The following is a 57,671-nucleotide window of genomic DNA, read 5'->3' as shown; positions in this document are numbered from 1 at the left end:
CCGCCAGGGTGGTCTGCAGGCGTTCGCCCGTTCCGTGCAGGGCGGCCCAGCCCCCGAGACGAGCGGCCGTGACAACCTGCGGAGCCTCGCGCTGATGGAGGCCGCCGGCCGCTCCGCGGCGTCCGGCCTGCCCGAGGACGTCGTCGTCCCATCCTGACCGCACCGACCGACGGCCTGGAGGCGCGGGGCGGGCCCGCACCGTGCCTCCAGTCCGGCTCTGGTCGCGCCCACCGCCTCGGTGTCGTTTCGCCCCCCGGACCTCTCGCGCCCACCGACAGTCCACGCGCCGGAGCGCCCGTGGGGTGTCGCTGCGCGCGTGGACTCGCGAGCTGGTCGCGCGTCAGGCGGCGCCGGCGACCCGCCGCGCCTGCGCGACGGCCCGCCGCACGCCGAGCGACCAGCCCGGGCCGTGGCCGGGCAGCACGTGCTTCGCCTCGGTGTCCGCGAGCCGGTCCAGCGACGCGACCGCCGTGTCGACGTCGGAGGTCGCCGCGGGTGCGACGATCCGCGGTCCGATGCCTCCCGTGTACGGGTCGAAGGTGACGAGCGCGTCCCCGACGATGACGGCGTCGCGGTCGGCGAAGTGCAGCGCCACGTGGCCGTCGGTGTGCCCCGGGGTCTCGATGATCCACGGGTTGCCCGGCACGTCGGCGCGGCTCTCCAGCGGTTCGGTGTCCGCGATGCCGTCGACCGTGACCGCTCCGGCCAGCAGCATCCGGCCCAGGGGGCGCAGACCACCCGGGTGGAGCGCGACGAACCCGAAGCGGTTCGTCTGCGGTCGGTACGAGTACGGGTGCGCGGCGAGGTGCCGATCGCCCGGGTGGACGAACACGGGTGTGCCCCAGTCGCGGTGCATCCGTGCGGCGGTGCCGACGTGGTCGAAGTGCCCGTGCGTGAGCAGGAGCCCCTCGACCTGGTCGGGCGTGTAGCCCAGGTCGTGCACGGCGAGCTGCAGGTGCGGCCACGCGGCGGGCAACCCCGCGTCGACGACGAGCAACCGATCGCCGGTCTCGACGAGGTACGTGTTGGTGTGTGCGATCTCGAGGCGGTGGATCCCCTCGGCGGCGTCCCGGAAGAGCATGTGCGGCACGGTAGACGCGGCCCGCTGGGCACGATCCCGGGTGGGACGTGTACGAAATGGGGAATGGCCAAGGACAGTCTGCCCGAGCTCGAACTCGCCAACGCGCGCACTCGCGAGGGCATCACGGACACCGTGACGGAACTGAAGCGGCGCGCGGACCTGCCCGCCCGGACGCGGCTCGCGGTCGCCAAGACGAAGCAGCGGTGGCACCGTGACCCCACACCCCTGGTGGCGATGGGCATCACCGGACTGACCGGTGTCGCGGCGATCGTCCTCGGCATCGCACTGCGGAACCGCCCGGCGGGGCACCTCGCCGACCCGCCGGCGAACTCGGCCTTCACCGCGTTGCTGCCGTTCGGCGCGCGCGGCGACGCTCCGTCGGCGAAGGAACAGGCACAGGGCGGTCGGAAGGGCAAGAAGGCGCGGGCCAAGGCCGCCGAGGAGGCCCTCGAGCAGGACCCGGCGCACCGCGCCCGCGTGAAGCAGCAGGTCGGCATCGCGGCGGTGCAGCGACGGGCGAACAAGAACCGCAAGCAGGCGGTCAAGCGGTCGAAGCAGGCCGTGAAGGCGAGAGGGTAGTCACATGGCGCACGAAGAGCAGAAGCCGGACCCGGACGACGCCCGGAAGCCGGACAGCCCCACCGACCTCAAGAAGCCGACGCTCGTCTACACGCTCAAGAAGACGCTGCGCGAGTTCACGAGCGACCAGTGCACCGACCTGGCCGCGAGCCTGACGTACTACTCGGTGCTCGCGCTGTTCCCCGGGCTGCTGGCGGTCGTGTCGCTGCTCGGCCTGGTCGGACAGGCCGACAACACGATCAAGACCCTGCTGCAGATCATCGGCAACATCGGGTCCGACCAGGTCGTGGACCTGATCAAGGAGCCGCTCGAGGGACTCGTCCGCTCGCCCGCCGCCCCCATCACGTTCATCGTCGGTGTCGTCGGCGCCCTCTGGTCGGCATCCGGCTACGTCGGCGCGTTCGGCCGTGCCATGAACCGGATCTACAACGTCCGCGAGGGCCGCCCGATCTGGAAGCTCCGCCCGACCATGCTCGGCGTGACCGTCACCACCGTGATCCTGCTCGTGATCGGTCTGCTGGTCCTGGTGAGCGCTCCGCTCGCCCGCAGCTTCGGCGACGTCATCGGCCTCGGCGACGTGGCCGTCACCGTCCTGTCGATCGTGCAGTGGCCGATCCTGCTCGTCATCGCGATCATCGTCGTCGCGGTGCTCTACTACTGGTCGCCGAACGTCAAGCAGCCGAAGTTCACCTGGGTCAGCGGTGGATCGATCCTCGCCCTGCTCATCTGGATCATCGCGAGCGTCGGCTTCGGGTTCTACGTCGGGAACTTCTCGAACTACAACGCCACGTACGGCTCCCTGGGTGGGGTCATCGTGTTCCTGCTGTGGATCTGGATCACGAACAACGCCCTGCTCTTCGGTGCCGAGTTCGACGCCGAGATCGAGCGGGGCCGCGAGCTGCAGGCCGGCATCCGTGCGGAGGAGGACATCCAGCTCCCCGAGCGCGACACCCGCCAGATCGAGAAGCAGGACGAGAAGCGGGCGCAGGACGTGCTCGAGGGCATCCGCATCCGCCAGAACGTCGACAACGACTGAGCCTCGCTCGTCCGCCCGGCGCTGACGGGCGCTCTCCGGGTCGGGACGCTACGGTGCGACCGTGCCGTCCTTCCTCGAGGGGCTCCCGTTCTGGTGGCTCGTCCTCGCGCTCTTCGTGATCGTGTTCTGCCGCGCGCAGGCGACGTACTGGCTCGCGCGGCTCGCGGTGACGGGTGCGTCCCGATCGCGGTGGGGCGGTTGGCTGCGCTCGCCGGCGGTCCGTCGCGGTTCGGCACTGCTCGAGCGCTGGGGGTTGCCCGTCGTGACGGTGAGCTTCGTCGTGGTCGGCCTGCAGACGGTGATGAACGCCGCAGCGGGGCTGGCACGGGTCGCCTGGTGGCGGTACACGATCGCGATGGTGCCCGGGTGCGTGGCGTGGGCGTTCCTGTACGCGACGGTCGGGCTCGCCGTGTTCTGGGCGGTCGTCGCCGCGTTGGCCGGATCGCCGTGGGGCATCGCGGCGCTCGTGGGTCTGGTGGTCGTCGCCGGCGTCGCGCTGACGGTCCTGCGTCGTCGCCATCGCACAGGAGGCCCGGCCCGGCTTCCGTAGGCTGGCCCACGTGACGACTTCCCTGACTCCAGATCGTCCGGTCGCCCTGGTGACCGGAGCCACCCGCGGCATCGGCCGCGCGATCGCCGCCGACCTCGGTCGCACCCACCACGTGCTCGTGGGCGGCCGGTCCGCCAGCGCCGTGGACGCCCTCGTCCAGGGGCTGCCGAGCGCGGCGCCGTTCGTCGGTGACCTGGGCGCGGGCGAGGTCCCGGCGCTGCCGGATCGGCTCGACGTGCTCGTGCACTCGGCCGGTGTCGAGCAGGGCAGCACCGTCGCCGACACCCCGCGCGCGGTGTGGGAGCAGGTCTTCGCGACGAACCTGTTCGCGGTCGCCGAGCTCACCCGGCTGGCGCTGCCGGCACTGCGGGCGGCCCGGGGCATCGTCGTGCCGATCAACAGCGGCTCGGGGTTCCACTCGGGCCCCGGCGGTGGCGTGTACGCGGCGTCGAAGTTCGCGCTGCGGGCCTTCGCCGACGCCCTGCGTGAAGAGGAGCGGGCGAACGGCGTGCGGGTGTCGAGCGTGCACCCGGGCCGGACTGACTCGGACATGCAGCGGCAGCTCGTGGCGAAGCTCGGTGAGTCCTACGACACCGACTACTACCTGGCGCCCGAGGACGTGGCCGCCGCGGTCCGCACCGTCGTCGACCTGCCCGAGCGCGGCACCGTCGAGTCGCTCGCGATCCGGCCGACCCGACGGCGCTGACGCGCTGACTGCGACGACTCCCGACTACCGCAGCTCGATCCGTTCGTCGAGCTCGAGCCGTTCCAGGAACGTCTCGTCGTGGCTCACCACGACGAGTGCTCCCCGGTAGGCCCGCAGCGCGTCGACGAGCTGGTCGACGCTCGTCAGGTCGAGGTCGTTCGTCGGCTCGTCGAGCACGAGCAGCTGCGGGGGCGGGTCGGCGAGCACCAGGGCCGCCAGCGCCACCCGGAACCGCTCCCCGCCGGACAGGTCCCCGGCCGGGCGGTCGACGGTGTCCCCGCGCACCAGGAACTTCGCCAGCCGGTTGCGGACCTCGGCGACGGGCACGTGCGGGGCGTCCCGGCGGACGTTGTCGAGCACCGTGGCGGTGTCGTCCAGGCTGTCCTTCCGCTGCGGCAAGTACGCGATCCGGTCGACGTGGGCGACGGCCACGGTGTCGGGCAACGGGTGCTCCCGGGCGGCTGGATCGCCGACGAGCTGCTCGAGCAGGGTGGACTTGCCGACGCCGTTGTCCCCGGTGACGGCGATCCGTTCCGGCCCCTGCACGACGACGTCCCGTCCGCGGACGGTCAGGGTGGCGATCCGACGCGATGCCGGCACCTCCGGGTCGGGCAGGGTGACGTGGATCGACTCGTCGTCACGCAGGCGGAGCTCGGCCGCGCGGACCGTCGCCAGCGCCTGCTGTTCGGCCGACCCGTGCGCGACCCGGAGGCGTCCCGCGGTCTCCTGGGCCTTCTTCCGCTGTTCGTTGGCCAGGATCTTCGGCATCGACCGGCCGGCTTCGGCACCGGCCTTCGCGCGTCGGGCGATCTTCGTCTCGGCCTCGATGCGCTGCCGCTTCTCGGTGCGGTGTCGCTGCTCGGCGACCCGGACCTCGCGCTCGACGGCTGCCTGCTGCACGGCGAGGTGCCCCTCGAACGCGCTGAAGGTCCCGCCGAACACCGTCATTGCCCCGGCGCGGAGCTCCACGGTCTCGTCGACGTGCTCGAGGAGTTCCCGGTCGTGGCTGACGAGCACGAGGGTGCCGCGCCAGTCGTCGACCAGGTCGAGGAGCAGCCCGCGGGCCCGGCGGTCCAGGTTGTTCGTCGGCTCGTCCAGGAACACGATCGGCCGGGCGCGCAACCGCACCCCGGCGACGGCGGCGAGCACCGACTGCCCGCCGGACAGCGTCGACACCGGCCGGTCGAGGTCGGCGCCGTCGAGCCCGACCCGGTCGAGCACCGCGGCGGCCCGTTCCTCGAGGTCCCAGTCGTCGCCGACCGCTTCCAGGTGCGCGGCGGTGGCGTGGCCGGCCAGGACGGCCCGGAGCGCGGTGAGGGTCGGCCGGACGCCGAGCAGGTCGGCGACGGTGTCGTCGTTCCCGGTCGCGATGCGTTGCGGCAGGTGGTCGACGGGACCCGACGTCGCGATGCTGCCCGACGTGGGGTGGAGCCGGCCGGTCGCGAGCCGGACCAGCGTGGACTTGCCGGCCCCGTTCCTCCCGACCAGGCCGGTCCGGCCACGCCCGAAGGCGGCGGTGAGGTGGTCGAGCGCGACGGTGCCGTCGGGCCAGGCGAAGGTGACGTCGTGCAGGACGACGGACGGACTGGTGGGCATGGGGGTGTCTCCCGGTGTCGATGCTGGGCGCACGACACCGAGGCCACCGCGGTGCGGTGGAGCGCCCGACGGGGCGCGCGATCACGGTGTCAGCGCGTGGGCTGAGCGGTACCGGTGATCGACAGCAATCCGTCTGCTTCCGTCGGGGGACCCCCGTGTCCGCCATCCGTTCCGCCGGTCGGTCTCCCGCCCCGGCGGCCCCGCGATGACGACGAGGTGACCTCCACGGTAATCCCGCGACACGGGCACCCGCAAGGGATGACAGGCTGGGGGCATGCCGGAGAACCTGTTGCCGACCCCGTCGTCGAACCCCGAGACCCTGCTGCCCGCCGAGCCGGAGGTGACCGCCGCGCTCGAGGCAGAGACCCCCGTCGCCAGCGTGGTGGTGTCCTACCCGTCGTCGAGCCTGGCGTGGGCGCTGCTCGCCGACGAGGCGTGGGCGCGCGGCGCGACGCTCGAGTCCTACGCGTACGCCCGCGTCGGGTACCACCGCGGGCTCGACGCCCTGCGCAAGGCCGGCTGGCGCGGTGTCGGTCCGGTGCCGTGGTCGCACGGGCCCAACCGTGGCGTGCTGCGGGCGCTGTTCGCACTGCGCCGCGCGGCCGAGGCGATCAAGGAGCCCGGCGAGGCCGAGCGCCTGACCGACTTCCTGAACGCGAGCGACCCTGAGGCGCTGCGGGCGCTGTCCGCTGGCGCGTAGGTCCTGCACGTAAAACACCGGTGTTCGCACTGCACGCCGCGGGATGCGGGTGTGCAACGTGCGGACACCGGTGTTTTCGAGGGAGCCGATCCCGACCTAGCCCAGCAGCACGCTCCAACTGAACGCCTGCGGCCAGAGCTGGTGCTCCGGCAGCACGTCCAGTCCGCACGCCCGGCTGCCGAGCCCGTGCTGCGCCGCGTCGAGGTACAGGTACAGGTGGTCCGACACGGGCAGCTCGTAGGGGTGCTCGGCGCGGTCGATCTGCTGCGCGGTCCACGGCGACAGGGTGAACCCCGCCCGGTGTGACCCGATCGTCGTCACGGTGAACGGTCCGACGGCCAGCGATCGCAGCGACGGCCGGTGCCCGGTCTCCTGCGGCCGCGAGTACTCCACCCCGAGTGACCGCACCGGCGCGGTGAACCGGCCGACCCGGGCCGCAGCACTCGAATCGGCGTACGACTCCAGCGGTCCGGTCCCGAACCAGCTGGCGTCCGCATCGGCCAGCGACGCGGGCAGGTCGAACCGCACCCCGATCCGCGGCCACGTGACGTCCCAGGCGCCGAACGGCACGGCGTCGGTCTGCAGCACGAGCCCGTCGGACGTCAGGGTCCAGCGGTGCGTGACCTCGAGGCCCCACCCGCTGTTCGCCGCCGCGACGCGGACGCGCTGCTCCAGCCCGGAGGTGGTCCGCGACACCGACACCAGCCGGTGCGTCAGCCGGTCCAGCCCTCGGTCGCGCCAGCGCGACGCCGACGGGGGAGCGGTCGGGTCGCCGACCCCGTGCGTGAGCACCGGGTCCGCGGTCTCGTAGCCGCCCTGAGATGCCAGGCGGTCGTTGTCGGTCGGTGCACGCCAGATCTCCAGGCGGGGCCCGGCGACCTCGTGGCCCTTCCAGGACACCAGGTCACCGCGAGCGTTGAACGCGCCGTCGCCCAGACGGTCGCCGTCCCACCCCTGCCGGGAGGCCCGTGGTGCGTCCGCCGCGCGCGCCGCGACGAGCCGCTGGGTGCGTGCGACGACGTGGCCGGTGTCCGCCCACGCGGTCGGTCCGGCCAGTTCCACGGTCAGGTCGAACCAGAGTTCGTCGCCGGGTGCGAGTTCGGACGTGGCCGCGTCGAGCACCTCCGAGGGCACCGGCACCGTCGCCGACTCACGTGCGGAGACGATGCCCGTGGACAGGCGTCCCGAGGCCTCGACGACGCCGTTCCGCGACAGGGTCCAGCAGAACCGCAGCCCTGCGGTCGAGGCCGAGTGGTACCGGTTCTCGACCAGCACCGTGGTGTCCGAGACCGCCAGGCGGATCGGGGCCACGACGGCGGCGAACTCGGCGAGCCCCGGCGTCGGGGTGTCGTCGGGCAGCACCAGGCCGTCCATCACGAAGTTGCCGTCGTGCACGACCTCGCCGAAGTCCCCGCCGTAGGCGTAGTAGTCCTCGCCCGTGGGCGTCTTCGCGAGCAGGCCGTGGTCCCGCCACTCCCACACGAACCCGCCGTGCAGTCGTGGGTACCGGTCGACCAGGGCCTCGTACTCGGCGATCTGCCCGGGCCCGTTGCCCATCGCGTGCACGTACTCGCAGTGGATGAAGGGCTTCGACTTCTGTCGTGCCGCCTCGGCCGGACCGCAGCCGAGCAGGGGCGTCGGGGTGCCGCCGCCGATCGACTCGGTCTCCTGCAGCGTCGGGTACATCCGCGAGTAGACGTCGGTGTACTCGCCCGTGTAGTCGCCCTCGTAGTGCACGGGGCGCTCGGGGTCGCGGTCGTGCACCCACTGCGACATCGCGGCGAGGTTCCGACCGGTGCCGGACTCGTTGCCGAGCGACCACATCACGATCGAGGCGTGGTTCTTGTCGCGCTCGACGGTGCGGGCGATGCGGTCGAGGTACGCGGCAGCCCACGCCGGGTCGTCGGAGGGGTTGCCGATCCAGTCGGTGAAGAGGAACCCGTGGGTCTCCAGGTCGCACTCCAGGATCACCCAGAAGCCCAGCTCGTCGGCCAGGTCGAGCACGCGCGGGTGCGGCGGGTAGTGCGAGGTCCGGATGGCGTTGACGTTGTTCCGCTTCATGAGCGCCATGTCGGCGCGGGCGTGGTCCTCGTCGAAGACCCGTCCGCGCACGGGGTGGGTCTCGTGCCGGTTCACGCCGTGGAACACCACGCGCTCGCCGTTCACCAGGAACCGGTCGCCGACGATCGACACGGTGCGGAACCCGAGCCGGAGCGAGACGGTCTCCCCGCCAGAGCCGGCGGACGCGCCGGCCGTCGCGGAACCGGTCGACAGCGTCGCGTCGTACAGCTTCGGCAGCTCCGCGCTCCACGGTTCGACGCCCTCGACCTCGATCGGCGCGACGTCGTCCGCCGTGGCCCAGGTCACGTCGACGCCCAGGTCGGGGACCACGAACCGCACCGGGAACACCGCGTCGAGCGTCGGGAACGTGATCGTGCCGGTCCCCGTCTCCGGCCGTCCCGACGCCGCGGTGCCCGCTGAGGCAGCCGTGCCGAGCGTCGCTCGCCAACCGGCCTGGACGAACACGTCGTCGATCGGCGCCGTGGGCCGGGCGAGCAGGGTGACGTCACGGAAGATGCCGGGCAACCACCACTGGTCCTGGTCCTCCAGGTAGGACGCCGCCGACCACTGGTGCACCCGGACCGCGAGCTCGTTCGCTCCCGGGCGCACCAGTTCGGTGACGTCGAACTCGGTCGCCAGGCGGGACCCCGTCGACCACCCCACGAGCGTGCCGTTCAGCCACACCCGGAAGTGCGACTCGACCCCGTCGAACCGCAGCAGCACCCGTCCGGCACCGTCGAACGACGACGGCAGCTCGAACGTGCGGCGGTGGTCACCGGTCGGGTTCTCCTCCGGCGGGTGCGGCGGGTCGATCGGGAACGGGTACTGCAGGTTCGTGTAGCTCGGAGCGCCGTGCCCGTGCAGCACCCAGTGCGACGGCACCGGCAGCTCGCCCCAGGCCGAGTCGTCGTCCTCCCCACCGTCGGTCGCGAAGTCCTCGGAGACCGAGGCGACGGGCGACCACCGGAACCGCCAGTCCCCGTTCAGCGACAGGGACGGGGCGTCGGTGTGCAGCCAGGCACGGGGTGCCAGCCGCGAGTCGGAGCCGGGTGCGGTGGACGAGAGTGCGGAGTGGGTCAACCCTTGACCGATCCTTCCGTGAGGCCTCCGCGCCAGAAGCGCTGGAGGACGATGATGGCGATGACGAGCGGGATGACCGAGACGAGCACCCCGCCGGTGGTGAGCTGGTAGAACTCCGGCAGGCGGTCGACCTGCGAGCGCCAGTTGTTCAGACCCAGTGTTATCGGGTACAGCTTCTGGTCTGCCAGCATGATGAGCGGCAGGAAGAAGTTGTTCCAGATCCCGACCACCTGGAACAGGAACACGGTGACGAGCGCCGGGGTCATCTGCCGGAGCACCACGGTGTGGAAGATCCGCAGTTCACCGGCGCCGTCGATGCGTGCCTGTTCGAGCAGGGTGGTGTCCACCGACGCGGCGGCGTACACCCGGCACAGGAACAGCCCGAACGGCGACACCAGGCTCGGGATGAGCACGCTCCAGTACGTGTCCGTCAGGCCCATCGACGAGAACAGCAGGAACAGCGGCAGTGCCGTCGCGGTCCCCGGCACGAGCACGCCGCCAAGGATCGTGCCGAACACGAACTGGCGCCCCCGGAAGTCGTACTTCGCCAACGCGTACCCGCCGGCCGCGGCGAAGTAGGTCGCCAGGACCGCACCGACGCCGGAGTACAGGACGCTGTTCGCGATCCAGCGGACGAAGATGCCCCCGTCGTACGTGAACACCTGCTGCAGGTTGCTCCAGAGCGCGAACTCGCCGCCGAACCAGAACCCGGGGGTGGAGAACAGTGCCCCCGTGGTCTTCGTCGCGGCGATGATCACCCAGTAGAGCGGGACGAGGAAGTACAGCGCGGCGATGACGAGGATCCCCGTCACGACGATCTGCGACCTGGGGGACCGGTCGAGCTTGCGGCGCTGGTGCGCCGAGATCGACGTGGTGTCCACGGGGACGGCGGACTTCGCCGTGGCCGGCGCTTCGATGGCTTCGCTGGTCATCGGTCAGTCCCTTCGGTGGTCGCGACGCGACCGGCCTGGGCCCCCGGTGGCCGGTTCCGGAGCGTCGCGGAGCTTGCGGAGCGACGTTCCGGCCGTGCCATTGGGGAGAGGCCCGGGTCGGCTTGGGTGGTGACCGTGCTGCCCGCCGCAGCGCGCGTCCGGAGGGCGGTGCGGGCCTCCCGGCCGTCGCGCCGTGCACGCTTGCGCCGGTCGCGTTCGTCCTTGGGTGGCCGGTTCGTCAGCGCGAGGAACGCGAACGACAGGATGAACGCGGCCAGGGCGATGATGACCGCCTGCGCACTCGCGACGCCGTACTCGTTGAACGCGAACGCGTTCGTGTAGGCGGCGTAGTTCGGCGTGTACTCGGTGTCGATCGCGGGGGCGACCGTCGACAGGATCTGCGGCTCCGCGAAGAGCTGCAGCGTGCCGATGATCGAGAACACCGTCGTGAGCACCAGGGCCGGCGCGATGAGCGGGATCTGGATCCGCCACGCCACCTGGAACGCGTTCGCGCCGTCCACCTTCGCGGCCTCGTAGACCTCGCCGGGGATGGACTTCAGCTGGGCCACGATGATGAGCATGTTGTAGCCGGTGTAGGTCCACGTGACGATGTTCGCGATCGACCACAGCACGCTGTTCGCGCCGAGGAAGTCCGGCTGCAGCCCGATCGACTGCAGCCCGGCGACGATCGGTGACAGCCCGGGCACGTACAGGAACGACCACAGGATCGTCGCGATGACACCGGGGACGCCGTACGGCATGAAGTAGATCGCGCGGAAGAAGCCCGGCCAGCGGGCGCTTGCCGACTCGAGCAGCAGCGCGAGGATCGTGCAGGCGACGATCATCACCGGCACCTGCACGATGCCGAAGAGGAGCATGCGCCCGATCGAGGCGACGAAGCCGCTGTCCTGCAGGGCGATCACGTAGTTGTCGAACCCGGCGAAGCGGCCGACCACGCCGTCCTCGCCGAACAGGCCCTCGCGGTCGACGGTGGTGAACGACTGGAACAGGGCGCTGATGATCGGGATGACGAACGTCAGCAGGAACAGGGCCAGGAACGGGGCGAGCAGGATCCACGGGGCACGCTTCTGCGCGCTCGTGGCCTTCGTGCTGGTGCGGAACGCGGGGGTGCCGCCGGCCGGTCGACCGGTGGACCGTGGGGTGGTGGTCTGCTGGGTCATCGTGCCGTCCTGACGCTGAGGCCCTTGTCCTTGAAGGACTGGACGATCTCCCGCTGTGCGAGCTCCACGGCGTCACTGAGCTTCAGGCCCGAGGTGAGCTTGCGGCGGAACTGGTTCTGCAGCGACGTGAAGGCCGACTGGGTCACCGGGGACCACGACCACTCGACGTTCTGCTCCTGGGACGCCGGCACGAAGACGTCCTCGTTGTAGTTCTGGCCGGAGAACCACTTCGACGGCTTCTCGCGCTGCGCCCCGATGTAGTCGACGGCGGGCGACCAGCCGATGCCGCAGTACTTGATCATCGCGTCGATGCCCGCCTTCGAGGTGGTCATCCACGTGATGAACTCGAGCGCCTCCTTCGGGTGCTTCGCGTTCGCCAGGACCGCGGCGGTCGAACCGCCGATGGCGCTCGAGCCGAAGCCGTCGGCGCCCCACTTCTGCATCGGGGCGACCTTCCACTTGCCCTCGCCGCCCTGCACCGACTCGATCAGCGCGTCACCCCAGCTGGCGCTCGTGACCGCGGCGATCTTGCCGCTCGCAGCCGCGGCGTACCACCCGGGGGAGTACGCGCCGGCACTCGTGTCGACGAGCTTGTCGTCGATGACCCCGTCGAAGAAGTCCGCGACCATCAGCGTCTTGTCGTCGGTCATGTCGACGACCCACTCGTCGCCGTCGACCTTGAACCAGCGCGCGCCGGCCTGCTGCGCGTACGCGGCGAACGGCGACGCGTCGGCGACCGGGAACACCTCGAGGTAGTTCTGCTTGCCGGTGCTCCGGACCTTGTCGGCCAGGTCGCGCCACTCGTCCCACGTCGTCGGGGGTTCGCCGCCGGCCTGCTCCAGGATCGCGGTCTGGTAGTAGAAGCCCATCGGGCCGGTGTCCTGCGGGATGCCGTAGATGCCGTCGACGAACGACACCTGCGCCCACGCGGCCTCGTCGTACTTGGACTCGAAGTCCTTCGCGCCGTACCGGGCCAGGTCGACCAGGCCGTTCGCGAGCATGAACTCGGGGATCTGACGGAGCTCGACCTGCCCGATGTCCGGGCCGCCGCCGGCTGCGAGCGCGGAGTACATCTTCTGGTACCCGCCGCTGTTGCCGCCGGGGATCCAGTTCGCGGTCACCTGGATCTTCGGGTGTGTCTCGTTCCAGACGTCGCAGACCTTCTGCAGGTCCTTGAGCCAGGCCCAGTAGGTGAGCTGGACGGTCTCACCCGAGGCCGCGGCGGGCACGAGGGCCGCCTTGTTGACGTTGGTCGAGCCCGGGACCGCGCAGCCGGCGAGGAGTCCCGCCGCCGCGGTGCCGAGGCCGAAGCCCAACAGGTGTCGTCTCGTGATGGGTCGTGGTCGTGGCGCCATTGCCGCACTCCGTTCGTCGTTGATCGGGGTTGTCCACACCCAACCACAGAACCGAATGCCGTTGTGGTTTCGTGACCGTACCGACACTGCGCGTTCCCGGCGCACCTTGGAACGGCCCCAGGCCCAGGCGCGGACGGTGGGGTCACAGAGCAGACACCGACGCCCCGGACGGCGAAGGCCGCCGGTGGCACGACCGGGAGGAGAAGCGATGACCGAACGCGGGAACACCACCCATCGCCCCGAACTCGACGAGCAGCTCGCGCACGAGGCGCAGAGCATCGTCCAGGGGCACGGCAGCAACGCCCACGTCGAGGAGTTCCGGCAGTCCGAGCCGGTCCCCGACGACACCGATGACCCGGAGACCCTCGCCGCGTCGGGCTACGACGGCGAGCTCGAGGGCGAACTGCAGGACGACACCACCGACGTCCTGCCCGAGGACGACGCCGACCGTGCCGACCCCCTGCCGACCGGCGAGGGCGACGGGGCCGACGCGACCGTCTACCGCACCGAGACCGGGGAGGGCAGCGCCGATGGCTCTGACGCAGAATGACGCACCACACCTGCAGTCCGGGATCGCGGAGCGACTGAAGCGCGGGGGCACCTGGACGTGGGCCTACGTCGACGCCTCGGGCGACCGTGAGGACCCCCAGCACCTCGCCGCCCTGCAGCGCCGGAAGGCCGAGGACGTGCTGCGGTCGGCCGGGGCGGACGCCGACGTCATCGACACGGTGATGGCCGAGCTCGAGGAGACACCCGGGGTGCCGGCGCCCGTCAGCCGGTACGTGCTCGTCCACGACGGTGAACTCGTGCTCAGCGAGGTCCTGCCCGGGGCGATGCACGCGCCGACCTCGATCGGCCACGACCCCGTGCCCGACCTGCTGCCGCTCCTGGCGCACCGGCCGCTCGACCTGCCGTTCCTGGTCGTGGAGGTCGGTCGCGAGGGCGGTGGCTACCGCGCCTACCGTCTGGGTCACGCCGACGTGCCGGACCGTCGCGACGAGCAGCGCGTGCAGGGCCGCACCGACACGCTCCACAAGTTCCAGGGCGGCGGCTGGTCGCACCTGCGGTGGCAGCACCACACCGAGGAGATCTGGCGCGACAACCAGAACGAGGTCGCCACGGCCGTCGACGAGGCGTTCCGGCGGCTGCAGCCGAAGCTCATCGTGGTCGCGGGGGACATCCGCGCACGGGGGCTCCTGCTCGACCAGTTGTCCACCGAGGCGCGCGCAGTCGTCTCCGAGGTCCCGGTCGACACCCGGGCGTCGGACGCGTCGGAGACCGCGCTCGTCGAGCACGTCGACATCGCGCTCGCCCGGGTCATCGCGACCCGCCGGCACGACTTCGAGGACCTGCTCCGGACCCACGTCGGCCGGGGGGACAACCAGACGGTCGCCGGCATCGGTTCCGTCGTGGAGGCGCTGCAGCAGGCGCAGGCATCGGTCGTGGCGATCGACGCCGCTGCGATCGGCGACCGCACGCTGCTCGCGCTCGGCGCGGTGCCGTGGGTCGCCACGGCACCCGAGCAGGCGGCGGACGCACCGGTCATCGGGCCGGTCCCCGCCGTCTGCGCGCTCGTCCGGGCGGTCGCCCTCACCGACGCGGAACTGCTGCTCGTGAACGCCGCGTCGCTGCCGAACGGCGCACCCGCCGCGGCGTTGCTGCGCTGGCCGGTGGGACCGGCGGTGCCGGCCGCCTGAGCGGTGACCGAACGACGGACAGGAGGCGCGGTGCCAGCCGGTTCCGGGCCTCCTGTCCGTCTCCACGCGATCCTGCGGGCCGCGACGACGGCCGCGTATAGCGTCCCGGCCATGACCGACGACCGTCGACGCGAGCTGGGCACCAGTGACGCACCCGTGGAGGACGAACTCGCCGAGTCCTTCGACGCGACCATCGAGGAGGGCGCTGAGCGGCTGCAGCGGACGACCCGGGCGATCCTCGTCACGGGGTTCTTCGGCGGCCTCGAGGTCGGTCTCGGGGTCATGGCCTACCTCGCGGTGCTCACCGAGACCGACAGCCACCTGCTCGCCGGGCTGGCCTTCGGCATCGGCTTCATCGCGCTGCACCTCGCGCACAGCGAACTCTTCACCGAGAACTTCCTGATGCCCGTCGCGGCCGTGGTCGCGCGCGAGGGGACCGTGCTGCAGCTCGTGCGACTGTGGGGCGGCACCCTCGTGGCGAACCTGGCCGGGGGATGGTTGTTCATGTGGCTCGTCGTCCAGGCGTTCCCGCAGTGGCACGCCACGCTGTCCGAGTCGGCGCACCACTACGTCGATGCGCCGTTCGGACTGCAGAGCATCGTGCTGGCGGTCCTCGGCGGCAGCACCATCACCCTGATGACGCGGATGCAGCAGGGCACCGACTCGGACCCCGCGAAGCTCGTCGCCGCGGTCGCCGGAGGGTTCCTGCTTGCCGGGCTGCAGCTCTTCCACTCGATCCTCGACTCACTGCTCGTCTTCGGGGCGATCCAGGCCGGCGTGGACATCACCTACGGGCAGTGGCTCGGGTGGTTCGGCTACACCCTGCTGTTCAACGTCCTCGGTGGGCTGGTGCTCGTGACGGCGCTGCGGTTGCTCCGGACGAAGGAACTCATGCAGGACCGCCGCCGGGACTCCCAGGACGACCCCGAGCGCGCCGACCACGAACAGGGCTGACACCGGGGGGACGGGATCGCTCCCGTTCAGTCGTGCGAGCGGTCGCTCCGGGGCACCAGGGGCACCGCCAGCAGCGGGAGCACGGCGACGATGCCGAACGACGCCGCGAAGCCGAGCGCGCCGACCAGCGCGCCGATGCCCGGACCGACGGCGCTCGCCGCGATGAACTGCCCGGTGTTCTGCGCCCCGAGCGCCCGGCCCGACCAGAACGGACCTGCCGCCTCGGCGACCGACGTGTAGGCGAGCCCGTTGTCGGCGACCGTCACGCTCGTCGCGAGCACCAGGAACACCGCAGCCCCGGCTAGGTGCGTCGCGTCGACGACCGCGAGCACCACCATCACCACCGCGGCGCTGACGGCGACGATCCGGAGCGGCCCGACGCGCGATCCGGCCCGGTCGCTCCACCCTCCGACCAGGATCCGGCCGATCGCGCCGACGAACTGCGCGGCGCCGACCAGCAGCCCGGCCGCCGGTGTCGACCAGCCGAGGCCCACGAGCCAGACGAGCCCGTACGTCGACAGGGTGAACTGCGGCACCACGAGCAGGACCGACACCGCGTGCACCCGCCACACGAAGCCGCTCGACCGGTAGGGGTTCGCGGTCGCCGTCGTCGCCGTCGTCGCCACCGTGGCCCGGGCAGGGCGTGGCGGATCGGTGATCCCGATCGCGCAGCAGGCGGCGAGCACCGCGCACAGCAGGATCGGCAGGACCAGGGCCGCGCGGATCCCCGAGCCCTCGGCGAGCTGCGGCACCGTGACCGCCGCGAGCGTCACCCCGAGCGGCTGCGACATCTGTCGGATGCCCATCGCGAGTCCCCGACGCTCCTTCGGGAACCACCCCACCACGACCCGACCGCTCGCGGCGTTCGTCGAGGCACTCGTCATGCCGCCGGCCAGGAACGCCAACCCGAGCAGCACCGGGTCACCTGCAGTCAGCCAGGCGGCGACCACGGCGAGCGTGGTGAGCACGAGGCCGCCGGCGATGACGACGCGCTCGCCGAACCGGTCGGTGACCGCGCCCCAGGCGATGAGTGTCAGGACCATGCCGAAGGTCGGAGCGGCGGCGAGGACCCCGGCGACCGGCAGGGACGTGCCACGGCCGAGCAGGTGGGGGATGAGGAGCGCCGGCGCGGACACGACGAGCGTCCCGGCCGCCTGGGCCGCGACCCCGAGGGTGAGCATCGTCCAGGCGCGGGCGGAGACAGGCGGCGTCGTGGTGGTTCGCTGCGGAGCGTCGGTCCTGGGCATGGGTCGTCTCGGCCGTTCGTCGTCGTTCCATCGCGGAACGGTTTGGTATACCAGAACGGTATACCATTCCCGCCGTCACGCCGCTAGGCTTGTCCGCCGTGACCGACACGACCGACGCCGCGCCCGTGTCGCAGACGGCCCAGCTCTACGACAACCTGCGCGCAGCCATCCTGACCCTCGACATCGCACCGGGGGAGCGCATCTCGGAGCGGGGTCTCGAGGCACGGTTCCACGCCTCGCGCACGCCGGTCCGAGCCGCACTGTCGCGGCTCGAGCGCGAGGGGCTCATCCTGCACGAGGGTCGTTCGTGGACGGTCACGCCGATCGACCTCGACGAGATCGCCTCGCTCGCCGAGCTCCGCGGCATCCTCGAGCCCGCTGCCGTGCGGCTGGCCGTCCAGCGCGCAACCCCCGAGCAGCTCGCCGAGGTCCGCGGGCACCTCGACGCACTCCGTCCCACACCCGACCAGCAGGCCGGCATCCGGATGGGGTCGACGTTCCACCTCGACCTCGCCGCACTCGGCGGCAACCGGTTCGTCACCGACGCCATCGCCGACGCCCTGACGCGACTCGAGCGCACGCGGTGGATCGAGGTCCGCACCCCCGAGGCGCGCGACGCCGCGTGGGACGAGCACAGCGCCATCATCGACGCCGTACGCGACGGCGACGCGGACCGCGCAGCGGAACTCGTGGCCGCCCACGTGGCCGGCACGAACGACCGGCTGCTGAGCTGGATCGCGCAGGAACGTCGACGCCTGCGCGGAGCCGGCATGACGATCGTGGGCGCGACCGAGCGCTGAGGTGAGCGGTCTGTCGAGCGCTGCCCGGGCCTCCTGGCCATGTCCGGGAGAGCCCGGGCGCGAGCCGCTAGCGCAGGTCGGTCGTCTCCTGCGGTGCGTCGAGATCGTCGAACGTCCGGATCGAATCCGTGCGTTCGAGCAGCGCGTCGCGCACCTCGGCCTCGTCGTGGCTCGCGCGGAGTGCGAGCTTGCTCCCGGAACGTGTCGACTGTGACATGTCGTGTCCTTCCCCTGCGTGTGGGCAACCTGATCGGTGCGGGCACACGGCCCGCTGGTGCGCTTCCTCACGGGACGTACTGAGGTCGGATCAGTGTCGCGCGAGCGGTGCCGTCCCGCAAGCGTTTCCAGCGTCGTGTGGAGAACTCCCGACGCGGGCCGTGCCTAGGATGGTCCGGCCGCACAGCGCGAGGCGCGGCACCAGCGGACGTCGGACGGGAGGCACGGGTTGGCCGACCAGCGCACCGCACCTCCCACGGTCTACGACGTCGCGTCCGCAGCCGGCGTCTCCATCGCCACCGTCTCGCGCGTGCTCCGCACGCCCGACGCCGTCCGTGAGGGCACCCGGGACCGCGTGCAGGCGGCGATCCGGAGCCTCGGGTACGTCCCGTCCGGCAACGCCCGAGCCCTCGCCGGCAAGCGCACCGGCGTCGTCGGACTGCTGCTGCCAGGGTTCGACGTGGTGCCCGACGAGCGGCCGGACCTGGTCACCGACGGCGGCGTCCGCGTGGTCGACGACCGGCGGCACGTGACGCAGCCGTTCTCGTCCAACCTGTACTTCGACGAGGTCCTGCGCGGTGCCGAGACCGAGGCCTGGCAGCGGGGGCTGGCGCTCATGGTCGCCGCCGGGCGGGGGTCGTCGCGCGACGTCATCGTGAACGACGTCGCCGGCCGGGTCGACGGGCTCGCCGTGCTGGCGCAGACCGTGCCCGACGACCTGCTCGAGCACGTCGCCCGACGCATCCCGGTGGTGGTGCTCGCCGACGACCGGCGCTCGCACGGGTTCGACTCGGTGAGCGTGGACAACGCCGCGGGCATGCGGACCCTGGCGTCGCACGTGATCGGGCGCCTGGGCATCCGGTCCCTCGCGTACGTCGCGGGGCCGATCGACTCGCCGGACGACATGGAGCGCTCGGCGGGGTTCCGGGCGGCGTTGGCCGACCACGGGGTGCCCGCCTCGTCGGTGCGCATCGTGCACGGCGACTTCGGGCGGGCGCGGGCTCGTGAGCTCGCTGGGTCGCTCCTGTCCGAGGGCGTGCCGCGCGCCGTCGTCTGCTCGAACGACCAGTCCGCGCTCGGGGTGCTCGACGCCGCCGCTGCCCGGGGGCTCCGCGTGCCCGAGGACCTCGTCGTGACCGGGTTCGACGGGATCGACGCCGGCCGGTTCTCGTCGCCACGCCTGACGACCGTGCACCAGCCGATGGGGGCGCTCGGGCGTGCTGCCGTGCTGGCGATCGTGGACCGGCTCGAGCGCCGCGAAGGGCCACCGCGCGCCGTGCGCCTGCCCGTCGAGGTGCTGCTGCGCGAGAGCTGCCCGCCCGCGCTGTAGGCGTGCCCCCGGTTCGCACCGTGCGGCCTTGCACCAGCTGGCGCGCCTCGCACCGTGCCGCCCCGCGAAACAACACCCGCGGTTGCACGCGGCGATGTAAGCGCATACATTGAGCACGTACCGAATCGACATGGAGGTCGACCGAGCAATGACGCTTCCCCCACAGCGCACGCGCGGCACGCGCGACCCAGGCCCCCGTCGACGGGGCCGCCTCGTCGCGGCCATCGCCGGCCTCGCCGCAGTGGCCCTCGTGGCCACCGGCTGCAGCATCCAGGTCCGCTCCGAGCCCGATCCCACGATCGGCAAGGACACGATGCTCATCAACGCGGACCGCGGCAACCCGCTGTTCGACCGCAACTTCAACCCGTACATCGCGAACGCCCGCACGGCCTCCAAGTGGATGTACGAGCCCCTCATCGAGGTGAACCCCCTCGACGGCAAGCGCAACCCGTGGCTCGCCAGCGCGTGGAGCCAGCCCGACGCGAAGACCATCGACATGACGATCCGCTCGGGTGTCGAGTGGTCCGACGGTTCGCCGTTCAGCGCGGAGGACGTCGTCTTCACCTTCGACCTGCTCAAGAAGTTCCCCGCCATGGACGTCAAGGGCGCCTGGCAGCACATCAAGAGCATCGAGCAGGACGGGGACCACGTCGTCTTCCACCTCAAGAGCGACGACGTCCCGAGCCTGACGATCATCGGGCAGACGTACATCCTCGGCGAGGACCACTGGGGCGGCGTGGAGGACCCGACGACGTGGCGCGACCCGGACCCGGTCGGCACCGGTCCGTTCACCCTCGGCAACTACACCGACCAGCAGTACTCGATGAACAAGAACCCGACGTACTGGCAGGCCGACAAGATCGCCATCAAGCACCTCATCCTGCCGGCGACGAACACGCAGCTCGACACCGTCACCCGCGGCTACGACTGGGCGTACTCGTTCATCTCCGACGTCAAGGGCACCTGGGGCGCCGCGTCGAAGACGAACCAGTGGTGGTTCCCGGCCGGCGGTGTGATCGGCCTCATCCCGAACCTCACGAAGGCGCCGTACAACGACGTCAACGTCCGCCGTGGGATCTCGCTCGCGCTGGACCGTGACGCCATCGCCGAGACCGCGTCCGAGGGCAACCTGGCGGCAGCGGGCCAGACCGGCCTGATCCTGCCGAACCAGGAGCGTTACCTCAACCCGGACATCCCCGACCAGGGCATGATCACGCAGGACACGAAGGCGGCCATCGCCAGCCTCGAGAAGTCCGGCTACACCGTGCAGGGCGGCAAGGTCGTCAAGGACGGCAAGCAGCTCGCGATCACGATCATGACCGCGAACGGCTACTCCGACTGGCTCCGCGCCGCCCAGGAGGTCCGCCGCGAACTCACCGCCATCGGCATCAAGGTGACGATCCAGGCGCCGCAGCCCGCGGGCTACCAGCAGAACATCAACAACGGCACGTTCGACATGGCGATGGGCGGCATGGGCAACGGTGACGTCTACCAGGCGTTCAACTCCCTGCTCAGCAGCGAGTTCTACCAGCCCGTGGGCAAGTCGACCGTCAACAACTACGAGCGGTACAAGAACGCCGACACCCAGAAGCTCCTCGACGAGTACAAGGCGACGACGGACACCGCGAAGCAGCAGGAGATCCTCGACCAGCTGCAGCAGACCGTCTACGACGAGCTCCCCGTCATCGGCATGTACTACGGCGGACTCTGGGGCCTGTTCAACACCGGCAAGTTCGTCGGATGGCCGAGCGCGAAGGACCCCTACATGGCACCGCAGAACTACGACTCGGCACCGCTGCTCATCTTCACCAAGCTCCGGCTCCGCGACAGCGCCGCCGGCAAGCAGATCCTGCAGGAGCAGAACGGCAAGCAGCAGGAGGACCAGAAGTGAAGTACATCCTCCAGAAACTCGTCCTCTTCGTCCTGACCCTCTGGGCCGCGGTCACGCTGAACTTCGTGCTCCCGCGCCTGATGCCCGGCAGCCCGGCCGACGCCGCACTCGCGAAGCTCAGCCAGAACGGTCCGGTCACCGACGCCACCAAGAAGGCGATCGAGGCCCAGCTCGGGGTGCCGACCGGCAATCTCTGGGACCAGTACGTCAGCTACCTGCACCAGGTCATCACCCTCGACTTCGGCACGAGCTACACGTTCTACCCGCAGCCCGTCGGCGACCTCGTGTCGAAGGCCCTGCCCTACACGCTGATCCTCGTCGGGGTCGTCACGATCCTGGCGTTCGTCCTCGGCACCCTGATCGGTGTGGCGGCGGCGTGGAAGCGCGGCACCTGGCTCGACTCCCTGCCGACGCTGAGCGGCTCCTTCATGTCGACGTTCCCATACTTCTGGACCGCCCTGCTGCTGCTGTTCTTCCTCGGCTACGTGCTGCACTGGTTCCCGACCACAGGTGCCTACTCGGCCACGACGACGCCGGGCCTGAACGGTGCGTTCTTCGGCGACGCCCTGCAGCACGCGGTGCTGCCGGCCGTCACGATCCTGGTGACGAGCCTCGGCGGCTGGATCATCGGCATGCGCAACGCGATGATCAACACCCTCGGTGACGACTACGTGACCTTCGCCGAGGCCAACGGCCTCCGCGGGCGCACCGTCGCCATCCGCTACGCGGCCCGCAACGCGATCCTGCCGAACCTGACCGGCTTCGGTCTGGCGCTCGGTGGCGTGGTCGGCGGCTCGGTGCTGGTCGAGCAGGTGTTCGGCTACCCGGGCATCGGCTACCTGCTGTTCAACGCCGTCATCGGCCAGGACTACCCGCTCATGCAGGCCCTCTTCCTGATGATCACCGTGTCGGTGCTCATCGCCAACTTCATCGTGGACGTCATGTACGGCGTCCTGGACCCGAGGACGCGCCGATGACCAACAACATCACGAAGGCGGCGTGCTGCGCCCACATCAAGCACCCGGGGGCACGTCGATGACCAACAACATCACGAAGGCGGCGTGCTGCGCCCACATCAAGCACCCGGGGGCACGTCGATGACCAACAACGCAACCATCGCCGTGCGAACGCAAGACACGGAAGAACAAGCAGCTCCGTCCAAGTGGCGCGCCGCGGCCCGCCAGTTCGGCGTCGTCTGGTCCAACAAGAAGGCCCGGATCGGCATCATCATCCTCGGCGTCTTCGTGTTCGTGGCGATCTTCGCCCCGCTCCTGGCCCCGTACGGCGCGAGCCAGAACGGCTTCGCTCGCTCCGCGGACGCGACGGCCGACCACTGGATGGGCACCACCGCCGCAGGCGAGGACGTCCTGTCCCAGATCATCTACGGCGCCCGGATCTCCGTCATGGTCGGCGCGGTCGCGGGCATCCTGTCCACGCTCGTCGCCGTCGCGATCGGCCTCAGCTGGGGCTACGTCCGCGGCTGGATCGCCGAGGTCATCGGGTTCATCGTGAACCTGTTCCTCGTCATCCCGGGTCTGCCCCTGATGATCGTCATCGCCGCCTACCTGCAGAACGGCGGCATCGCGGTGATCATCGCGGTCATCGTCGTGACCGGTTGGGCATGGGGTGCTCGCGTGCTCCGCTCGCAGACGCAGTCGCTGCGCGGCCGGGACTTCGTCACCGCCGCCCAGTTCTCCGGTGACGGCGCGACCCGCATCGTGTTCCGCGAGATCCTGCCGAACATGACGTCCCTGATCGTCGGCAGCTTCTTCGGGGCGGCCACCAGTGCCATCCTCGCCGAGGCGGGCCTCGAGTTCCTCGGACTCGGCGACTCGTCGATCGTCAGCTGGGGCACGATCCTGTACTGGGCGCAGAACTCGAACGCGCTCCTCACCGGGCAGTGGATCCTGCTCTTCGCGCCGGGTCTCTGCATCGCGCTGCTCGCGATGAGCCTCACCCTGATCAACTTCGGCGTCGACGCCGTGTCCAACCCGCGGCTGCGCGACGGCGCACGGCCCCGTAAGGAGAAGCGCGCATGAGCGGCTTGCCAGAAACGCACCCGGCAGACGGCCTGGAGGCGCCCACCTGCGCCGCCACGGGCCTCCAGTCCGACGCTCGTCACGACCAAGGCGACGCGTCCGTCCTGCTCGATGTCCGCGATCTGTCGGTCGTCTACGAGTCAGCCGGCCAGAGCGCCGTCCAGGCCGTCGACCACGTGTCGTTCCAGCTGCAGAAGGGCGAGTTCGTCGGCCTGGTCGGCGAGTCCGGTTCCGGCAAGTCGACGCTCGGGTACGCGCTGACCCGGCTGCAGAAGCCGCCGGCTCGAACGAACGGCGGCAGCATCGTCTTCGCGGGCAAGGACATCCGCGACCTCGACGACGAAGCCCTGCGCCAGCAGCGCCAGGGCGGCTTCGCCATGGTGCTGCAGTCCGGCATGAACGCGCTCAACCCGGTGCGCACCATCCGGAACCACTTCATCGACGTCTTCAAGGCGCACGGCCACGTGTCGCGCGACCGTTGGGACGCCCGGATGAAGGAGCTCATCGAGAAGGTGAAGCTGCCGACCTCGATGCTCGCCCGGTTCCCGGGGGAGCTCTCCGGCGGCATGCGGCAGCGCGTCTCCATCGCCCTGGCGCTCTCGCTCGAGCCGCAGCTCATGGTGTTCGACGAGCCGACGACGGCGCTCGACGTGCTCGTGCAGCACGCCGTGATGGACACGATCATCGAGCTGCAGCGCACCGAGGGCTTCACGGCGATCCTGATCAGCCACGACCTCGGCATCGTCCTCGAGGCCACCGAGCGCGTCCTCGTCATGCACGAGGGCCGGATCGTCGAGGACGGCGGCTCCCGCGAGATCCTCCGCGACCCGCAGGATGAGTACACGCAGATGCTCCTGTCGCACTACGCCGACCCCCGCGCCGAGGTGGTGTCGCTGCCGGGCTTCCCGGACCGCTCGCTCCGCGCCGAGGCCGGCGAGAAGCGGCAGGAGACGACCTCGTCGTTCAGCACCGTCGGGTCCCGCGAGCGCAGTGCCGCCCGCAACCCGATCGTCGTCGACCACATCGTCAAGACCTACCCGGCGCCCCGCCGTGGTGAGCAGCCGGTGCAGGCCGTGCGCGACGTGTCGTTCACCCTCGAGCCCGGGCAGTCGCTCGCCCTGGTCGGCCAGTCCGGTTCAGGCAAGTCGACCATCGCGAAGCTGCTCACCGGCGTCGAGAAGCCGACCACCGGCACGGTCCGCTTCGGTGACCTCGACGTCGCCCGCCTCGGCAAGCGCGGCCTGCGGGGCCTGCGCTCCGAGGTCCAGATGGTGTTCCAGGACCCGTACTCGGCGCTCAACCCGCTGCACACGGTCGAGTACACGCTGTCCCGGCCGATCGCGAACTACACCGGGCTGACCGGCCGCGATGCCCGGCGCCGGGTGCTCGAGCTGCTCGAGACGGTGGGGCTCACCCCGGTCGAGCAGTTCGCGCAGAAGCTCCCGCACCAGCTCTCCGGCGGGCAGCGGCAGCGCGTGGTGATCGCCCGGGCGCTCGCGAGCGACCCGCAGGTGATCATCGCCGACGAGCCGGTGTCGATGCTCGACGTCACGCTTCGTGCCGGTGTGCTCGCACTGCTCGAGGACCTCCGCGAGCAGTGGGGCGTCTCGCTCCTCTACATCACGCACGACCTGCTGAGTGCGCGGCTCATCACGGACGACATCATGGTGCTCCACGAGGGCGCCGTGGTCGAACGGGGTCACACGGCCCAGGTGCTGCAGGATCCGCAGGACCCGTACACGATCGCCCTCCTCGACGCCGTGCCGAACCCGCGGCGCACGCTCGTGGAAGGACGACCATGACCACCCTGCACGACTTCCCGACGGTCCCGCCGTTCGGACACCTGCCCACGCCGCACGGCGTCGACGTCGTCGGGATCGACGTCCCGGTCGGGCGGCTCACGGCCTACCGGATCGTGCCCGAGGGGGTGTCGAAGGGCGTCGTGCTCATCGTCCCCGGCTACACCGGCTCGAAGGAGGACTGGCGGACCTTCCTGCCCGTCCTGCGCGACGCCGGGTGGACCGCGGTCGCGATCAGCCGACGTGGTCAGGCCGACTCGGCGGCGCCGACCGAACCCCGCGACCACTCCCTCGACGAAGAAGCCGCCGACGTCGTCCGGGTCGCGCGCCTGCTCGACGACGGCGCCCCCGTGCACCTGGTCGGGCACTCGCTCGGCGGTGTGATCGTCCGGGCCGCCGCGATCCAGGACCCGTCGGCGTTCCGCGACGTCGTGCAGTTCTGCTCCGGGCCGCACGGGTGGCCGTACCGCAAGGTCGCCGAGCTGACGATCCTGCACGACACCGGGGGGAACCTCCGGCAGCTGTTCGACTCGACGAACCCGCTCTGGGCGTACCGCCCCGACGAGGAGCTCCCCGACGACGTCCGGATGGTCCGCGACCGCTTCGACGCCACGAGCCCGCTCAGCGTCGTCGCCGGTGGGCACATCCTCGAGGACCACACCGACTCGTCCGCCGAGCTCCGCGCCACCGGGCTCCCGGTCCTCGTCACGCACGGCGAGTGGGACGGCGCCTGGCCGATCCCCTGGCAGCGGCAGATGGCCGAGGACACCGGGGCGTCGTACGAGGTGATCCCGACCAGCTACCACGGCCCCCAGGTCGAGAACCCCCTCGGCACGGTCGCCGTCTTCGACACCTTCTTGTCACAGCACTGACTCGAACAAGCACTGAAAGGCACCATCATCTCCACGCTGCAGTTCCCCGACGGCTTCCTCTGGGGTGCCGCCACCGCCGCCCACCAGATCGAGGGCAACAACGTCAACAGCAACTGGTGGGTGCACGAGCACGAGCCGGACACCACGATCGTCGAGCCCTCGGGTGACGCGGCGGACAGCTACCACCGGTACCGCGAGGACATCCGCATCGCCGCCGAGCTCGGGCTGAACTCGTACCGGTTCAGCATCGAGTGGGCCCGCATCGAGCCCGAGCGCGGGTTCGTCAGCCGTGCCGAGGTCGACCACTACCGCCGCATGGTGGACGCCTGCCACGAGTTCGGCATCGAGCCGATCGTCACGCTCATGCACTTCACCGTGCCCCGCTGGTTCGAGCGCGACGGCTTCTGGCGGGCACCCGACGCCGCCGACCTGTTCGCCCGCTACACCGAGGCCGCGCTCCCGGTGGTGCAGGACGGCGTCCGCTACGTCTGCACGATCAACGAGCCGAACATCGCTGCGATGCTCGCCGGCGGCGAGGACGCCGCGAACCTGGTGGCCTTCGGCCTGCCGAACCCGGACCTGGGTGTCGCCGACGCCCTGCTGGCCAGCCACAGGCGGTCGCGCGAGGTCCTGTCACAGGTGTCGGGCCTCCAGTCCGGGTGGACCATCGCGACGCAGGCCTTCAAGTCGTCCGGCGAGCCCGGGGCGGACGCCATGCTCCGCGAGTACGGGTACCCGCGCGACGACTGGTACCTCGAGCAGGCTGCCGGCGACGACTTCCTCGGCGTGCAGGCCTACACCCGGACGTTCATCGGTCCGGACGGGCCCCTACCCGTGTCGGACGACGTCGAGACGACCCTCACCGGCTGGGAGTTCTACCCCGAGGCCTCGGCCGACGGGCTCCGCAGCGCGTGGGAGCTCTCCGGTGGCGTCCCGCTGATGATCACCGAGAACGGCATCGCCACCGCCGACGACTCCCGTCGCGTCGCCTACACGCAGGATGCCCTCGAGGGCATCCACCGCTGCATCGAGGACGGCATCGAGGTCCTCGGCTACCAGCACTGGTCGCTCCTCGACAACTACGAGTGGGCCTCCGGGTTCCGCCCGACCTTCGGGTTGGTCGCCTGGGACCGGGAGACCTTCGAGCGCACGCCGAAGGACTCCGCCCGCTGGTACGGGCGGATCGCGCAGGCGAACGCCCTCGAGTCGGTCACCGTCTAGGACGGTCGGCCCCGCAGGCGCGCGGCGGACGGGAGGCCCTGCTCTCGTCCGCCGCGCTTCGTCACGTCCGGCACGGGTCAGCCCACGGGCCGTGGTGCCGACTGCGGGCCGCGGGCTGCGCTCAGGCCGAGGCGAGCAGATCGGCGACGGCGGCCTCGCGGAGCAGCTCCGCGCGGTCCGCGGCGGTCGAACCCTCGTCGTCGACGGCGTCCCGGTCGACGTCGAGCGGCAGCACGACCCGGACGGTGTCGAGGTCGCCGGAGTCGACGGCCGCGATCAGCAGCGTCGCGCCTCGTGACCCGCGCGCCCTGGTGTCCGCACCCGCGGCGGCGAGGGCGCGCACGATCGCGGCGTGCCCGCCCCACGCAGCGCGGACGATCGGGGTGTTGCCGTCGCCGTCACGGGCCTCCAGATCGGTACCTGCGGCGACCAGCACGTCGACCGCACGGCGGGCGTCACGGTCGATCGCGAGCGTCAGTGGCGTCCGCCCCTCGGTGTCCTCCAGCTGCAGGGTCGCACCGCGGCGCAGGAGCTCCTCGAGCATCTCGGGGTGGTCGAACCAGGCGGCGGCGTGCAGCGGAGCGAAGCCCCAACGGGGGTCGACGTCGTCGACGTCGCTCGCGTCGTCGGCCAGGTGCAGCCCGCCGAGGTCGCCGTAGGCAGCGGCCCGGACCACCTCGGTCGTCCACTCGACCCAGCCGTCCGGCACCGCGCCGTGCCAACCGCGTGCCGGGCGTGCCTCCAACCCGCTGTAGACGGTCTCGGCGACGCTCCGGATCGACACCCGGACGCCCCGGAACCGGATCGCGACCTCGCCGACGGGGGAGACCAGCAGGCGGAGTTCCCAGGCGTCGTGCTCGTTCAGGTACTCGAGCTCGCCCCGGGCGACGTGCGCATCGCCGGCGAGCAGCGCGGCGGGGTCGACGCCCGGCGGGTCGATGACGGCGTCGCGCAACCGGAGCGACACCCGAGCGTGGTTCCATCGGCGCCACAGGCCACTCGGGGTGTCGAGGACCTCGTCGTTGCGCACCACGACGTCGGCGTGCACGACGACCGGGTCGGGCACGCCGTGGCCAGGAAGGTCGACGGGGGTCGTCACGTCGTCCTCGTCGGCGTCCGGATCGACGACGGCGTCAGCGGACTCCACGACCCACCGTTCGACCCGGGAATCGGTCCACTTGACCGTCAGGAGCGCCGCGATCGTCGGCGGGGCGTCCTCGAGCAGTCGGGTCACGTGTTCGCGCTGGCCGTCGAAGTCCTCGAGGGAGACGTAGCCAACGGACGGCCAGTTCACTCGACTCCATCGCACGCGTCGACACTACCGGCGGATCCCCCGCGTCCGGCGGCTGGACGGGGATCGAAGCCATCGCGAGCGTGATCATCACACTTGATATGTCGTACCAGTATATCGTATGGTGGTCCGGCAGCGGAGGTCCCGCCGCGCCTGATCCGGAAGCGCACCCATGACCCCCAGTCCAACCCTCCCGCAGGCGTTCATCGCCCAGGCCGCCGTCGTGTCACCGTCGGCGGTCGTCGCCCCAGGTGTCCGCATCTGGGACGACACGCACGTCGAAGCGCGGGCGTCCGTCGGCAGCGAGACCCTCGTCGGCCGCGGCGTCACCATCGGGACCGGTGTCCGGGTCGGTGCGCGCTGCAAGATCCAGAACGGTGCGCTGGTCTACGGGCCGGCGGTCGTCGGCGACGGTGTCTTCATCGGCCCCGGCGCCGTCCTGACCAACGACCACACACCCCGGGCGATCAACCCGGACGGCTCCGTGCAGGACGCCGACGACTGGCGCCCGACGGCCGTCGTGGTCGAACACGGTGCATCCATCGGCGCCGGCGCGCTCTGCGTCGCCCCGATCCGCATCGGCCGCTGGGCCATGGTCGCCGCCGGTGCCGTCGTCGTCAACGACGTCCCGGACCACGCCCTCGTCGCCGGAGTCCCCGCGCGGCGCATCGGCTGGGTGAGCCGCACCGGCCGACGGCTGGCGCAGGTCGACGACCACATCCTGGTCTGCACCGAGACCGGCGACCGCTTCCACCACTCCGAGACCACCGACACGATCGAGGCGATCCGATGACCACCACCACACTCGAGCTCATCCCCGCGGCGAAGCCCCTCATCGGCATCGAGGAACGCCGCGCCGTCGATGCCGTCCTCGAAGGTGGTGGGCTCGCGCAGGGTCCCGAGGTCGCGGCCTTCGAGCGCGAGTTCGGCGACGTCCTCGTGGAAGGCGCCGCGGTCACCGCCGTGAACAGCGGTACCGCTGCCCTGCACCTGGCACTGGTCGCCCTCGGCATCGGCCCCGGCGACGAGGTCCTCGTCCCCTCGTTCACCTTCGCCGCCACGGCCAACGCCGTCCGGCTCGTCGGCGCCGACCCGGTCTTCGTGGACATCGACCCCCTGACGTACTGCATCGACCCGGCTGCCGTCCGCGCTGCCGTCACCCCGGCCACCCGCGCCGTCATGCCCGTCCACCTCTACGGGCACCCGGCCGACATGACGGCGATCGCCCGGATCGCCGAGGAGCACGGCCTCCTCGTCGTCGAGGACGCGGCTCAGGCGCACGGTGCGCAGTGGGCCGGGTCGCGCGTCGGCAGCGCGTCGGACGCCGCGGCGTTCAGCCTCTACCCGACCAAGAACATGACCGCGGGCGAAGGGGGCATGGTCTCCACCCGCACGCCGGCGGTCGAGCGCATGCTCCGGCTCCTGCGCAACCAGGGCATGGAACAGCGCTACGCGAACGAGGTCGTCGGGTTCAACGCGCGCATGTCCGACATCCACGCCGCGATCGGGCGGGTCCAGCTCCGCAAGGTGCTCGGCTGGACCGCGCAGCGCCAGGCGAACGCCGCGTACTTCACCCGGGAACTCGACGGCGTCGTCACCCCGACGACGGATCCGCGCGCCGAGCACGTCTTCCACCAGTACGTGGTCCGGGTGCCGTCCGACCGCGACGGGTTCGCGGCAGCACTGCGCTCCGAGTTCGGCATCGGCACCGGGGTCTACTACCCGACGCCCGTGCACCGGCTCCCGTCGTTCGGACACGACCTCGACCTGCCGGAGACCGAGCGCGCGGCCTCCGAAGTGCTCGCTCTGCCCGTGTACCCGACCCTGACGCTCTCCCAGCTCGACCGCGTCGTCCAGGCCGTCAACACCCTCGCCGGGGCCGGGCGATGAGCCGCGCACTGCGGGCCGGCGTCATCGGCCTCGGGATGATGGGCCGGCACCACGCCCGGGTCCTGCGGTCACTCGAGGGGGTCGAACTCGTCGGAGTCGCGGACGCCCTCGGTGACCAGCACGACGTCGCCCAGGGCGTACCCGTCGTCCGGTCCGTCGGCGAGCTCATCGCGCTCGGCCTCGACACGGCGGTCGTCGCCGTCCCCACCGCGCTGCACGAAGCCGTCGGCCTGGAACTCGCCGCAGCCGGGGTGCACGCCCTGATCGAGAAGCCCGTGGCGGTCGACGGTCCCGCTGCCGCGCGCCTCGTGGCCGCCTTCGACCACGCCGGACTCGTCGGTGCGGTGGGCCACATCGAGCGGTACAACCCCGCGTTGCAGGCACTCCGACAGCGGCTCGACGCCGGTGAGCTGGGCGACGTCTACCAGATCGTCACGCGTCGCCAGGGGCCGTTCCCCGCGCGGATCGCCGACGTCGGGGTCGTGAAGGACCTCGCCACCCACGACATCGACTCGACCTCGTGGATCGCCCGCTCGCCCTTCGCGCACATCGGGGCGCTGGCCGGCACCAAGAGCGGTCGCCCGCACGAAGACCTCGTCACCGTCACCGGCCGCCTGGCCGACGGCACCCTCACCTCGCACCTCGTGAACTGGCTCACCCCGTACAAGGAGCGCCTGTTGATCGTCACCGGCGACCGCGGAACGTTCCTCGCCGACACCCTCACCGCCGACCTGACCTTCCACGAGAACGGCACGGTGCAGACGGAGTGGGACCAGGTCGCCGCGTTCCGGGGTGTGTCCGAAGGGGCGAGCACCCGGTTCGCCATCACCAAGCGCGAGCCGCTGCTGGTCGAGCACGAGGCGTTCCGCGACGCCGTGCTCGGTCGGCCGTCGGACATCGTCACACTCCGCGACGGGTTCCGCACGGTGCTCGTCGCCGAGGCGGTCCTCGAGTCCTCGCGGATCCAGCAGACCGTGCGACTCAGCGCGGACGAAGAAGGAGCAGCAGCATGAACGTCGTCGTCGTCGGCCTCGGCAAGATCGGGCTCCCGCTCGCCGTCCAGTACGCGCGCTCCGGTGCCCACGTGACGGGCCTCGACGTCGCGAGCGCGGTGGTCGACGCGGTGAACGCCGCGACCGAGCCGTTCCCCGGTGAGCACGGACTCGCCGACGGACTGCGCGAGGTCGTGCCCGCGGGGCTGCTCCGGGCCACCACGGACGCCGCCACCGCGATCCCCGGGGCCGACGTCGTCGTGGTCGTCGTGCCGCTCTTCGTCGATGCCGAGGGCATCCCCGACTTCGGCTGGATGGACGCCGCCACCGACACGATCGGCGAGCACCTGCGACCCGGCACCCTGGTCGCGTACGAGACGACCCTGCCGGTCGGGACGACCCGCGGTCGCTGGGCGCCCCGGCTCGAGGCCCGCTCCGGACTGGTCGAGGGGCAGGACTTCCACGTCGTGTTCTCGCCCGAGCGCGTCCTGACCGGCCGGGTGTTCGCCGACCTCCGGCGCTACCCGAAGCTCGTCGGTGGTCTCTCCGACTCCGGATCGGCGCGCGGCCGGGCCTTCTACGAAGCGGTGCTGCAGTTCGACGAGCGCGACGACCTCGGTCGGCCCAACGGCGTCTGGGACCTCCGCACCGCCGAGGCCGCCGAACTCGCGAAGCTCGCCGAGACCACGTACCGCGACGTCAACATCGCCCTGGCGAACGAGTTCGCCCGGTTCGCCGAACGGCAGGCCATCGACATCGCCGCCGTCATCGACGCCTGCAACTCCCAGCCGTACAGCCACATCCACCGGCCGGGCATCGCCGTCGGTGGGCACTGCATCCCGGTCTACCCCCGGCTGTACCTCTGGAACGACCCGGAGGCGACCGTCGTCCGCGCTGCTCGTGCTCGGAACGCAGCCATGCCGTCGCATGCGGTCGATCTCCTCGAACGCCTGCACGGTGACCTGCGAGGCCAACGTGTCGTCGTCCTCGGTGCCGCCTACCGTGGCGGCGTGAAGGAGACCGCGTTCTCCGGGGTCTTCGGCACCGTCGACGCGCTCCGGGTCCGTGGCGCAGTCGTGACCGTGTCCGACCCCCTGTACTCGGACGTCGAACTCCGCGGCCTCGGCTTCGATCCCCACGTCGACGGCGAACCGGTGGACGCGGCGGTCGTGCAGGCCGACCACGCCGAGTACGCGACGTGGGACGAGTCCCGGCTCCCCGGCGTCCGCACCGTCGTCGACGGCCGACGCGTCCTGGACGTCGAACGGTGGGCATCCACCACGGTGACCGCGATCGGTGCTCCGCCCGTGGTCCCCGCGGCCTGACGCCGTGCGGTCCTCGCCCCGACGGCGTCTCCCGGCGATCGCGACGATCCTCGTCGGCACGGTGCTCGGACAGGGGCTGGTCGTGGCGATCTCACCGCTGCTGACCCGGCTCTACACCCCGGCGGACTTCGGCACGCTCGCGGTCGTCACGGCGGTCGCGAGCATCCTCGGAGCCGGAGCGACGCTCGGCACCGACCGCGCGCTGATCGTCGCACACGACAGGGCGACGACCGGCGCCCTGGGCGCGCTCGGTCTGCTCTCGACCCTGGTCGTCGGCGCCGGTACCGCCGCGGTTGCCTGGGTCCTCCGCAGCGATGCGGCACGATGGTTCACCGCACCGGCCCTCGAGGGCCTGTGGTGGAGCGTCCCCGTCACGGTCGTCGCGGTGGGCGCGCAACGGATCGCCTCGGCCGTGCTCGCACGGCGGCAGCAGCACCGGTCCATCGCCCTGCGCAACGCCTGCCAGGGCATCGGCCAGTCCGTCTGGAACCTGGCGATGGCCGCGGCCGGTCCGGTCGGGCTGGTGGGCGGCCTGGCGGTCGGGCGGATCGCGGCCGTGCTCGGGATGGTCCGGTTCCGGCGGGGCGCCGGTGAGCGGGTCACCCCTCGGTCGCTCTCGGCCGCCGCCCGTCACCACCGGCGGTTCCTCGTCATCACGCCGTGGTCCTCGATGCTGAACGTCGTCGGGCAGCAGGCGCCGGGCCTGCTCATCGCGGCGTTGCACGGGAGCGTCGCCGCGGGCTTCGTCGCCCTCACGATGCGGGTGCTCGGTGCTCCCGTCGGCATGGTCGCCGACGCGACCGCGCAGTACGCCGCCGGGGCGTTCGGCCTCCGCATCCGCTCTGGCGATCCGGTGCGCCGCCTCGTCCTGCGGCTCGTCGTGCGCCTCGCCACCGCGGGTGCGGTCGCGGTGCTCGTCGTCCTGTTGCTCGGACCCGTCGTGTTCTCGACCGTGTTCGGTCCGGAGTGGGCGGTCTCGGGCACCTACGCCCAGGTCCTCGTCCCGGCGTTCGCGGTCCAGGTGGCTGCGTCGCCGGTCACGCAGGTGCTGTCGATGTTGCACCGTCAGGGCACCCAGCTGACCTGGGACGCATCGCGGCTCGTGCTGAGCACCGCTGCGGTACTCGTGCCGTCCGTGTTCGGGGCGCCGATGCCGGTCGTGCTCGTGACACTGGCGTCGGCCATGACCGTCTCCTACGCCGTGGTGCTCGTCCTCGTCCTCCGCGCGGCCCGGATCCATGACACCGGAGCGACGGCGAAGACCTTGCGCTCGCCCGCCCTTCCGGAATGCAACATGTGAAGAACTCGCATCCCGGGGAGCGTGACCATAGTTTCGCACCATGGTTCCTCGACTGCTCCACACCTGCTCCGTCCGCACCTCGAGCTCGGGCGGGGTCGGCCGGTGACGCGGCACGGATCACCGCGACCGGCCATCACCCGACGGGGTGCCCTGCTCGGTGCCGCCGGAGCGATCCCGGTGTCACTGTTCGCCGCCGAGGCCCGGGCAGCGGCCGCCTCCGGACGAGTCGACGCCGGCCACACCGCCCAAGCCTCGGCCTCGCAGGCCGTCTCGGACCTCGGTGTCGCCCGCCTGCAGGACGCCGTCGACGCGGTCCGCGCGGACGGTGTGCTGGTGGTGACCCGGCAGTGGACGCTGTCCGAGCCGCTGCGCATCGCCCGCCCACTGACCGTCCGGTTCGTCGGTGGCTCGCTCTCGACCCCGCGCGACATCGACCTCGTCTCCGTCACGGCATCCGGGGTCACCCTCATCGACGCCGTCCTCCGCGGCTCGGGCTCTGGCCACTCCGGGCTCGGACGCGGTGTCCGGTTCATCGGCACGGCGGCGCGACCGCTGCGTGACGTGCGGGTGCTCGGCGCCGACATCCGCGACTTCCCGCACGACGGGGTGTTGCTCGAGCACTGCACGGTCTTCACCGTGGCCGACAGCGTCATCGAGGACATCGGCTACGCCGGCGTCCTGATGTTCTCGTGCACAGACGGGACGGTGCGGAACAACCGGATCGCACGGATCACCCAGCCGGCGCCCTACGTGAACTCCTACGGCATCGAGGCAGTGCGCGCCACCACGACCGGGCTCGAGGGCGCCCCCCGATCCGCACGCGTCGTCATCGCGGACAACCACGTCTCCGATGTCCCGGGGTGGGAGGGCATCGACACCCACGGTGGGCAGTCCATCGCGATCCTGCGGAACCGGGTCGAGAACTGCAGGGTGGGCATCGCCATCGTCCCCTCCAAGGACGAATCCGACGCGAAGGCGACGAAGTACGCGCCACTCGACTGCTCGGTGATCGACAACGTCGTCCACCGGACGACCACCGGCCCGGGTTCCGGCATCGTCGTCCGCGGGGCGGGCGAGCGCGTCGGCGACTGCGCCGAACGGGCCAACGGCATCATCTTGCGCAACACCGTGACGGGCTACGGCGACGGTGACCGCGACGCCGCGGTCCTCGTGTACCTCACCCGTCACCTCGTCATCGCGGACAACCACCTGCCCGGTGGTGTGCGGCGGGGGCTCTCGCTGTACCACTCGAACGACGGCATCGCCCTCGTCCGCAACCGGATCGCAGGACTCCGGGCGCAGGGCGCGGCCACCTCGGTGGCGATCGACGTCCGCGCCACCGAGAACCGGGGGCACGTCGTGGGCAACCGGTACGAGGGCAGCGTCGAGAGCGGTGCCGTCTACGGGGTGCTCTGTCGGCAGACCGCCAACGACCTCGTGCTCGTGGACAACGACTGGGCCGCGACCACGACCGCGGTGGTCGCCGGCGCCGGAGCGGTCGTCCGCGTCCGAGAAGGCTGAGCCGCACGGCGTCCGTGCGGCTTCGTGCGGTCCCGGCGGCTGGCGGTGCGCGTCCGCCGCGCCGGGACCGCTCCCTCGGCGAGCACGGCGGAACGGAGCCCGGCCCGAGCTCGTGTCCCGGGGCGCCGGGCGTGCGGTGGTTCCGGGACCCGGGCTCGCGGCGTGCGTTCCGAGCCGCTCCGCGGTGCGCGCTCCCAGCCGCTCCGCGGTGCGATGAGCAGGATGAGGGTGCCCATGAGCAGTCCGTGCGAGAGCATCGCGGTGAAGATCGAGGTGTTCGACAGCATGATGCTCGGCATCACCACGGCCATCGCCGCGACACGCATCGGGAGCCCCCGGCTCGCTCGATCCAGGAACCGGAGCCAGACGAACAGCGCGGCGGCGGCGACGAAGATCCCGATCCACCCCAGGTTCGCGAACCCGTCGGCGAACAGGTTCGCGTTCGCGTAGCCCACGGATCCGGGCACCAGGTAGTCGGAGATCCGCTTCGGTGGTGGCAGGTCGTAGGGGTAGTCGATCCAGGGACTGAGGAACGAGTACCCGTACCGCGCGACGGGGTTGTCATGGAAGTAGTCGACGTACACCGAGGACAGCAGCCCCGGGGTCAGCATGAAGCGGCGGGTGAACACCGAGGTCCACGTGATCCCGCCCTGTACCTCGTCGGCCACCGCGGACACGACCATGATCGCGAGCGGCGCGCCGAGGAAGGCGAGCGACCGCGCGGGCTTCGTGCCCCGGAACAGCACCGCCATGCCGAGGACGGCGATGAACGAGAACAGGACGGCCTTGAAACCGGTGCTCGAGTACAGCAGGAACTGTCCCGCCAGTGCGAGCAGGACCAGGGACGGCCGACGACGGAAGATCCCGCGCGCGAGGATGAGCGGGTTGATCACGTACGCCTGACCGGTCAGCAGGTACCCGAGGGCCCCGCCGGTACCGACGTCTGCCGCGTAGTCGGCGCGGACGTCGTAGATGTCGTCGAGGGCCACGAACCGGAGGTTGATCCCGACGGTCGCCGCCATCAAGCCGTAGGTGACGAGTGAGTACACCCAGCACACGATCCAGGTGACGGTGCCACGGTCGAGCCGTCGGGCGCCGACGACGAGCACGTCCTCGGCCTGGCCGACACGGGACGCGGGCACCGTGGCTCCGCGCGGGGTCGCGAGGCTCACCAGTGAGAACGCTGCCCCGACCGTGGCGCTCAGTGCGATGGCCGTCATCGCGGAGACGTAGCCGGTCGAGATGCTCATGATCATCGTCGGGCTGACGCAGACCACGAAGATCGTCCAGAGGACGACGTGTGAGGGGCGGACGAGGATGCGGGGGAGGGTCAGCGCCACACCCGTGGTGAGCACGATGACCAGGAGCACGGCGTGCGCCGGCGCCGGGACGAAGCTGTACCCCAGGTACGAGAAGAGCGGAGCCACGAGGCGCGCCGAGATCCAGTTCATGGTCAAGCCGAGCAGTCCGACCGCGAGGAACACCCCCGCGGTCCGTCCCACCGGACGCGCGAGTGCACTCCGGTCGATGCGGGCGCGGGTCACCGGTCGGCCGTCGACTTCGACCGTGCTGCGCGGACACCCGGCAGGAGCTCGTCGTACATCGCGACGAGTCGCTCGGCTTCCGGTGCCCAGGTGAACCGAGCGGCCGCTCGCCGGGCTTCGGCGCCGTGGCGCTCGAGCAGTGCCGGGTCCTCGGCGTAGCGGCGGATCGCCAACGCGATGGCGGCCGGGTCGTCGGCCGGCACGAACGTCACGCACTCGACGTCGCGGAGCAGGTGCCGCCACAGCGGGTTGTCCGTCGCGATGACGGCGAGGCCGGCCGCGAGGTACTCGAACAGCTTCGTCGGGAAGATCTGGTCGGTGACGGGCGTCCGGCGGAACGGGACCACACCGATCCGAGCGCGCAGGAGCAGGTCCCGAGCCTGGATCGGGCCGACGACACCGCCGTGCACGGCTCGTCCGGTGGCCTCGGCGGCACGGAGCTCCTCGACCGAGGTCGACCGGTCGATCGACCCGACCATCTCGAGACACCAACCCGACGGGAACGACGGTTGCTGCACGACCGAGGCGAGCACGTCGATGCCGCGGTCGCGACTCAGGACGCCGACGTGCGCGACCAGGGCGGGGCGCGCCTCCAGGCTGACCTGGGCGTCGTCCTCCGGACGCGCGAAGGGGAAGTTGTGGATCGCGAGCCGGCGCCCGGCGGGGAACCGGCGTCCGGTCCACTGCGTCGCGGTGACCACCCGGTGCGCCGTCCCGGCGACCCGGAGCAGGCCGTGCGAGAGCCACGCGAACACGGCGCGCTGCCGGTACGACAGGTAGTCCTTGCTCCAGACCTGGTCCGGCAGGTCCTCGTGGGCGTCGTAGACGACGGTGCGGCCGGCCAGACGGAGCACCGGGATCGTCCAGATGAGTTCGGGGTCGTGCAGGTGCACGACACGCGCCTTGGAGCGCAGCGCGAGCACGAGCGCCTGCGTCGACGACACGACCATGCGCCGGGCTCGCGCTCGCCGTGGGATCCGCACCACGTCGACGGCCGTCGCCGGGGCGCTGAGGTCGGAGTCGACGGCGATGAGCCGGACGCGGAAGCCGGCGTCCGCCGCCGCGGCCGCTTCTCGGAGGTGCACGCGGTTGTCCACCCATGGATGCGCGCTCGAGACGTGGACGATGTCGGGGATCATGCCCGGGGCTTCCTCAGCTGTCGGTGTGGCGGCCGGACCCGCGCTCCGGCGGACCGCGCGGCGGTGACCGTGCCGTCGAGGACGTCGGCCAGGACGCCGGCGAGTCGTCGGTAGTCGTGCTCGCGGACGACGTGGGACCGCCCTCGGGCACCCATCGCGTCGCGTTCGGCTGCGGACATCGCCACGAGCGCGAGGATGCCCGCAGCGATCGACCGGGGGTCGTCCGGACGGACGTGGACCCCGCTGTCCGACGCGGCGACGGGTGCGAGCGTGACGGGTGCGCCGACGAGCAGCGGGCGACCGAGCAGCATGTACTCGTACTGCTTGTTCATCGATACCCCGTGTCGGTACAGCGGAAGGTCGTGCATGTTGACGACCAGGCAGTCGGCCTGTCGGCCGATGCGTCGGGCGTGGTCCTGCGGCACGCGTCCGTCCCAGGTCACGTCGGCACCGGCCTGGAGGCGCGACGCACGTTCCCGGAGCGCGGTGACGTCCGATCCGTCCCCGACCATGCGGAGCACCAGACGCGGGCCGCCGTTCGCGGCGGCCCGGCGGGCGGCGAGGTCGAAGCCGTCGAGGACGGCTTCGAGCGCGTTCGCCGGCCCCATCGAACCGAGGTAGGCGACCGTGAACCGGTCGTCGTCGGGCTCGTTGGCGCAACTGTCGGGTGCGTCGGGTGCGTCGGCTTGCTCGTCGAGCGCGACACCGTTCGGGATCCACGTGAAGGGAGTGGGCTGACCGCGGTCGGCGTAGTACCGGCCGACACCCTCGAGCGGGGAGACGATGTGCGTCGCCCGGTGCACGATCACGCGCTCGAGGCGGCGGAGCACGCGGACCGCCGGGTGCCGCTCGGTCATGCCGGTCAGCGCGAGGGCGGACTCCGGCCAGAGGTCGCGGGGCTCGAAGACGAAGGGCACGCCCATCCGACGCGCGAGCACCGAGGCGGCCCAGGCGGCCAGCGGGTGGAAGGATCCGCCGACCACCACGTCGGGCCGCGGGAGCCCCCGGAGCGACGCCGGTCGGAGCAGCAACGCGGTGAAGAGGCCGATGTCGGCGATGCGACGGATCGCCCGGCGGGCACCGGCACCGCGGTGGTCGACGCCGCGGAGCCAACAGAACTCGTAGCCGTCCCCGGACCAGCGCTCGCGCGTCGATGCCCCGCGTATGTGGGAGCGGCCGGACGGGTGATCGGTGCCCGCAGCGATGACCACCGTGTGCCACCCGTGCTCCGTCAGACCGTCGGCGAGGTGCTGGTGCCGCGTCGCCCGCCCGTCGCGCTCGCGGTGGTGTGCGTAGTGGTTGACGATCCACACCGTCTTCACCGCGGACCACCGGTCATCGCGGCGGTGCCCTCGAAGACGTCTGAACTGACGTGCCCCGGGGCGGCGATGCCTTCGCGGCGGAGCACGACGACCGCGGTGCGGAGCAGGATGCGCAGGTCGAGGCCGAGGGTCACGGTGTCGACGTACTCGACGTCCGACCGGAGCCGCTCAGGCCACGGCAGCGCGTTGCGGCCACGGACCTGGGCGAGTCCGGTCAGGCCGGGCAGGACGTCGTGCCGGCGGGACTCCTCGGCGGTGTAGAGGTCGAGGTACCGGCAGAGGGTCGGTCGGGGCCCGACGAAGCTCATGTCACCACGCAGGATGTTCCAGAGGCTGGGGAGTTCGTCGAGGCTCGTCGACCGGAGGAACGAGCCGAACGACGTGAGCCGGTCACTGTCGCTGACGAGGCCGACGGCGGGGTCGGGTTCGAGCATCGTCCGGAACTTCAGGATGGTGAACGTCACGCCGTGGAGTCCGGGACGCAGCTGCCGGAAGAGCACCGGTCGGCCGAGCCGGATCGCCACGAGTCCCGCCACGACGGCGAGGACCGGTGACAGTGCGACGAGCGCGACGACGGCACCGACGATGTCGAGGAGGCGCTTCGTGCGGAGGGTGCGTGTGCGGCGGGGGGACTGCATCGATCGTGTCCTTGTCGTCGGTCAGGTGGTGCGAGGGTTCGTGTAGTCCGAGCGGTAGTACGCACTGCGGGACGCCTTGTGCTTGGTCTTGGTGAGGACGATGCCGGCGACCTGCTGCCCCACCCGTGCCAGTGCCTCGACCGCCAGTCGGACATCGGAGCGCTTCGTCTGGTTGGCGGCGGTGACCAGCAGGGTCGTCGACACGAGGGTGCTGACGAGTGCCGCGTCGGTGACGGCCAGGACCGGCGGTGTGTCGACCAGGACGACGTCGAACCGCGACGCGAGCTCGGCGAGGACGCGGGCCATCGCCTCCGACCCGATCAGCTCACTGGGGTTCGGCGGGATCGTGCCGGCAGGCAGGACGGCGAGACCTTCGAGGCCCCAGTCCTGCAGGGCGTCCTCGAGTTCGACGCGTCCGACGAGCAGATCGGTGAGCCCCACGGCCCCCTCGACGCTCATCACGGAGGCCACGTTCGGTCGACGGAGGTCGGCGTCGATGATCACCGTGCGCATGCCGCTCTTGCTCAACGCGATGCCCAGGTTGGCGGTGGTGGTGGTCTTGCCCTCGGACGGTCTGGCGCTGGTGACGGCGATGGTGGGGGCGCCGCTGGTGCGGAGGAACTGGATGTTCGTGCGGAGGCTGCGGAAGGCCTCCGATCTCGGGGTGTTCACCTCGTCCCGGACGATCAAGGGACGGCGAGCGGCATCGGCGTCGAACGCGATGTCCCCGACCACGGGGACGTCGACGTCGAGGTCCTCGTCCGAGCGGATGCGGGTGTCGACCGCAGCCCGGAGCAGGGCGAGGGCGGCACCGGCGGCGAGGCCACCGACCAGACCGAGCGTGAGGTCCGCTGCTTTCCGAGGGGAGATCGGGCTCGTGGGCTCACTTGCTGGCGTGACCTCTTCGAGTCGCACCGATGGCGCCTGGTCGGCGCCGCGGGGTTCGATCTGCTGCACCACGCCGGCGAGCCGCTTGCCGACCTGCTCGGCGATCGTGGCGGCGACCTTCGGGGATTCGTCCTGGACGGCGATCTTGATGATCACGGTGCCGGCGTCGACGGAGGTGGTGATCCTGGATGCCAGGGCCGCCGGAGTCGTGTCGAGTTCGAGCTCGTCCACCACGCCCTGCAGGACGCGGGGGGAGGTCGCGAGTTGCATGTACGACTTGATCTTCTGCTGTGCGGCGTTCGACCCCTGCGCGATCTCGCCGGCGGATGCCGAGGTGTCCCCGGCGACGGACACGTAGTAGGAGGTCGATGCCTGGTAGGTGGGAGGCGTGATGCTCGTGACGACGAGGGACAGGCCTGCTCCGAGGAGCGTGGCACCTGCGATGATCCACCAGCCCGAGACGAGGGCGCGGATGACGACGAGGTAGTTCAAGGGGGCCTCCGGTCGGGTTCGGTGATCAGTCTAAAACATCACATCTGAAAGAACAATACTGAACGTCGGAGGGGACGGAAGCAGGCTTCCGTCCCCTCCTCGTTGCGGCTGCGCGGGCTGGACTCAGCCGGCCGCCGTGACGGTGTTCCCCTTGCCCTGATCGTCGACCTTGGGGGCTTCCCCCTCGTAGGTCAGGGTGTTGTTGGATCCACTGAAGTAGACCTTCTTCGTCGAGGAGACCGAGATCGTGGCGTTGCTCGCCTCGACGGTGATGGTGTCGATCGTGCCGAGGTCGTAGGTGCGGTCCGAGCTGATGAGGTTCGCCGCTGCGCAGTCCTTCGTCGCGATCGTCTCGTCCGAGTCCTCGTCCTCGTCCCAGAGCTGCACGGCACCGTCGATGCACTCGTTGTAGGTGGTCTGGGCAGCCTTCGTCGTGCTCGAGGCGGTGGGCGCGGGGTCCGTCGCGTCGGACGTGCTGCAGGCGGTGACGCCGAGCGCGGCGACGAGGGCGATGGATGCTGCGGCGAGGCCGCGGCGGATCGTGGTGTTCATCGGGTTCCTTCCGGGAGCAGAGGGGGCGGCCCTCCTGTCGTGGGGCGACAGGAGGGCCGCCGAGGAGCTACTGGGTGTCGGCTGCGAGGGTGAAGAGCTCGCTGACCTCGGTACGGCCGTTCTTGGTGACCTCGAGGGCGAATCGGAATTCGGTTGCACCGCGGGACACGACGCGGTCGAATGCCCACTTGCCGTCGTTGCCGACCTGGAAGCTGCCGGGGACGATCTGCGTACCCGAGACGTTCAGGACGCGGTAGGTCGCGCCGGGCTCACCGGTGCCGGTGAAGTGGTTCGACATTCCGGGCGTGACCGAGCGGTTGTCGACCGTGACGGGGGCGAAGTCCGCAGCGTCGATCGTGAACAGCTTCGACTTCTCGATCTGACCGTTCTTGGTCTGCTCGATCACGAACCGGAAGTTCGGTGCGCCGTTGGAGACGACGCGGTTGAACGTCCACTTGCCCTGCGCGTCGATCTCGAACGTGCCGGGGACGATCTGGGTGCCGGAGACGTTGAGCACGCGGTAGGTGGCGCCGGGCTCACCGGTGCCGGTGAAGGTGTTCGAGCGACCCGGGATGACGCGGTCCGGCGTCGTGACCGTCACCGGCGTGAGCTCGGTGGCGTTGATCGTGAACAGGTCGGAGCGGACGGTCTGGCCGTTCTTGGTCTGTTCGATCACGAAGCGGAAGTTCGGCGCACCGTTGGAGACGACGCGGTTGAACGTCCAGCGGCCGTCGGCGCCGACCTCGAAGGAGCCGGGGACGATCTGGGTGCCGGAGACGTTGAGCACGCGGAAGGTGGCGCCGGGCTCGGCGGTGCCGGTGAACGTGTTCGAGACACCGGGGCGGACGGCGGTCGGCCCCGTGACGGTCACCGGTGCGAGGGCCGTCGCGTTGATCGTGAAGAGCTCGGACTTGACGGTCTGGCCGTTCTTGGTCTGTTCGATCACGAAGCGGAAGTTCGGTGCACCGTTGGAGACGACGCGGTTGAACGTCCAGCGGCCGTCGGCGCCGACCTGGAAGGTGCCGGGGACGATCTGGGTGCCGGAGACGTTGAGCACGCGGTAGCTGGCGCCGGGCTCGGCGGTGCCGGTGAAGGTGTTCGAGCGACCCGGGGTGACCAAGGCCGGCCCGGACAGCGTGATCGGGGCCAGCTCCGTGCGGCCCTCGACCGTCGCGGTGACGGTCTTGCGGTCGACCTCACGGCCGTTGACCTTCTGGATCACGACGAGGTCGTTGTCCCCGACCTCGAGGTCGCCGACCGTGATCGACCATGCGCCGGTGGCGTCGGCCTTGGTCGACTCATCACCGATGGAGATGTCGGCACCGGGGGTCGCGGTACCGGTCACGACGGCCGAGCGGCCCTCGTTGTCAATCGACTCGACCTCTGCGGTCAGCGCGCGCTGGGCGGTCTCGAGCGTGGTCGCCGTCTCGCTGGTGGCGTTGAACGCGCCCTCGACCGCGTTGCCGATGAGCACCGTGCGCATCTCGTCGGACCCGGCGGGCGCGTCGGCGCTGGCCGAGACGTCGATGTTCCATCGCATCAGGGAGGCGTCGGGGAGGTTCCAGGTCGACGAGGTGGGTGCGAAGTCGTAGGTGTACTTCGTGCCGGCCTCGGAACGGACCCCGTTGGTAAGGGTCATCGCTGCGCTCGTCCAGCCCTCGCCGGGCTTCTTGTAGGCGCCGTCGACGGTGGGCTGGCGCGGTGCGAAGGTGGTGCCCGCAGGAGCGGTGAACTCGACCGAGCCCCGCGGACGGCTCACGCTGCCGTTGGTCTTGAACAGTGCCTCGACCGACGTGTCCTCGCCGCGCTCGAGCGTGACGGAGGTCCCGTCCTGCCCGATGATGGCCGCGCTGTTGATGGTGACGTTGATGTTCTTGCGGTCGATCTCGGTGTCGTTCACCTTCTGGATCGCGGTGAGCGTGTTCACGCCCCCCGCGAGACCCGTGACCGTCATCGACCATGCGCCGGTCGTCGTGTTGGCGTCGACTTCCTGATTGCCGATCTGGACCTTCGCACCAGGAGTTGCTGTACCGGAGATCACCGCAGTCCTTGCGGTGTGGTCAACCCGTTCGACCATCGCCTCGAGGGCGACGGGGGTATTCGTGAACTTGAGATCCGACACATTCATTTGCCCGCCGTTGGTCCGCAGGCCTAGGATGTTGTTGAAATTCGTCAACACTGCAGGTAGGGAACCCGCAGACGGACCGGTCCCACCGAATCGCCATCCCGACTGCATCGTCCCTGATGAAGTGACGGTCCATGTGGAGAATTCGTTGTCACAGTAGGACCCTGGCGCGAATCTGTATGGCCGCATCGCATAATAGGTCTTCCCATTGGCCGATGCATACGATCCATACGCGGACAAGCAATCAAAGGGCGCTTGACCGGGCTTGGGGGCAAAGGCGCCCCGGATGAAGTACTTGTTCAAACCGAAGCGGTCAAAACGCCATGTGACGCCCTGTTCCTCCGCGGCGGCCTTGGTGGAGAACTTTTGCAATCCGGTGATCCCGGCACCGGCCTCGGACGTTGGGACGTACGTGTACCAGTTGCCGTCGTAAGCCCAAGCCATCTTGAACTCGCGGCCGTCGTAGGAGTCTGGGTCGATGGCGTGCGGAGAAGACTCCGCCTTCGCCGGAGCCGAATCCGCAATGGCGGCAGGAGCGCCGAAGGAAAAACCGCTGACGATGGTGGCTGCGGCCAGTCCGGCCGCACCCATGGACTTGAGGGCGAAGGAAGCCCTCTTCTTGTGAGACATGTGCATCTTTCAGGACGGGCCGCAGACAGCGGCCGTGCGGGAAGGGGCACGCCCGTCGACGCGTTCCGACGGCGCATGTACATACAGAATATCACGTGAAATACCAACATACGCGCGTCTTTAGGGGCACTGCGCGACCTGAGAGTTGAGTGAGACTGGCGCAAGTTCCCCAGGCCGGAAGTTGACTCCAGCTGACTCAGGAGTAGAGTTGAGCCCATCGGACGCAAGTCCAACGACTTTCCCCCCCCGAACAAGAGGAGCAACACATGGGACGTGCAGTAGGCATCGACCTCGGAACCACCAACTCCGTCGTCGCCGTGCTCGAAGGTGGCGAGCCCACCGTCATCGCCAACGCCGAGGGCATGCGCACCACGCCGTCGATCGTGGCGTTCACGAAGGACGGCGAGGTCCTGGTTGGCGAGACCGCCAAGCGCCAGGCCGTGACGAACGTCGACCGCACCATCGCGTCGGTCAAGCGTCACGTCGGCACCGACTGGACCACCGAGATCGACGGCAAGAAGTACACGCCGCAGGAGATCTCGGCCCGAACCCTCGGCAAGCTCAAGCGCGACGCCGAGCAGTACCTCGGTGAGGACGTCACGGACGCGGTCATCACCGTGCCGGCGTACTTCAACGACGCGGAGCGTCAGGCGACGAAGGACGCCGGTGAGATCGCCGGCCTCAACGTCCTCCGCATCATCAACGAGCCGACCGCGGCCGCTCTGGCCTACGGCCTCGACAAGGGCAAGGAAGACGAACTCATCCTGGTCTTCGACCTCGGTGGCGGCACGTTCGACGTCTCCCTGCTCGAGGTGGGCAAGGACGACGACTTCTCGACGATCCAGGTCCGCGCGACCTCTGGTGACAACCGCCTCGGTGGCGACGACTGGGACCAGCGCATCGTCGACTACCTGGTCAAGAAGTTCAAGGACGAGCACGGCGTCGACCTGTCCACGGACAAGATCGCCAAGCAGCGTCTGAAGGAAGCGGCTGAGCAGGCGAAGAAGGAACTGTCGTCGCAGATGTCGGCGAACATCCAGCTCCCGTACCTGACGCTCACCGCCGAGGGCCCGCTGAACCTCGACGAGACGATCTCGCGCGCACAGTTCGAGCAGATGACCTCCGACCTGCTCGACCGCACCAAGAAGCCGTTCAACGACGTCATCAAGGAAGCCGGTGTCTCGGTCAACGACATCGCCCACGTGGTGCTCGTCGGTGGCTCGACCCGCATGCCCGCCGTGGCCGAGGTCGTCAAGTCGCTGACCGGTGGCAAGTCCCCGAACCAGGGCGTGAACCCGGACGAGGTCGTCGCCGTCGGCGCCGCACTGCAGGCCGGTGTCCTGAAGGGCGAGCGCAAGGACGTCCTGCTCATCGACGTCACGCCGCTGTCGCTCGGCATCGAGACCAAGGGCGGCCTGATGACGAAGCTCATCGACCGCAACACCGCGATCCCGACCAAGCGGAGCGAGACCTTCACGACCGCTGACGACAACCAGCCGTCGGTCGCGATCCAGGTCTTCCAGGGCGAGCGCGAGTTCACCCGCGACAACAAGCCGCTCGGCACCTTCGAGCTCACCGGCATCGCGCCGGCTCCCCGTGGCGTCCCGCAGGTCGAGGTCACGTTCGACATCGACGCCAACGGCATCGTGCACGTGTCCGCGAAGGACAAGGGCACCGGCAAGGAGCAGTCGATGGTCATCTCCGGCGGCTCGTCGCTGCCGAAGGAGGACATCGAGCGCATGGTCCGCGAGGCCGAGGAGCACGCCGCCGAGGACAAGGCCCGTCGCGAGGCGAACGAGCGTCGCAACCAGGCCGAGCAGCTCGTCTACTCGATCGAGAAGCTCATCAAGGAGAACGACGAGAAGCTCCCCGCGGACGTCAAGTCCGAGGTGCAGGCCGACGTCGACGCGCTCAAGTCCGCACTCGCGGGCGAGGACGACGACGCGGTGAAGACCGCCTTCGACAAGCTCAACGAGTCGCAGGGCAAGCTCGGGCAGGCCATCTACAGCCAGCAGGACGCAACCGCCGGTGCCGCCGGTGGCGAGCAGCCCGCGGGGGACCAGCCGGTTGACGACGAGGACATCGTCGACGCCGAGGTCGTGGACGACGAGGACGACAAGGACAAGAAGTAACGATGACGGATCCCAAGGACAACGTGCCCAACGAGGAAGAACCCCAGGTCGAGGGCGACGCCACGAACGCGGCCGAGCCCGAGGACCTCATCGAGGCGGAGGGGCCCGACGTCGAAGTACCGACGGACGGCCCCGCCGCCGGGGGCCCTGCGGCCGACGCAGCGGACGACCTCTCCCCGGAGGACGAGGCACTGCTCGCCGACGCCGCCCGCGGCATCGCCGAGGACAAGCTGAGCACCGAGGACCGCGACCTCGTCGCCGAGATGCGTGCGGACATGCTCCGTGCGCAGGCCGAGCTGGTGAACTTCCGGAAGCGCGTCGAGCGTGACCGTGAGGCCAACCGCGAGGTCGCCATCGCCGAGGTCGTGCGGGCGCTGCTGCCGGCGCTCGACGACCTAACCCGGGCCGAGGCCCACGGTGACCTCGCCGAGGGCCCGATGCAGGTCATCGGCCAGAAGATCCGCGGGGGCTTCGAGAAGTTCAAGCTCGTGCAGATCGGTGAGAAGGGCGAGGCGTTCGACCCGAACATCCACGAGGCGATCGTCCAGCTGCCCACCCCGGGCGCCACCGGACAGACCGTCGCGGACGTCGTCGAGCCGGGCTACAAGCTCGGCGAGCGCGTGCTCCGCGCGGCCAAGGTCGCGGTGGCGGTCCCGGCCTGAGCCGGAACCCCGTGGCGACGACAGAAGAAGGCAGGTGATCCATGGCCAGTCAGGATTGGTTCGACAAGGACTTCTACAAGGTCCTCGGCGTGTCCAAGGACGCCTCCGACGCGGAGCTCAAGAAGACGTACCGGAAGCTCGCACGGCAGTTCCACCCGGACTCCAACCCGGGTGACGCCGCCGCCGAGAACCGCTTCAAGGAGATCAGCGAGGCCTACTCGGTGCTCTCCGACAAAGAGCAGCGCCAGGAGTACGACCAGGTCCGCGCGATGGGTTCCGGCGCTCGCTTCACAGCGGGCGGCGGGGGCCAGGGCGGATTCGAGGACGTCTTCGGCGGGATGTTCGGGCAGCAGGGCGGTGGCGGACAGCGTGTCCGCTTCGGCCAGGGCGGCCCCGGAGGTGCCGGCGGTTTCGAGGACATCCTCGGCGGGATGTTCGGCGGTGGTGGAGGCTTCGGCCAGACCTCCGGCGGCTACCGCGGCTTCGGTGGTCCGACGAAGGGCCGGGACGTCACGGCGTCGACGACGCTCGACTTCACCACGGCGATCGCCGGCGACACCGTCAAGCTGTCACAGGGCAACGGTCGGCCGGTGAACGTCCGCATCCCCGCGGGCGTGGCCGACGGCCAGAAGATCCGGCTGCGCGGTCGCGGCGAACCGTCGCCCGACGGCGGTGAGGCGGGTGACCTGGTGGTCGCCGTGTCGGTGCGCAAGCACCCGGTCTTCGAGCGCGACGGGCTGAACCTGCGAGTGGACGTCCCCGTGACCTTCGCCGAGGCGGCGCTCGGCGCGACGATCGAGGTCCCGACGCTCGGCGGCTCGCCCGTGAAGCTCAAGGTCGCCCCCGGCACGCCGTCGGGTCGCGTCCTGCGCGTCAAGGGGCGCGGCGTCACGACGAAGAACGGCACGGGCGACCTGCTCGCGACCGTCCAGGTCGCGGTGCCGTCGCACCTGTCGGAGAAGCAGCGCGAGGCCGTCGAGGCACTCGCGGCCGCGCTGCCCGACGAGAACCCCCGCGAGGACCTCCTCGCCAAGGCGCGCGACTAGCGCGCGCGACCACAGCAGTGGACCCAGCCTGGAGGCTCGGCGCGGCTCCGTCAGGAAGCCGCCCCGAGCCTCCAGGCTGGTCTCCACCCCACGCGGACGACGGAAAGGAACACGCCATGACCGACATGGACGAGAACTCGCCCGTCTTCGCGATCGCGGTCGCGGCCGAGCTCGCCGAGATGCACCCGCAGACGCTGCGGCAGTACGACCGGCTCGGCCTGGTCGTGCCGGGCCGTACCCGCGGCGGTTCGCGGCGCTACTCCATGCGTGACGTCGCGCAGCTGCGCGAGATCGCGCGCCTCGGCTCCGAGGGCGTGTCGCTGGAGGGGATCCGGCGGGTGCTCGACCTGGAGAACGAGAACAAGGCGCTGCGTGACCGGGTACGCGAGCTCGAGTCGGCGTTGGCCGACCAGCTCATCAACCGACCCGGGGCGCGGGTGTTCGCCGCCACCGCGAGCGGTGCGGCCATCTCGCTGAAGGCGGGGTCACGTCCGCAGCGGAACACGCAGATCGTGCTCTACCGCGGGCCGCGCTGACTTTTGTCTCGTATGTATTGCATGTAGTATTTCAACATGCGAAAATGGGCTGCACTCTGTTCATCACTGATCGTCGTCGCTGTGGCCAGCGGAACGGGTGCTGTACCCGCCGCGGCAGACGTCCGGCAGGAGGACCGTCGTACGGCGATCGAGCACTCGGCCGACGGGTCGGAGACCGCGGTGCTCGTGCACGGGATCGGCAGTGCGTCCGCCGCTGCCTCTGCTGAGCGCCGTCGGTTCGCGCACAGCGACCTGCAGCCCGCCGGGCGCTTCGTCGAGGCGGGCGAGGTCGTGACGGTCTCGATCCCGCAGGGTGCGCCCACCATGGAGATCGCGATCGGGTTGATCGGCACGTACGCGGCCCACAACGACGGCCGCGACGTCGGATACCGGCGGACCGCGCTCGTCCCCGGCGTCAACGAGGTCACCGCGGTGCACGACGGCATGGTGTCGCTCGTCAGCACGGCGGACGGCGGCTCGGCGAGGGCGACGGTCTCCGGGGGCGAACCCGTACCGACCTGGGTCCGTGGGCAGAGCACCGCTGAGTCCTTCGCCGCGGACCTCGAGCGGTGGGCGGACGCCCCGTTCGTCGAGGTCGTCTCGGACCGCATGTTCGGCGACTTCCAGAAGCCGAAGACGGGCACCCTGATCCCGGCGGACGACCTCGCTGCGCGGACTGCGAACTGGGACCGGGTCGTCGAGCTCACGGACTCGACCTACGGACTGGACGACGACGCGGTCGGTACGTCGCACAAGCATCCGCACCGCATACACATCGTTGCCCCGGACACCGGGGGTGGGTACGCGAACGCCAGCAACGGCCGGATCCTGTTCCACGTCAGTTCCGGTGCGGCCGGGGACCTGTTCCGCGACCCGCTGCACGACCAGTGGGCGCTCTGGCACGAGATCGGGCACACCTACGAGTCGACGATCAACTCCTTCCCGGGGACGGCCGAGACCATCACGAACATCTCGTCGCTCGCGGTGCAGGTCGGGCTTGGTTTCGGGAGCCGGTGGGACGAGACGACCGCGTCGTTCGAGCGGTACTTCGCCTCGGAGGACCGGAACTGGCTCGAGGCGAGCGACCGCGTCCGGCTGCTCGCGTGGGAGCAGCTGCGCCGTGCGTTCGGTGATGCCTTCCTGCCCCGGTTCTTCGCGGCTCTCCGCGCTGAGTCTGCGGTCGTGAACCCGCACGTGCTCACCACCGATGACCGCCACGCGCTCTTCGTGACGACGGCGTCTCGGGTCGCCGATCGGAACCTCGCACCGTTCTACGACGCCCTCGGGTTCCCGATGTCCGACGCGACGCGGTCGGCCATCGGCGAACTGCCGCCGCTCGACCAGCGGATCTGGGACAACGTCGACTCGCGCCACCGTGTCATCGAGTACGTCGTGCCCGGCTACGACCCGCCCGTCGGTGTCATCGACGGTCCGCTCCCGACGGTGCCGGTCGGGCGTCGCCTGGTCGACGCTCCGGCCGTCACGGCGCTCGGCACCGCGAGCGGTCGTGGTTCGGCTGCGGTGGTCGATGCCACCGCGGCGGCTGACGTCGTCGGATCCGACACCGGCCGGCTTGCCGTCCGACTCCGGAGCAGCGACGGCACCGAGGACTCCATCATCGTCACGACCGCTGCCGTCGGTGGTGACGCCGTCGTGGCGCGAGGGCAGGCGAACCGTCCGATCGGTGTGCTGTGGCTGGACGGCCGCGGCACCCTGGGTTGGCGAGCGGCGACGTCCTGGAACGCGCACACATCGTGGTCGGGTCACGCCTACCTGCACATCGAGCAGTACGACCCGGACGGCACCCTCATCACGGCGGGCTCGGTCCACGGCGACGAGACCGGCACGGTGCTCGACCGGGTGTTCGGGGGCACACCGTACCGCGACGGACAGTTCCTGCTGGTGACGCACGCCCAGCCGGACCTGCTCCGGGTCTACGGCAACGGCGCTCCGATCACCGGGAACGGCGCACCTCGGGCGTACCGGATCGAGGGGCACCACCTGGTGTCGGCCGATCGCGATGACGTCCCGGGGTGGCAGGTGATCCGTGGAGCGGCGGGCACGCCCGTGGCGCTGGAGCGTGGGACGGATGCTCCGATCGAGGCGCAGGTCTCGGTCCACGCGCAGATCTCGGCGATCACCGCGACGGTCACCGTACAGAGCCCCGACGGGACGACGTTCGTGCCGGGCCAGACGACGATCCCCGGGATGTACCAGAAGCCGGGAGAGGGGTGGCGTGAGAGTGCGAACCTGCTCCTCCGTGCAGGAACGGTGAGCGACGACGGTCGTACTCTCCGGTTCACCCTGCAGACCGGTGGAGGGTTCTCGATGCCGCCTGGGTCGATGCTGCGCTGGCAGCCGGTGGTCGGGGTGGCGTCGGACGCGCCCGCGGGGGCGTCATCGCTCCGCATCGTCGTCGAGGGCAGTGCGCGCTGAGCGATCGGTGGAGGAACAAGGAACACCCCCGGAACCGTCTGGTCCCGGGGGTGTTCCCGTCGGTCAAGCGATCAACGCGTGTTCGCGTAGATCGTGTAGAGCGACGTGGTGTACTCCGATCCGGAGACGGACACGGAGAACTTGAAGTCGAACTTCGTCACCCCGCGCGAGAGCGCGCGGTCGAAGCTCCAGTTGCCGTTCTGGTCGACCGTCACGTCCGCGGGCACGATCTGGTTGCCCGAGGCGTTCAGGACCTGCATCGTCGCGCCGGCAGGGCCGGTCCCGGTGATGGTGTTCGTGACTCCCGGGTCGACCGATCGTGTGCTCACGACGACCGGGGCGAAGCCCTGGTTCGCCGCGATGCTGAACAGCTGGGACGGCTCAGGACCCTGGTCGCCCTTCGTCTGCTCGATGACGAACTCGAACTTCGTCGCGCCGCGGGACACTGCGCGTTGGAAGGACCAACGCCCGTCCGCGTCGACCTCGCCGGTTCCCGGGACGAGTTGCGATCCCGAAGCGTTGAGCACGCGGAAGGTCGCCCCGGGCTCGCCTGTGCCGGTGATGGTGTTGACGACGCCCGGCGTGACCGTCGACGGGCCCGTCACCGTGACGGGGGTGAGCCGGCCGCTCTCGCCGGGGTTGATCGTGACCTCGGCGACGGTGGTGTTCGCGCCCTTCGACTTCTGCACGGCGCGGAGCACGTGCTCCGCGCGGTCGAGATCCTCTGTCTCGACGTCCCAGCGTCCGTTCGGCAGGACACCGTTCGGGCTGCGGCCGACGACGCGCTCGCCGTCGGCGGTGACCTCCACGATCTCGACCGCGGAACCAGGCTCGCCGGTGCCCGCCATCGCGACGGGACCGCTGCGGTGTGCGGCGCCGTCCTGCGGGGTGGAGATCGCAACGGCCGCGCCGTAGTCGACGCTGCGCGTGACGTCGTGTGCGGTGTCGCGGACGTTGTCGATGAACTGTGACGCGGTCACCATCAGCGCACCGCCGGCGTTCGGCGCCGGGATCGTGGTCGACCAGGAACCGTCGGCCGCGGTCTGCGCGGTCTCGCCCAGCTGGAGGCCGTCGTCGCCGAAGAGCTTCACCTCGGAGCCGGCCTGCGCTGTGCCGGAGGCCGTCACCTCGGCGGTCCGGTCGGTCGGGAACCGGGCTTCGAACGTGAGTGCAGCGACCCGCAGGTCGACCTCGAGTTCCAGCCGACCGGTGCGGTCGTTCCCCTCGTACTGCTCGAGCTGCAGCGTGCTCGTGCCGAAGGGTAGCTCGGTCACGTGCGCGGTCCACCGACCCTGCTGGTCGACGATCTGCGGTCGGCGACCGTCGATCAGGACGGTCGCGCCCGGGGCTCCGGTACCGGACAGGTCGGCGCTCCTGGTGGGCGCGTCCACGGCGTCGACTCGGGCGCTGAACGACGGGACGAAGTCGCCGGTGTTCGGCAACCGGTCCGCGACGTTCTGGCCTTGCAGCCGCATCACCGAGTCGGTGTTGAACAGGCCGAGGAATCCGCGGTTGTACGTCGACTGCAGCCCGGTGCCGATGGGGTTGTTCGATCCCGTGTTGGCAGCCAGTCGGAACTGCTGCTTCGGGTCACCGTCGACACAGGACTCCAGGGTCACCGGCGAGTAGCTGTTGATCGACGCGGAACCGGCGGTGACGCAGAGCGCGGGAGCGGACATCGGCCGCACCGTCGTCGTCTCACCGGCGACGGGGATGGACCACCGGACCGCGGCCGCCCTCGCCGCTGCCATCGTCGACTGGCGGTTCGCGGGGATCTCCGAGCCCGCTCCGGCAACGCCCGGAGCGCTGAAGGTCGGCGTCGAGGGGTCGCCCGCGAACGCGGACGTCTCCGTGATGAGGGGGCCGACCTGTGTCCGTTCGGTGTCCATCGGCGAGGTGGCGTTCGCAGCGGTGACGCCGACGCTCGCGGCGATGGTCAACATCGTGAGGCCAGCGGCACCGAGGGTGGTCGTCCGTCGTGGATGTCTCGTCATGCTTGTGTCTCTCTCGTTTCTCACGTGGGTCGATCCCGGTGGATCGACTGCGCCAGCATATTGATGGTGACACGTCAGATGTCACATTCGTCGGGCGATATTCGCGACATATCGCCGATCAGGCGTGGTCGTGTCCATCACGGTCGCGCCCGGATGGTGAACAACCCGCTCGACGTCACGACCCCACTCGTCGTCTGCTGGATCACGAAGCGGAACTCGGTCGCCCCCTTCGACACCACCCGGTCGAAGGCCCACGAGCCGTCGTCGCCCACGACGTGGTGTCCGGGGACGATGTCGGTGCCCGAGATGTTGAGGACACGGAACGTGGCACCCGGGTGCCCACGGCCCGAGAAGTGGTTCAGGACGCCCGGATCCACCGACGTGGTGGTGACCGACACCGGGGCGATCTCCTGCGGGTGGAAGGTGAACAGCGGTGACGTCGAGACCGAACCGTTCCGGGACTGCTGGAGCGCGAACCGGAACTCGGTCGCCCCGTTCGACACCACCCGCTGGAAGGTCCAGCGGCCGCGCTCGTCGATCGAGAACGGTCCACCGGTGACGATCTCGGTGCCGGATGCGTTCACCACCCGGTACTCGGCACCGGGTGTCGCGGTCCCACTGAAGGTGTTCACGGCGCCTGCGCTGACCGTGGTCGGGTCGACGGTGACGTCGTGGAAGGTGTCCGCCGGCACGATGAAGCGATCGGAGGTCTCGGTCCGGCCGAAGGCCGACTGCCGGATCGCGAAGCCGTACTCGAGCGTGCCGAGGGGCACGTGCGCTCTGAAGCTCCAGGTGCCGTCGTCGGCCACGGTGAAGGGGCCGCCGGGAACGATGACGGCCCCCGACGGATCGACGACCTCGAACGACGCGCCGGGTGCCGCCGTGTCGGTGAACTCGTTGACCGCGCCCGGGGAGACGGCTCGCGGGCCGCTGAGGGTGACCGGGTCCAGAGCGCCGCGCTCGACCACGACGGGCGTCCGCGCCACCGTGTCGAACGATCCCTGTGGCGCGGTGCCGACCGCGGTCATCCGCAGTTCGCCGGAACCTGGGCTGGAGCCCGCATTGACGACGGGTACGCCGAAGCGGACCTCGGTACCACGTGGGAGCGACCAGCGCGAGCCGGTGGACGTCCAGGTGAACGCGACCGTGCGTCGGTCGGTCGACACGGAACCGTCGACGAGCGCGTCGGAACCGAAGTCGCGCCAGTCGCCACCGGTTGCGCTCCGGTACTGACCGCGGACGGTGCTGAGGCCGGCCGGGAAGGTGGTCCCCGTCGGTGCCTCGAACCGGACGCGGCCGTCCGACAGCGGTGCGCTGACGTCCGAGTTCGCTCGCAGGTGGGCGCGCACGGTCGTCTCCGATGCTCCGGGGAGGGTGACCGTCTCGCCGGTCACGCCGACGAGGAGGTCTCGCGCCAGGAACGTCACGTCCACCGGGACGTCGTCCTCGAAGGCGTCTCCGATCCACTGCTCGAAGACCAACCGGCTGGTGCCGATCGGCAGGTCGGCGGCCGACGCGTTCCAGTTGCCCGAGCCGTCGGCGACGGCGACCTGCCGGTCGTCCCGTCGTACGGAGGCGCCCGGGGTGGCGGTCCCTGCGATGTGCGCCGTGCGCGGTTCGTCGTCCTGCCCCACCAGCCGGGCGGTGATGGGGCGGACCGCACGGGGCCTGGTGATCGGTCCGAGCAGGGTGTGCTCCCTGCTGGCCCACGTGAAGCCGAAGATGTCCCGTCCGTAGGAGTGGACGTACCCCGCGGAGACGGTCTGGCCCTCCTGCCAGCCCGACGGCCACGGGACGAAGTACCCGCCGGTGGTCGTGACGTCCTTCACGTCGACACCGGTGCCGGGCACCACGAACCAGGATCGGCACGTCTTGGTTCCGGAGCAGTCCGGGGTCGCGAAGACGGTGAAACCGTCCTGGTCGACCGTTGTCCGGACGTTGGTCGGGGCGCGGAGCGAGAGGACGCGCGGCTCGACCCTGTGGGGAGACGGTCCGTCGGCGACCGCACTGGACGACGCGGTCAGCGTCGTCGCAGCCGTCGGCGATGCCGTGGCGATCGTGCTCAGCACGAACGCGACGAAGGTGATGAGCGCAATGAGCGCAGTTCTGAGGTACACGGGGGTTCCCTTCTCGATGCTCGAGCGGAAACGTTACATACACTGTGTGACATGCCGGTACCACGTGCCGGCCGATCGAGAACGAGGGCATTCCGTTGGAACGAGCACGACTGGACCGCCGGTCCGCACTGGTCGCAGGTCTGATGACGGCGGCGTTGGGAGCAGCAGCACTCGGTGTCGCGCTCCGACCGGGGGCAGCTGAAGGCGAGGAACCCCGCACCGATCCGCTGCAGGACGCGCTCGACGCGACCGGAGACGGCCGCACGTTGGTGATCGACAGGGTGTGGAACCGGTCACGTCCGCTGCTGGTCCACCGACGGCTGACCCTGCGGTTCGCCTCGGGCGGCGCGCTCCGCATGACGGCCGATGACCACGGGATCGTCATCACCGCCTCCGGTGTCCGTGTCGTCGCTCCGGTCATCGAGGGAATCGGTGCGTCGAAGCGTGGTTCCGGCCACGGGATCGTGGTCCGCGGCACACGGGATGCGCCGCTGGACGACGTCTGCATCAGCGGTGGCACGCTCAAGCGGCTCCCGAGCGATGGCGTCCACGTCGAGTACTGCGACCGGTTCGTCCTCGAGCGGACCGTCGTCTCGAGCGTCGGCTACGCGGGAGTGCTGCTCCTTGGGGTGGTCGACAGCGTCGTGCAGGACACCGTCGTCTCGGACGTGCGGCAGCCGGCCGGGCTGATGAACTCCTACGGCATCACGGTGACGCGCGACGCCAGCGCGACGGTCGCCGTCGCCCGACGCTCGTCCCGTGTCCGGATCCTCCGCAACCGCGTCAGCGGTGTCCCGCTCTGGGAGGGCATCGACACCCACGCCGGTGACGCCATCGAGATCCGGGACAACACCGTCACCGGGTGCCGCGTCGGGATCGCAGCGGTGCCGAGCAAGGCCGTCGGCGACCGGTCCGCCACCGACGTCGCACCGACGAAGCTGTCCATCACCGGGAACCGGATCACGCGGAGTGCTTCGCTCGCCGCCGGCTCCGGGATCCTGGTGAGTGGATCCGGCATGACGGTCGGGTCGAGTCTTCCGCGGGCGACCGGCTCGGTGTCCGGGAACACCGTGACGGGAGCAGGGGGCACCGGCTCGGCCGGTGTCCTCGTCAAGCTCACTCGCGGCTTCGTCGTCGCTGACAACACGGTGGCGTCGAGCGTGGACGACGCGATCCGGGTGGAGCACTCGAACAGTGCCGTGACCGTGCGCGACAACCGCATCACGAAGGTGACGGGCGACTCCGTCGCGATCGACGTCCGCAGCGGTGGGAACGACGGCACGGTCGTCCGCAACCGGATCGACGCACCGGCGAGATCGGTTCGTGTCGGGCTCCGGTTCGGAACGCGCGACAATCGGTTCCTCGTGCGGGGGAACGACTTCTCCGCGGCCGTGACACGGGAGTTTGCGCACGGGGCATCGATCCGCCGGTGATCCGTCGCCTCGCCCGTGCCGAGAAGCACGACGCACGGCACCCCCGCGACCACCCGGGCCGCGGGGGTGCCGTGTCGCTCCGGACGACGGGTCAGCGGGCGGTGAGTGAGAACGTGCCGGACTTGATCGTGGCGCCGTTGACGGTCTGCTCGATGACGAAGTCGAGTTTGGTGGCGCCTCGGGAGACGACGCGGTCGAAGGACCAGGTGCCGTCGGCGGCGACGTCGTGCGTACCGGGGACGATCTGGGTGCCGCTGGGGTTGAGGACCCGGTAGGTCGCGCCCGGGGTGGCGGTGCCCTCGAAGTGGTTCGAGACGCCTGCCGTCACGCTCGTCGTCGTGACCATGACCGGAGCGATGCTGGTCGCCGCGATGCTGAAGACACCGCTCTTCGTCGGGGTGCCGTCGACGGTCTGCTCGACGACGAAGTCGAGCTTGGTGGCGCCTCGGGAGATGACGCGGTCGAAGGACCAGGTGCCGTCGGCGGCGACGTCGTGCGTACCGGGGACGATCTGGGTGCCGCTGGGGTTGAGGACGCGGAAGGTCGCGCCCGGGGTGGCGGTGCCCTCGACGTGGTTCGAGACACCGGCCGTGACGGACTTCGTCGTGACGCTCACGGGCACGGTCTGCTGCGGCTCGGCGTCGAAGGCGATGTCCTCCATCACGGAGGTGCGGCCGTCGGTGGTGGTCTGCGTGAAGGTCACCGTGTACCCGGAGCGGCTCGAGAGGTCGGCAGAAGCGCTC

The 57,671-nt window shown here is 70.5% G+C and carries 47 protein-coding genes and 1 pseudogene (2 of these 48 running past the window's edge); 30 read left to right on the top strand and 18 right to left on the bottom strand.

All coding sequences use genetic code 11. From position 1 onward, the window contains the following. Positions 1–157 carry the final stretch of a Gfo/Idh/MocA family protein gene (locus DEJ17_RS03660; RefSeq protein ID WP_110892118.1) on the top strand. Its footprint begins 887 nt before the window's first position, so only the last 157 of its 1,044 coding nucleotides appear in the window; its start codon lies off the left edge, out of view; its stop codon occupies positions 155–157. Positions 158–340: 183 nt separating this feature from the next. Here DEJ17_RS03660 and DEJ17_RS03655 read toward each other — a convergent pair whose 3' ends face one another. Next, positions 341–1,081, bottom strand: a complete 741-nt coding sequence (locus DEJ17_RS03655) for an MBL fold metallo-hydrolase (RefSeq protein WP_110892117.1) — start codon at positions 1,079–1,081, stop codon at positions 341–343. 63 nt (positions 1,082–1,144) lie between these two features. On the opposite strand from DEJ17_RS03655, the gene DEJ17_RS03650 reads away from it, so the two are divergent. From DEJ17_RS03650 to DEJ17_RS03635, 4 genes are all read left to right on the top strand, one after another. Then, positions 1,145–1,660 carry a hypothetical protein gene (locus DEJ17_RS03650; RefSeq protein ID WP_110892116.1) on the top strand — a complete coding sequence of 172 codons (516 nt, stop codon included), beginning with the start codon at positions 1,145–1,147 and terminating at the stop codon, positions 1,658–1,660. A gap of 4 nt (positions 1,661–1,664) precedes the next feature. Beyond that, positions 1,665–2,696, top strand: a complete 1,032-nt coding sequence (locus DEJ17_RS03645) for a YihY/virulence factor BrkB family protein (RefSeq protein ID WP_110892115.1) — start codon at positions 1,665–1,667, stop codon at positions 2,694–2,696. 61 nt (positions 2,697–2,757) lie between these two features. After that, entirely contained in the window at positions 2,758–3,246 is a 489-nt protein-coding gene (locus DEJ17_RS03640; protein WP_110892114.1) for a DedA family protein, read from the top strand. A 10-nt stretch (positions 3,247–3,256) separates the two neighbouring features. Next, the gene (locus DEJ17_RS03635; RefSeq protein WP_110892113.1) at positions 3,257–3,952 is read left to right on the top strand and encodes an SDR family oxidoreductase; all 696 of its coding nucleotides are present in this window, start codon (positions 3,257–3,259) and stop codon (positions 3,950–3,952) included. Between the two features lie 24 nt (positions 3,953–3,976). Here DEJ17_RS03635 and DEJ17_RS03630 read toward each other — a convergent pair whose 3' ends face one another. Next, positions 3,977–5,548, bottom strand: coding sequence for an ABC-F family ATP-binding cassette domain-containing protein (locus DEJ17_RS03630; RefSeq protein ID WP_110892112.1), 1,572 nt, complete (start codon positions 5,546–5,548; stop codon positions 3,977–3,979). A 274-nt stretch (positions 5,549–5,822) separates the two neighbouring features. Here DEJ17_RS03630 and DEJ17_RS03625 point away from each other — a divergent pair, with 274 nt between their 5' ends. Beyond that, positions 5,823–6,248: a DUF3151 domain-containing protein gene (locus tag DEJ17_RS03625; protein WP_110892111.1), complete on the top strand. Its 426-nt coding sequence runs from the start codon at positions 5,823–5,825 to the stop codon at positions 6,246–6,248. Between the two features lie 96 nt (positions 6,249–6,344). On the opposite strand, the gene DEJ17_RS03620 is transcribed toward DEJ17_RS03625, so the two are convergent. From DEJ17_RS03620 to DEJ17_RS03605, 4 genes and pseudogenes are all read right to left on the bottom strand, one after another. Then, positions 6,345–9,389: a glycoside hydrolase family 2 TIM barrel-domain containing protein gene (locus DEJ17_RS03620; protein ID WP_110892110.1), complete on the bottom strand. Its 3,045-nt coding sequence runs from the start codon at positions 9,387–9,389 to the stop codon at positions 6,345–6,347. Next, positions 9,386–10,321, bottom strand: a complete 936-nt coding sequence (locus DEJ17_RS03615; RefSeq protein ID WP_110858716.1) for a carbohydrate ABC transporter permease — start codon at positions 10,319–10,321, stop codon at positions 9,386–9,388. Before DEJ17_RS03615 ends, DEJ17_RS03620 begins: the two co-directional genes overlap by 4 nt. Before the next feature lie 221 nt (positions 10,322–10,542). Further along, positions 10,543–11,502, bottom strand: a pseudogene (locus tag DEJ17_RS03610) (carbohydrate ABC transporter permease); the annotation flags it as partial. Then, positions 11,499–12,857, bottom strand: coding sequence for an extracellular solute-binding protein (locus DEJ17_RS03605; RefSeq protein ID WP_110892109.1), 1,359 nt, complete (start codon positions 12,855–12,857; stop codon positions 11,499–11,501). The gene DEJ17_RS03605 and the pseudogene DEJ17_RS03610, both read right to left, overlap by 4 nt. A gap of 208 nt (positions 12,858–13,065) precedes the next feature. Between DEJ17_RS03605 and DEJ17_RS03600 the strand changes: the two genes are divergently transcribed. The 3 genes from DEJ17_RS03600 (at position 13,066) to DEJ17_RS03590 (ending at position 15,508) form a co-directional block, all read left to right on the top strand. Continuing rightward, entirely contained in the window at positions 13,066–13,407 is a 342-nt protein-coding gene (locus DEJ17_RS03600; RefSeq protein WP_110892108.1) for a hypothetical protein, read from the top strand. Continuing rightward, positions 13,388–14,554, top strand: a complete 1,167-nt coding sequence (locus tag DEJ17_RS03595; RefSeq protein WP_110892107.1) for a Vms1/Ankzf1 family peptidyl-tRNA hydrolase — start codon at positions 13,388–13,390, stop codon at positions 14,552–14,554. The genes DEJ17_RS03600 and DEJ17_RS03595 overlap by 20 nt, the downstream gene beginning before the upstream one ends. Before the next feature lie 111 nt (positions 14,555–14,665). Further along, positions 14,666–15,508: a formate/nitrite transporter family protein gene (locus DEJ17_RS03590; RefSeq protein ID WP_110892106.1), complete on the top strand. Its 843-nt coding sequence runs from the start codon at positions 14,666–14,668 to the stop codon at positions 15,506–15,508. A gap of 26 nt (positions 15,509–15,534) precedes the next feature. Here the strand turns inward: DEJ17_RS03590 and DEJ17_RS03585 are convergent, their stop codons facing one another. Then, positions 15,535–16,755: an MFS transporter gene (locus tag DEJ17_RS03585; RefSeq protein ID WP_110892105.1), complete on the bottom strand. Its 1,221-nt coding sequence runs from the start codon at positions 16,753–16,755 to the stop codon at positions 15,535–15,537. Positions 16,756–16,853: 98 nt separating this feature from the next. Between DEJ17_RS03585 and DEJ17_RS03580 the strand changes: the two genes are divergently transcribed. Beyond that, positions 16,854–17,555, top strand: coding sequence for a GntR family transcriptional regulator (locus DEJ17_RS03580; protein WP_232536575.1), 702 nt, complete (start codon positions 16,854–16,856; stop codon positions 17,553–17,555). Between the two features lie 67 nt (positions 17,556–17,622). Here the strand turns inward: DEJ17_RS03580 and DEJ17_RS17660 are convergent, their stop codons facing one another. After that, positions 17,623–17,772, bottom strand: coding sequence for a hypothetical protein (locus DEJ17_RS17660; RefSeq protein ID WP_155896754.1), 150 nt, complete (start codon positions 17,770–17,772; stop codon positions 17,623–17,625). Between the two features lie 228 nt (positions 17,773–18,000). Here DEJ17_RS17660 and DEJ17_RS03575 point away from each other — a divergent pair, with 228 nt between their 5' ends. From DEJ17_RS03575 to DEJ17_RS03545, 7 genes are all read left to right on the top strand, one after another. Then, entirely contained in the window at positions 18,001–19,101 is a 1,101-nt protein-coding gene (locus DEJ17_RS03575; protein ID WP_110892104.1) for a LacI family DNA-binding transcriptional regulator, read from the top strand. Positions 19,102–19,249: 148 nt separating this feature from the next. Beyond that, positions 19,250–20,992 (top strand): ABC transporter substrate-binding protein, encoded by a 1,743-nt coding sequence (locus DEJ17_RS03570; protein ID WP_258366638.1) that lies wholly within the window; start codon positions 19,250–19,252, stop codon positions 20,990–20,992. Then, on the top strand, positions 20,989–21,969 hold the full coding sequence (locus DEJ17_RS03565) for an ABC transporter permease (RefSeq protein WP_017886395.1): 981 nt from the start codon (positions 20,989–20,991) through the stop codon (positions 21,967–21,969). Before DEJ17_RS03570 ends, DEJ17_RS03565 begins: the two co-directional genes overlap by 4 nt. A gap of 120 nt (positions 21,970–22,089) precedes the next feature. Beyond that, entirely contained in the window at positions 22,090–23,031 is a 942-nt protein-coding gene (locus tag DEJ17_RS03560) for an ABC transporter permease (RefSeq protein ID WP_110892102.1), read from the top strand. Then, a complete protein-coding gene (locus tag DEJ17_RS03555) occupies positions 23,028–24,833 on the top strand; it encodes an ABC transporter ATP-binding protein (RefSeq protein ID WP_110892101.1) in 1,806 nt (601 codons plus the stop codon). The genes DEJ17_RS03560 and DEJ17_RS03555 overlap by 4 nt, the downstream gene beginning before the upstream one ends. After that, complete coding sequence (locus DEJ17_RS03550) at positions 24,830–25,702, top strand: alpha/beta fold hydrolase (protein ID WP_110892100.1); 873 nt, start codon at positions 24,830–24,832, stop codon at positions 25,700–25,702. Before DEJ17_RS03555 ends, DEJ17_RS03550 begins: the two co-directional genes overlap by 4 nt. A 24-nt stretch (positions 25,703–25,726) precedes the next feature. Then, positions 25,727–26,923: a glycoside hydrolase family 1 protein gene (locus DEJ17_RS03545; RefSeq protein ID WP_110892099.1), complete on the top strand. Its 1,197-nt coding sequence runs from the start codon at positions 25,727–25,729 to the stop codon at positions 26,921–26,923. Positions 26,924–27,044: 121 nt separating this feature from the next. On the opposite strand, the gene DEJ17_RS03540 is transcribed toward DEJ17_RS03545, so the two are convergent. Then, positions 27,045–28,232, bottom strand: a complete 1,188-nt coding sequence (locus DEJ17_RS03540; RefSeq protein ID WP_146239606.1) for an ankyrin repeat domain-containing protein — start codon at positions 28,230–28,232, stop codon at positions 27,045–27,047. Positions 28,233–28,386: 154 nt separating this feature from the next. On the opposite strand from DEJ17_RS03540, the gene DEJ17_RS03535 reads away from it, so the two are divergent. The 6 genes from DEJ17_RS03535 (at position 28,387) to DEJ17_RS03510 (ending at position 35,242) form a co-directional block, all read left to right on the top strand. Further along, positions 28,387–29,007 carry an acyltransferase gene (locus DEJ17_RS03535; protein WP_110892097.1) on the top strand — a complete coding sequence of 207 codons (621 nt, stop codon included), beginning with the start codon at positions 28,387–28,389 and terminating at the stop codon, positions 29,005–29,007. Next, on the top strand, positions 29,004–30,104 hold the full coding sequence (locus DEJ17_RS03530) for a DegT/DnrJ/EryC1/StrS aminotransferase family protein (protein WP_110892096.1): 1,101 nt from the start codon (positions 29,004–29,006) through the stop codon (positions 30,102–30,104). The genes DEJ17_RS03535 and DEJ17_RS03530 overlap by 4 nt, the downstream gene beginning before the upstream one ends. After that, a complete protein-coding gene (locus tag DEJ17_RS03525; RefSeq protein ID WP_110892095.1) occupies positions 30,101–31,117 on the top strand; it encodes a Gfo/Idh/MocA family protein in 1,017 nt (338 codons plus the stop codon). Before DEJ17_RS03530 ends, DEJ17_RS03525 begins: the two co-directional genes overlap by 4 nt. Continuing rightward, complete coding sequence (locus tag DEJ17_RS03520) at positions 31,114–32,421, top strand: nucleotide sugar dehydrogenase (RefSeq protein ID WP_110892094.1); 1,308 nt, start codon at positions 31,114–31,116, stop codon at positions 32,419–32,421. Before DEJ17_RS03525 ends, DEJ17_RS03520 begins: the two co-directional genes overlap by 4 nt. An 82-nt stretch (positions 32,422–32,503) precedes the next feature. After that, positions 32,504–33,721, top strand: coding sequence for a lipopolysaccharide biosynthesis protein (locus DEJ17_RS03515; RefSeq protein ID WP_181421018.1), 1,218 nt, complete (start codon positions 32,504–32,506; stop codon positions 33,719–33,721). Positions 33,722–33,742: 21 nt separating this feature from the next. Then, on the top strand, positions 33,743–35,242 hold the full coding sequence (locus tag DEJ17_RS03510; protein ID WP_146239605.1) for a right-handed parallel beta-helix repeat-containing protein: 1,500 nt from the start codon (positions 33,743–33,745) through the stop codon (positions 35,240–35,242). Between the two features lie 1,540 nt (positions 35,243–36,782). On the opposite strand, the gene DEJ17_RS03505 is transcribed toward DEJ17_RS03510, so the two are convergent. From DEJ17_RS03505 to DEJ17_RS03480, 6 genes are all read right to left on the bottom strand, one after another. Then, positions 36,783–37,925 carry a glycosyltransferase gene (locus tag DEJ17_RS03505; RefSeq protein WP_110892091.1) on the bottom strand — a complete coding sequence of 381 codons (1,143 nt, stop codon included), beginning with the start codon at positions 37,923–37,925 and terminating at the stop codon, positions 36,783–36,785. Continuing rightward, entirely contained in the window at positions 37,922–39,247 is a 1,326-nt protein-coding gene (locus DEJ17_RS03500) for a glycosyltransferase family 4 protein (protein ID WP_110892090.1), read from the bottom strand. Before DEJ17_RS03500 ends, DEJ17_RS03505 begins: the two co-directional genes overlap by 4 nt. After that, complete coding sequence (locus DEJ17_RS03495) at positions 39,244–39,885, bottom strand: sugar transferase (RefSeq protein ID WP_110892089.1); 642 nt, start codon at positions 39,883–39,885, stop codon at positions 39,244–39,246. Before DEJ17_RS03495 ends, DEJ17_RS03500 begins: the two co-directional genes overlap by 4 nt. Before the next feature lie 21 nt (positions 39,886–39,906). Then, positions 39,907–41,265, bottom strand: a complete 1,359-nt coding sequence (locus DEJ17_RS03490) for a polysaccharide biosynthesis tyrosine autokinase (RefSeq protein ID WP_110892088.1) — start codon at positions 41,263–41,265, stop codon at positions 39,907–39,909. A 123-nt stretch (positions 41,266–41,388) separates the two neighbouring features. Further along, positions 41,389–41,817 (bottom strand): DUF3060 domain-containing protein, encoded by a 429-nt coding sequence (locus tag DEJ17_RS03485; RefSeq protein ID WP_110892087.1) that lies wholly within the window; start codon positions 41,815–41,817, stop codon positions 41,389–41,391. Positions 41,818–41,884: 67 nt separating this feature from the next. After that, entirely contained in the window at positions 41,885–43,744 is a 1,860-nt protein-coding gene (locus tag DEJ17_RS03480; RefSeq protein WP_146239604.1) for a hypothetical protein, read from the bottom strand. Between the two features lie 1,094 nt (positions 43,745–44,838). Here DEJ17_RS03480 and dnaK point away from each other — a divergent pair. The 5 genes from dnaK to DEJ17_RS03455 all read left to right on the top strand — a co-directional run bounded on the left by dnaK (position 44,839) and on the right by DEJ17_RS03455 (position 51,384). Continuing rightward, on the top strand, positions 44,839–46,704 hold the full coding sequence (gene dnaK, locus DEJ17_RS03475; protein ID WP_110892085.1) for a molecular chaperone DnaK: 1,866 nt from the start codon (positions 44,839–44,841) through the stop codon (positions 46,702–46,704). 2 nt (positions 46,705–46,706) lie between these two features. Continuing rightward, complete coding sequence (locus tag DEJ17_RS03470; RefSeq protein ID WP_110892084.1) at positions 46,707–47,366, top strand: nucleotide exchange factor GrpE; 660 nt, start codon at positions 46,707–46,709, stop codon at positions 47,364–47,366. Positions 47,367–47,407: 41 nt separating this feature from the next. Next, positions 47,408–48,412, top strand: coding sequence for a DnaJ C-terminal domain-containing protein (locus tag DEJ17_RS03465; protein ID WP_110892083.1), 1,005 nt, complete (start codon positions 47,408–47,410; stop codon positions 48,410–48,412). A gap of 125 nt (positions 48,413–48,537) precedes the next feature. Continuing rightward, on the top strand, positions 48,538–48,948 hold the full coding sequence (locus DEJ17_RS03460; RefSeq protein ID WP_110865490.1) for a heat shock protein transcriptional repressor HspR: 411 nt from the start codon (positions 48,538–48,540) through the stop codon (positions 48,946–48,948). Positions 48,949–49,029: 81 nt separating this feature from the next. Further along, positions 49,030–51,384 carry a M60 family metallopeptidase gene (locus tag DEJ17_RS03455; protein ID WP_181421017.1) on the top strand — a complete coding sequence of 785 codons (2,355 nt, stop codon included), beginning with the start codon at positions 49,030–49,032 and terminating at the stop codon, positions 51,382–51,384. A 71-nt stretch (positions 51,385–51,455) separates the two neighbouring features. Here the strand turns inward: DEJ17_RS03455 and DEJ17_RS03450 are convergent, their stop codons facing one another. Further along, the gene (locus tag DEJ17_RS03450) at positions 51,456–53,063 is read right to left on the bottom strand and encodes a hypothetical protein (RefSeq protein ID WP_146239603.1); all 1,608 of its coding nucleotides are present in this window, start codon (positions 53,061–53,063) and stop codon (positions 51,456–51,458) included. Here DEJ17_RS03450 and DEJ17_RS17485 point away from each other — a divergent pair. Then, complete coding sequence (locus tag DEJ17_RS17485; RefSeq protein WP_146239602.1) at positions 53,038–53,442, top strand: hypothetical protein; 405 nt, start codon at positions 53,038–53,040, stop codon at positions 53,440–53,442. The genes DEJ17_RS03450 and DEJ17_RS17485 overlap by 26 nt on opposite strands. 73 nt (positions 53,443–53,515) lie before the next feature. On the opposite strand, the gene DEJ17_RS03445 is transcribed toward DEJ17_RS17485, so the two are convergent. After that, positions 53,516–55,495: a hypothetical protein gene (locus tag DEJ17_RS03445; protein WP_110892080.1), complete on the bottom strand. Its 1,980-nt coding sequence runs from the start codon at positions 55,493–55,495 to the stop codon at positions 53,516–53,518. A gap of 95 nt (positions 55,496–55,590) precedes the next feature. On the opposite strand from DEJ17_RS03445, the gene DEJ17_RS03440 reads away from it, so the two are divergent. Further along, on the top strand, positions 55,591–56,928 hold the full coding sequence (locus tag DEJ17_RS03440) for a right-handed parallel beta-helix repeat-containing protein (RefSeq protein ID WP_146239601.1): 1,338 nt from the start codon (positions 55,591–55,593) through the stop codon (positions 56,926–56,928). A 91-nt stretch (positions 56,929–57,019) separates the two neighbouring features. Here the strand turns inward: DEJ17_RS03440 and DEJ17_RS03435 are convergent, their stop codons facing one another. Continuing rightward, a protein-coding gene (locus DEJ17_RS03435) for a hypothetical protein (protein ID WP_146239600.1) crosses the window boundary here: on the bottom strand, positions 57,020–57,671 show its end. The gene runs 1,112 nt beyond the window's last position; the window shows 652 of its 1,764 coding nt (coding positions 1,113–1,764); its start codon lies beyond the right edge, outside the window — the gene reads right to left on this strand; the stop codon is at positions 57,020–57,022.

The organism is Curtobacterium sp. MCSS17_011 (assembly GCF_003224275.1).
In the GTDB taxonomy this organism is placed as follows: Bacteria; Actinomycetota; Actinomycetes; order Actinomycetales; family Microbacteriaceae; genus Curtobacterium.
The sequence above is the reverse complement of the archived record's forward strand: the minus strand, read 5'-3'. Positions and strand labels throughout refer to the sequence as shown.

What these genes read in the sequence shown, in the direction of transcription:
- DEJ17_RS03655 (WP_110892117.1), bottom strand. Translation starts at nt 1,081, where the DNA reads ATGCTCTTCCGGGACGCCGCCGAGGGGATCCACCGCCTCGAGATCGCA.
- DEJ17_RS03650 (WP_110892116.1), top strand. Translation starts at nt 1,145, where the DNA reads ATGGCCAAGGACAGTCTGCCCGAGCTCGAACTCGCCAACGCGCGCACT.
- DEJ17_RS03645 (WP_110892115.1), top strand. Translation starts at nt 1,665, where the DNA reads ATGGCGCACGAAGAGCAGAAGCCGGACCCGGACGACGCCCGGAAGCCG.
- DEJ17_RS03630 (WP_110892112.1), bottom strand. Translation starts at nt 5,548, where the DNA reads ATGCCCACCAGTCCGTCCGTCGTCCTGCACGACGTCACCTTCGCCTGG.
- DEJ17_RS03625 (WP_110892111.1), top strand. Translation starts at nt 5,823, where the DNA reads ATGCCGGAGAACCTGTTGCCGACCCCGTCGTCGAACCCCGAGACCCTG.
- DEJ17_RS03615 (WP_110858716.1), bottom strand. Translation starts at nt 10,321, where the DNA reads ATGACCAGCGAAGCCATCGAAGCGCCGGCCACGGCGAAGTCCGCCGTC.
- DEJ17_RS03605 (WP_110892109.1), bottom strand. Translation starts at nt 12,857, where the DNA reads ATGGCGCCACGACCACGACCCATCACGAGACGACACCTGTTGGGCTTC.
- DEJ17_RS03600 (WP_110892108.1), top strand. Translation starts at nt 13,066, where the DNA reads ATGACCGAACGCGGGAACACCACCCATCGCCCCGAACTCGACGAGCAG.
- DEJ17_RS03595 (WP_110892107.1), top strand. Translation starts at nt 13,388, where the DNA reads ATGGCTCTGACGCAGAATGACGCACCACACCTGCAGTCCGGGATCGCG.
- DEJ17_RS03590 (WP_110892106.1), top strand. Translation starts at nt 14,666, where the DNA reads ATGACCGACGACCGTCGACGCGAGCTGGGCACCAGTGACGCACCCGTG.
- DEJ17_RS03585 (WP_110892105.1), bottom strand. Translation starts at nt 16,755, where the DNA reads ATGCCCAGGACCGACGCTCCGCAGCGAACCACCACGACGCCGCCTGTC.
- DEJ17_RS17660 (WP_155896754.1), bottom strand. Translation starts at nt 17,772, where the DNA reads ATGTCACAGTCGACACGTTCCGGGAGCAAGCTCGCACTCCGCGCGAGC.
- DEJ17_RS03570 (WP_258366638.1), top strand. Translation starts at nt 19,250, where the DNA reads ATGACGCTTCCCCCACAGCGCACGCGCGGCACGCGCGACCCAGGCCCC.
- DEJ17_RS03560 (WP_110892102.1), top strand. Translation starts at nt 22,090, where the DNA reads ATGACCAACAACGCAACCATCGCCGTGCGAACGCAAGACACGGAAGAA.
- DEJ17_RS03555 (WP_110892101.1), top strand. Translation starts at nt 23,028, where the DNA reads ATGAGCGGCTTGCCAGAAACGCACCCGGCAGACGGCCTGGAGGCGCCC.
- DEJ17_RS03550 (WP_110892100.1), top strand. Translation starts at nt 24,830, where the DNA reads ATGACCACCCTGCACGACTTCCCGACGGTCCCGCCGTTCGGACACCTG.
- DEJ17_RS03535 (WP_110892097.1), top strand. Translation starts at nt 28,387, where the DNA reads ATGACCCCCAGTCCAACCCTCCCGCAGGCGTTCATCGCCCAGGCCGCC.
- DEJ17_RS03530 (WP_110892096.1), top strand. Translation starts at nt 29,004, where the DNA reads ATGACCACCACCACACTCGAGCTCATCCCCGCGGCGAAGCCCCTCATC.
- DEJ17_RS03525 (WP_110892095.1), top strand. Translation starts at nt 30,101, where the DNA reads ATGAGCCGCGCACTGCGGGCCGGCGTCATCGGCCTCGGGATGATGGGC.
- DEJ17_RS03520 (WP_110892094.1), top strand. Translation starts at nt 31,114, where the DNA reads ATGAACGTCGTCGTCGTCGGCCTCGGCAAGATCGGGCTCCCGCTCGCC.
- DEJ17_RS03505 (WP_110892091.1), bottom strand. Translation starts at nt 37,925, where the DNA reads ATGATCCCCGACATCGTCCACGTCTCGAGCGCGCATCCATGGGTGGAC.
- DEJ17_RS03495 (WP_110892089.1), bottom strand. Translation starts at nt 39,885, where the DNA reads ATGCAGTCCCCCCGCCGCACACGCACCCTCCGCACGAAGCGCCTCCTC.
- DEJ17_RS03485 (WP_110892087.1), bottom strand. Translation starts at nt 41,817, where the DNA reads ATGAACACCACGATCCGCCGCGGCCTCGCCGCAGCATCCATCGCCCTC.
- dnaK (WP_110892085.1), top strand. Translation starts at nt 44,839, where the DNA reads ATGGGACGTGCAGTAGGCATCGACCTCGGAACCACCAACTCCGTCGTC.
- DEJ17_RS03470 (WP_110892084.1), top strand. Translation starts at nt 46,707, where the DNA reads ATGACGGATCCCAAGGACAACGTGCCCAACGAGGAAGAACCCCAGGTC.
- DEJ17_RS03465 (WP_110892083.1), top strand. Translation starts at nt 47,408, where the DNA reads ATGGCCAGTCAGGATTGGTTCGACAAGGACTTCTACAAGGTCCTCGGC.
- DEJ17_RS03460 (WP_110865490.1), top strand. Translation starts at nt 48,538, where the DNA reads ATGGACGAGAACTCGCCCGTCTTCGCGATCGCGGTCGCGGCCGAGCTC.
- DEJ17_RS03450 (WP_146239603.1), bottom strand. Translation starts at nt 53,063, where the DNA reads ATGTCCGCTCCCGCGCTCTGCGTCACCGCCGGTTCCGCGTCGATCAAC.